The 56,488-nt window shown below is 67.4% G+C and carries 48 protein-coding genes and 1 tRNA gene (2 of these 49 cut by a window edge); 25 read left to right on the plus strand and 24 right to left on the minus strand.

The annotated features are described in order from the left end of the window. The 5 genes from AC07V5_RS13875 to AC07V5_RS13895 all read right to left on the minus strand — a co-directional run. A protein-coding gene (locus tag AC07V5_RS13875; RefSeq protein ID WP_495116263.1) for a peptidylprolyl isomerase crosses the window boundary here: on the minus strand, positions 1 to 394 show its 5' end (the start). The gene continues 410 nt to the left of window position 1, outside the view; only the first 394 of its 804 coding nucleotides appear in the window; the start codon lies at positions 392 to 394; its stop codon lies beyond the left edge, outside the window. 75 nt (positions 395 to 469) lie between these two features. Beyond that, positions 470 to 733, minus strand: a complete 264-nt coding sequence (locus tag AC07V5_RS13880) for a BolA family protein (protein ID WP_495116264.1) — start codon at positions 731 to 733, stop codon at positions 470 to 472. Then, positions 730 to 1,362 (minus strand): septation protein A, encoded by a 633-nt coding sequence (locus AC07V5_RS13885; protein WP_495116265.1) that lies wholly within the window; start codon positions 1,360 to 1,362, stop codon positions 730 to 732. The genes AC07V5_RS13880 and AC07V5_RS13885 overlap by 4 nt, the downstream gene beginning before the upstream one ends. 58 nt (positions 1,363 to 1,420) lie before the next feature. Continuing rightward, the gene (msrB, locus tag AC07V5_RS13890; RefSeq protein ID WP_495116266.1) at positions 1,421 to 1,843 is read right to left on the minus strand and encodes a peptide-methionine (R)-S-oxide reductase MsrB; all 423 of its coding nucleotides are present in this window, start codon (positions 1,841 to 1,843) and stop codon (positions 1,421 to 1,423) included. Continuing rightward, positions 1,840 to 3,288, minus strand: coding sequence for a protein adenylyltransferase SelO (locus tag AC07V5_RS13895; RefSeq protein WP_495116267.1), 1,449 nt, complete (start codon positions 3,286 to 3,288; stop codon positions 1,840 to 1,842). The genes msrB and AC07V5_RS13895 overlap by 4 nt, the downstream gene beginning before the upstream one ends. 134 nt (positions 3,289 to 3,422) lie before the next feature. On the opposite strand from AC07V5_RS13895, the gene AC07V5_RS13900 reads away from it, so the two are divergent. The 6 genes from AC07V5_RS13900 (at position 3,423) to AC07V5_RS13925 (ending at position 10,350) form a co-directional block, all read left to right on the plus strand. Next, a complete protein-coding gene (locus AC07V5_RS13900; RefSeq protein WP_495116268.1) occupies positions 3,423 to 5,069 on the plus strand; it encodes a 3-(methylthio)propionyl-CoA ligase in 1,647 nt (548 codons plus the stop codon). Between the two features lie 83 nt (positions 5,070 to 5,152). Next, entirely contained in the window at positions 5,153 to 6,403 is a 1,251-nt protein-coding gene (locus AC07V5_RS13905; protein ID WP_495116269.1) for a branched-chain amino acid ABC transporter substrate-binding protein, read from the plus strand. Positions 6,404 to 6,603: 200 nt separating this feature from the next. After that, positions 6,604 to 7,563: a branched-chain amino acid ABC transporter permease gene (locus AC07V5_RS13910; RefSeq protein ID WP_495117064.1), complete on the plus strand. Its 960-nt coding sequence runs from the start codon at positions 6,604 to 6,606 to the stop codon at positions 7,561 to 7,563. After that, complete coding sequence (locus tag AC07V5_RS13915; RefSeq protein WP_495116270.1) at positions 7,563 to 8,858, plus strand: branched-chain amino acid ABC transporter permease; 1,296 nt, start codon at positions 7,563 to 7,565, stop codon at positions 8,856 to 8,858. Before AC07V5_RS13910 ends, AC07V5_RS13915 begins: the two co-directional genes overlap by 1 nt. Beyond that, complete coding sequence (locus tag AC07V5_RS13920) at positions 8,855 to 9,640, plus strand: ABC transporter ATP-binding protein (RefSeq protein WP_495116271.1); 786 nt, start codon at positions 8,855 to 8,857, stop codon at positions 9,638 to 9,640. Before AC07V5_RS13915 ends, AC07V5_RS13920 begins: the two co-directional genes overlap by 4 nt. After that, positions 9,637 to 10,350: an ABC transporter ATP-binding protein gene (locus AC07V5_RS13925; RefSeq protein WP_495116272.1), complete on the plus strand. Its 714-nt coding sequence runs from the start codon at positions 9,637 to 9,639 to the stop codon at positions 10,348 to 10,350. Before AC07V5_RS13920 ends, AC07V5_RS13925 begins: the two co-directional genes overlap by 4 nt. Positions 10,351 to 10,376: 26 nt before the next feature. On the opposite strand, the gene AC07V5_RS13930 is transcribed toward AC07V5_RS13925, so the two are convergent. Then, positions 10,377 to 10,886: a diguanylate cyclase domain-containing protein gene (locus tag AC07V5_RS13930; RefSeq protein WP_495116273.1), complete on the minus strand. Its 510-nt coding sequence runs from the start codon at positions 10,884 to 10,886 to the stop codon at positions 10,377 to 10,379. A 181-nt stretch (positions 10,887 to 11,067) separates the two neighbouring features. Between AC07V5_RS13930 and AC07V5_RS13935 the strand changes: the two genes are divergently transcribed. The 3 genes from AC07V5_RS13935 to AC07V5_RS13945 are packed head-to-tail and all read left to right on the plus strand — an operon-like array spanning position 11,068 to position 14,764. Next, positions 11,068 to 11,622: an ECF-type sigma factor gene (locus tag AC07V5_RS13935; protein WP_495116274.1), complete on the plus strand. Its 555-nt coding sequence runs from the start codon at positions 11,068 to 11,070 to the stop codon at positions 11,620 to 11,622. Next, positions 11,619 to 14,297, plus strand: a complete 2,679-nt coding sequence (locus tag AC07V5_RS13940; RefSeq protein WP_495116275.1) for a serine/threonine-protein kinase — start codon at positions 11,619 to 11,621, stop codon at positions 14,295 to 14,297. The genes AC07V5_RS13935 and AC07V5_RS13940 overlap by 4 nt, the downstream gene beginning before the upstream one ends. A 50-nt stretch (positions 14,298 to 14,347) precedes the next feature. After that, a complete protein-coding gene (locus AC07V5_RS13945) occupies positions 14,348 to 14,764 on the plus strand; it encodes a hypothetical protein (protein ID WP_495116276.1) in 417 nt (138 codons plus the stop codon). A 22-nt stretch (positions 14,765 to 14,786) separates the two neighbouring features. Here the strand turns inward: AC07V5_RS13945 and AC07V5_RS13950 are convergent, their stop codons facing one another. Together AC07V5_RS13950 and AC07V5_RS13955 are read right to left on the minus strand one after the other, a co-directional pair. After that, positions 14,787 to 15,638 carry a J domain-containing protein gene (locus AC07V5_RS13950; protein ID WP_495116277.1) on the minus strand — a complete coding sequence of 284 codons (852 nt, stop codon included), beginning with the start codon at positions 15,636 to 15,638 and terminating at the stop codon, positions 14,787 to 14,789. A gap of 75 nt (positions 15,639 to 15,713) precedes the next feature. Beyond that, positions 15,714 to 17,879 carry a sodium-translocating pyrophosphatase gene (locus AC07V5_RS13955; protein ID WP_495116278.1) on the minus strand — a complete coding sequence of 722 codons (2,166 nt, stop codon included), beginning with the start codon at positions 17,877 to 17,879 and terminating at the stop codon, positions 15,714 to 15,716. A 162-nt stretch (positions 17,880 to 18,041) separates the two neighbouring features. On the opposite strand from AC07V5_RS13955, the gene ppa reads away from it, so the two are divergent. Then, entirely contained in the window at positions 18,042 to 18,581 is a 540-nt protein-coding gene (gene ppa / locus AC07V5_RS13960; protein ID WP_495116279.1) for an inorganic diphosphatase, read from the plus strand. Between the two features lie 52 nt (positions 18,582 to 18,633). Here ppa and AC07V5_RS13965 read toward each other — a convergent pair whose 3' ends face one another. The 4 genes from AC07V5_RS13965 to AC07V5_RS13980 all read right to left on the minus strand — a co-directional run bounded on the left by AC07V5_RS13965 (position 18,634) and on the right by AC07V5_RS13980 (position 29,009). Then, positions 18,634 to 20,988 carry a sensor histidine kinase gene (locus AC07V5_RS13965; protein ID WP_495116280.1) on the minus strand — a complete coding sequence of 785 codons (2,355 nt, stop codon included), beginning with the start codon at positions 20,986 to 20,988 and terminating at the stop codon, positions 18,634 to 18,636. After that, positions 20,988 to 21,776, minus strand: coding sequence for a response regulator transcription factor (locus AC07V5_RS13970; protein ID WP_495116281.1), 789 nt, complete (start codon positions 21,774 to 21,776; stop codon positions 20,988 to 20,990). Before AC07V5_RS13970 ends, AC07V5_RS13965 begins: the two co-directional genes overlap by 1 nt. 65 nt (positions 21,777 to 21,841) lie before the next feature. Then, entirely contained in the window at positions 21,842 to 27,676 is a 5,835-nt protein-coding gene (locus AC07V5_RS13975) for a choice-of-anchor D domain-containing protein (protein WP_495116282.1), read from the minus strand. Positions 27,677 to 27,839: 163 nt separating this feature from the next. Beyond that, positions 27,840 to 29,009, minus strand: coding sequence for a GNAT family N-acetyltransferase (locus AC07V5_RS13980; protein ID WP_495116283.1), 1,170 nt, complete (start codon positions 29,007 to 29,009; stop codon positions 27,840 to 27,842). Here AC07V5_RS13980 and AC07V5_RS13985 point away from each other — a divergent pair. Then, positions 29,008 to 30,672, plus strand: a complete 1,665-nt coding sequence (locus tag AC07V5_RS13985; RefSeq protein ID WP_495116284.1) for an NAD+ synthase — start codon at positions 29,008 to 29,010, stop codon at positions 30,670 to 30,672. The two genes, AC07V5_RS13980 and AC07V5_RS13985, sit on opposite strands and share 2 nt — an antisense overlap. Before the next feature lie 36 nt (positions 30,673 to 30,708). Continuing rightward, positions 30,709 to 31,047 carry a P-II family nitrogen regulator gene (locus AC07V5_RS13990; protein ID WP_056198291.1) on the plus strand — a complete coding sequence of 113 codons (339 nt, stop codon included), beginning with the start codon at positions 30,709 to 30,711 and terminating at the stop codon, positions 31,045 to 31,047. Positions 31,048 to 31,115: 68 nt separating this feature from the next. Here the strand turns inward: AC07V5_RS13990 and AC07V5_RS13995 are convergent, their stop codons facing one another. From AC07V5_RS13995 to AC07V5_RS14025, 7 genes are all read right to left on the minus strand, one after another. Then, on the minus strand, positions 31,116 to 31,727 hold the full coding sequence (locus AC07V5_RS13995; RefSeq protein ID WP_495116285.1) for a LysE family translocator: 612 nt from the start codon (positions 31,725 to 31,727) through the stop codon (positions 31,116 to 31,118). 65 nt (positions 31,728 to 31,792) lie between these two features. Further along, positions 31,793 to 32,575 (minus strand): AraC family ligand binding domain-containing protein, encoded by a 783-nt coding sequence (locus AC07V5_RS14000; RefSeq protein ID WP_495116286.1) that lies wholly within the window; start codon positions 32,573 to 32,575, stop codon positions 31,793 to 31,795. Between the two features lie 67 nt (positions 32,576 to 32,642). After that, positions 32,643 to 33,020: a diacylglycerol kinase gene (locus AC07V5_RS14005; RefSeq protein ID WP_495116287.1), complete on the minus strand. Its 378-nt coding sequence runs from the start codon at positions 33,018 to 33,020 to the stop codon at positions 32,643 to 32,645. After that, entirely contained in the window at positions 33,017 to 33,529 is a 513-nt protein-coding gene (locus AC07V5_RS14010; RefSeq protein ID WP_495116288.1) for an RDD family protein, read from the minus strand. The genes AC07V5_RS14005 and AC07V5_RS14010 overlap by 4 nt, the downstream gene beginning before the upstream one ends. After that, positions 33,526 to 34,353, minus strand: a complete 828-nt coding sequence (locus tag AC07V5_RS14015) for a DUF3106 domain-containing protein (protein ID WP_495116289.1) — start codon at positions 34,351 to 34,353, stop codon at positions 33,526 to 33,528. The genes AC07V5_RS14010 and AC07V5_RS14015 overlap by 4 nt, the downstream gene beginning before the upstream one ends. Then, positions 34,340 to 34,822 carry a DUF3619 family protein gene (locus AC07V5_RS14020; RefSeq protein ID WP_495116290.1) on the minus strand — a complete coding sequence of 161 codons (483 nt, stop codon included), beginning with the start codon at positions 34,820 to 34,822 and terminating at the stop codon, positions 34,340 to 34,342. The genes AC07V5_RS14015 and AC07V5_RS14020 overlap by 14 nt, the downstream gene beginning before the upstream one ends. After that, positions 34,819 to 35,385 (minus strand): RNA polymerase sigma factor, encoded by a 567-nt coding sequence (locus tag AC07V5_RS14025; RefSeq protein ID WP_495116291.1) that lies wholly within the window; start codon positions 35,383 to 35,385, stop codon positions 34,819 to 34,821. Before AC07V5_RS14025 ends, AC07V5_RS14020 begins: the two co-directional genes overlap by 4 nt. A 229-nt stretch (positions 35,386 to 35,614) precedes the next feature. Between AC07V5_RS14025 and AC07V5_RS14030 the strand changes: the two genes are divergently transcribed. From AC07V5_RS14030 to ilvC, 3 genes are all read left to right on the plus strand, one after another. After that, positions 35,615 to 37,399 (plus strand): acetolactate synthase 3 catalytic subunit, encoded by a 1,785-nt coding sequence (locus AC07V5_RS14030; RefSeq protein WP_495116292.1) that lies wholly within the window; start codon positions 35,615 to 35,617, stop codon positions 37,397 to 37,399. Between the two features lie 165 nt (positions 37,400 to 37,564). Further along, positions 37,565 to 38,056: an acetolactate synthase small subunit gene (ilvN, locus tag AC07V5_RS14035; protein WP_056198275.1), complete on the plus strand. Its 492-nt coding sequence runs from the start codon at positions 37,565 to 37,567 to the stop codon at positions 38,054 to 38,056. Positions 38,057 to 38,103: 47 nt separating this feature from the next. Next, entirely contained in the window at positions 38,104 to 39,120 is a 1,017-nt protein-coding gene (ilvC, locus tag AC07V5_RS14040; RefSeq protein WP_495116293.1) for a ketol-acid reductoisomerase, read from the plus strand. A gap of 61 nt (positions 39,121 to 39,181) precedes the next feature. On the opposite strand, the gene AC07V5_RS14045 is transcribed toward ilvC, so the two are convergent. Continuing rightward, positions 39,182 to 39,517, minus strand: coding sequence for an NIPSNAP family protein (locus tag AC07V5_RS14045; protein WP_495116294.1), 336 nt, complete (start codon positions 39,515 to 39,517; stop codon positions 39,182 to 39,184). A gap of 64 nt (positions 39,518 to 39,581) precedes the next feature. On the opposite strand from AC07V5_RS14045, the gene pssA reads away from it, so the two are divergent. From pssA to pbpG, 4 genes are all read left to right on the plus strand, one after another. After that, positions 39,582 to 40,406 (plus strand): CDP-diacylglycerol--serine O-phosphatidyltransferase, encoded by an 825-nt coding sequence (gene pssA, locus AC07V5_RS14050; RefSeq protein WP_495116295.1) that lies wholly within the window; start codon positions 39,582 to 39,584, stop codon positions 40,404 to 40,406. A 191-nt stretch (positions 40,407 to 40,597) separates the two neighbouring features. Beyond that, entirely contained in the window at positions 40,598 to 42,286 is a 1,689-nt protein-coding gene (leuA, locus tag AC07V5_RS14055; protein WP_495116296.1) for a 2-isopropylmalate synthase, read from the plus strand. After that, positions 42,283 to 43,824, plus strand: a complete 1,542-nt coding sequence (locus tag AC07V5_RS14060; RefSeq protein ID WP_495116297.1) for a 2-isopropylmalate synthase — start codon at positions 42,283 to 42,285, stop codon at positions 43,822 to 43,824. Before leuA ends, AC07V5_RS14060 begins: the two co-directional genes overlap by 4 nt. 329 nt (positions 43,825 to 44,153) lie before the next feature. Then, complete coding sequence (gene pbpG / locus AC07V5_RS14065; RefSeq protein WP_495116298.1) at positions 44,154 to 45,290, plus strand: D-alanyl-D-alanine endopeptidase; 1,137 nt, start codon at positions 44,154 to 44,156, stop codon at positions 45,288 to 45,290. A gap of 71 nt (positions 45,291 to 45,361) precedes the next feature. Here the strand turns inward: pbpG and AC07V5_RS14070 are convergent, their stop codons facing one another. Next, entirely contained in the window at positions 45,362 to 46,132 is a 771-nt protein-coding gene (locus AC07V5_RS14070; RefSeq protein WP_495116299.1) for an IclR family transcriptional regulator, read from the minus strand. Positions 46,133 to 46,205: 73 nt separating this feature from the next. Here AC07V5_RS14070 and AC07V5_RS14075 point away from each other — a divergent pair, with 73 nt between their 5' ends. After that, positions 46,206 to 47,297, plus strand: a complete 1,092-nt coding sequence (locus AC07V5_RS14075; protein ID WP_495116300.1) for a TIGR03790 family protein — start codon at positions 46,206 to 46,208, stop codon at positions 47,295 to 47,297. Here the strand turns inward: AC07V5_RS14075 and hpnE are convergent. The 3 genes from hpnE to hpnC are packed head-to-tail and all read right to left on the minus strand — an operon-like array spanning position 47,225 to position 50,183. Then, the gene (hpnE, locus tag AC07V5_RS14080; RefSeq protein ID WP_495117065.1) at positions 47,225 to 48,547 is read right to left on the minus strand and encodes a hydroxysqualene dehydroxylase HpnE; all 1,323 of its coding nucleotides are present in this window, start codon (positions 48,545 to 48,547) and stop codon (positions 47,225 to 47,227) included. The two genes, AC07V5_RS14075 and hpnE, sit on opposite strands and share 73 nt — an antisense overlap. Further along, positions 48,511 to 49,359, minus strand: a complete 849-nt coding sequence (gene hpnD, locus AC07V5_RS14085; RefSeq protein WP_495116301.1) for a presqualene diphosphate synthase HpnD — start codon at positions 49,357 to 49,359, stop codon at positions 48,511 to 48,513. The genes hpnE and hpnD overlap by 37 nt, the downstream gene beginning before the upstream one ends. Beyond that, positions 49,356 to 50,183, minus strand: a complete 828-nt coding sequence (gene hpnC, locus AC07V5_RS14090; protein WP_495116302.1) for a squalene synthase HpnC — start codon at positions 50,181 to 50,183, stop codon at positions 49,356 to 49,358. The genes hpnD and hpnC overlap by 4 nt, the downstream gene beginning before the upstream one ends. 143 nt (positions 50,184 to 50,326) lie before the next feature. Between hpnC and AC07V5_RS14095 the strand changes: the two genes are divergently transcribed. The 5 genes from AC07V5_RS14095 to clpP all read left to right on the plus strand — a co-directional run. Further along, on the plus strand, positions 50,327 to 51,454 hold the full coding sequence (locus AC07V5_RS14095) for an efflux RND transporter periplasmic adaptor subunit (protein ID WP_495116303.1): 1,128 nt from the start codon (positions 50,327 to 50,329) through the stop codon (positions 51,452 to 51,454). A 12-nt stretch (positions 51,455 to 51,466) separates the two neighbouring features. Beyond that, positions 51,467 to 54,649, plus strand: coding sequence for an efflux RND transporter permease subunit (locus AC07V5_RS14100; protein ID WP_495116304.1), 3,183 nt, complete (start codon positions 51,467 to 51,469; stop codon positions 54,647 to 54,649). A 159-nt stretch (positions 54,650 to 54,808) separates the two neighbouring features. Next, a tRNA-Leu gene (locus tag AC07V5_RS14105) sits at positions 54,809 to 54,895 on the plus strand. A 31-nt stretch (positions 54,896 to 54,926) separates the two neighbouring features. Then, on the plus strand, positions 54,927 to 56,240 hold the full coding sequence (tig, locus tag AC07V5_RS14110) for a trigger factor (RefSeq protein ID WP_495116305.1): 1,314 nt from the start codon (positions 54,927 to 54,929) through the stop codon (positions 56,238 to 56,240). 200 nt (positions 56,241 to 56,440) lie between these two features. Then, positions 56,441 to 56,488 carry the start of an ATP-dependent Clp endopeptidase proteolytic subunit ClpP gene (gene clpP, locus AC07V5_RS14115; RefSeq protein ID WP_495116306.1) on the plus strand. The gene runs 561 nt beyond the window's last position, so the window shows 48 of its 609 coding nt (coding positions 1–48); the start codon lies at positions 56,441 to 56,443; its stop codon lies off the right edge, out of view.

Consider the following 56,488-nt stretch of genomic DNA (forward strand, 5'->3'; position numbering starts at 1 on the left):
CGGTGTTGGCGGCCTTGAACTTCTCGTACTCGACCTGCGCGTCCGCGTCGGTGACGGGGTTCTTGGTCTTGTAGTCTTCCATCAGGCCGCGGATCAGCAGCATCTGGCGGGCCAGGTCCATCTGGGCCTTGTAGTCGGCCGTCTGCGGGACGCCGCGCTTCTCGGCTTCCTGAATGAAGATCTCGCGGCGCACGACCTCGTCCTTGACCTGGGCTTCCAGCTCGGGCGAGCGTTGCTGCTGGCCGCTCTTGGTGACCTGCTGGATCAGCGTCTCGACGCGCGCCTTGGGCACGGGCTTGCCGTTGACGGTGGCGACGTTCTGCGCGACTGCAGCAGCCGGCAGCAGGGCCGAAATGGTGGCCGCGACGACGGCGGCGAGCGCAAACTTCTTCATGGGTGGGGAATGTGGGTCAGGCTAAAAAAATCGCGCCCGGAACGGGGCGCGCGGTTCAATCACGCTCGACCTGGTTCAGGGTTCACCCGGGGCGCGGGCGTCGATGGCCAGCGCGTGGATGCCGCGCTGCATCAGGTCGGACAAACAATGATAAACGAGGCGGTGACGGGCCAATCTTTGCAGCCCGGTAAAGCGATCCGACTCGACAGCCACGTGAAAGTGGCCACCCTCGCGCGCACCGGCGTGGCCGGCATGCTGGGCGCTGTCGTCGCGGACGCTCAGCGCGCTCGGTGCCAGTGCCGCGCGCAGCCGCGTCTCGATCTCCAGGGCCAAGGTCATGGCTTGCTGTCCTCTTCCGGCGGCAGGTGCTTGCCGAGGTACAGGCCCTGGGCCAGCGTGAAGACGACGATGAGGCCGGTCACGCCGAAGACCTTGAAGTTGGCCCAGGTCGACGTCGTGAAGTGGTACGCCACGTAGAGATTGGCCACGCCCATGGCGGCGAAGAACAGCACCCAGGCGCGGTTCAGGCGCAGCCAGATGATGTCGGGCAGTTGCAGCTCGGTGCCCAGCATGGCCCGGATCAGGTTCTTGCCGAACCAGGCCTGCGAGATCCACAGCGTCAGCGCCATCGCCCAGTACAGGCCGGTGGGCTTCCACTTGATGAAGGTCTCGTTGTGGAACCAGACCGTTGCCGCGCCGAGCACCACGACCAGCGCCAGGCTGATCCACAGCATCAGGTCGATCTTCTTGCCGCGGATCTTGAGGATGGCGGCCTGGGCCAGCGTCGCGACCATGACGACGAGGGTGGCCAGCAGCACCGGCGCTTCCTGGGGCCCGACGACACCGCCTTGCACCAGGAAGCCGAAATGCTGGGTCGCAAAAACGGCGGCTGCATCCGGGCTGCCTTCGGCGCCCTTGAAGACGACGAAAAACAGGATCAGCGGGAGAAAGTCGAGCAGTAACTTCATCTTGAATGTCGGTCGAGGACAGAGCTGGTCGCTCTGCTCGGGCGGGCAGTCCCCGAGTTCAAGGATTGTCTTTCACGAAATCGATCGAGGCTGAGTTGATGCAGAAACGCTCTCCTGTCGGCTCGGGGCCGTCCGGGAAGACGTGGCCGAGGTGGCTGCCGCATTTGTTGCACCTCACCTCGACCCGCACCATGCCGTGGCTGCTGTCCACAACGCGCTCGATGACTTCGCTGTTGACCGGCGCCCAGTAGCTCGGCCAGCCGCAGCCGGCGTCGAACTTGGTGTCGGCCTCGAACAGCGGCGTGCCGCAGCCGATGCAGTTGTAGTGGCCGTCCTGGAAGTGGTCCCAGTATTTGCCGGTGAAGGCGCGCTCGGTGGCCGCGTGGCGAGCGACCTGGTACTGCATGGAGTCCAGTTGCGCGCGCCATTCGTCATCGGTCTTCTGGACGGAGTAGGTCTTGCTGGTGTCGTGTTGGCTCATGATGAACAGGAGACTTCGAGGTGCTGGGCCCAGTCGGGCGGCAGGGCCGCGTCGCTGGGAAGAGCGGGTTCGTCGAACGGGCGGCTCAAAACTTTCAGCAGCCGTTCGATCTCCGTGAAATCGCCCCCTTGGGCGGCGCGGATGGCGCCCTCGGCGAGGTGGTTGCGCAGCACGACGGCCGGGTTGACGGCCAGCATGCGGGCCTCGGCATCCGGCGCGGTGCGTTGGCGCCAGCGCGCCAGCCAGGCGTCCAGGGCCTCGCGGTCGATGAAAAGGTCGCGCAGCGGTTCGGGCGTGGCCAGCGCGCGCGACAGGCGGCGAAAGCTCTGCGTGAAGTCGGCGCGCGATGCCGCCATCAGCTTCAGGAAGTCGTCGGCCAGCGCCTGGTCGCCGTCTTGCGCGCCATCCAGGCCGAGCTTGTCGCGCAGCCGGCCGAGCATGGCGGTGGCAAAGCGGCCGCGGTAGGCTTCGACTGCCTCCAGCAGGCGCTCGCCGGCCGCCTCCTGCTCGCCGTCCAGCAGCGGCACGAAGGCCTGCGCCAGCGCGTGCAGATTCCAGAAAGCCACGGCAGGCTGGCGGGCATAGGCGTAGCGGCCGCGGTCGTCGCTGTGGTTGCAGACGTGGCCGGGGTCGAAGGCATCCATGAAGCCGAACGGGCCGTAGTCCAGCGTCAGGCCGAGCATGGACATGTTGTCCGTGTTCATGACGCCATGGCAGAAGCCGACGGATTGCCAATGCGCGATGAGGTCAGCCGTTTGCAGGGACACCTTCTCCAGCAGCGCCACGGCGGGCTCGGGCGCGTCAGCGCATTCGGGTGCGTGGTGTGCGATGAACCAGTCCGTCAGGCGGCGCAGTGCGTCGAGCTGGTCGTGATGGGCGAAATGCTCGAAATGGCCGAAGCGCACGAAGCTGGGCGCGACGCGCGTCACGACCGCCGCCGTCTCGACCGTCTCGCGGATGACGGGCAGGCGCGAACCGGTGATGCACAGCGCCCGCGTCGTCGGCACGCCGAGTGCGGCCATGGCTTCGGAGCACAGGAATTCGCGGACGGACGAGCGCAGCACCGCGCGGCCATCGCCGCGGCGGGAGTAGGGCGTCTGGCCGCCACCCTTGAGCTGCAGTTCCTGCGGGCCGGCGGGCGTGTCGACCTCGCCCAGCCACAGCGCGCGGCCGTCGCCCAACTGGCCGGCCCAGACGCCGAACTGGTGGCCGCTGTAGACCGATGCAAGCGGCCGCATGCCGGGCCAGGCGGTGTTGCCGGAGAAGGCGGCGAGGGCCTGCGGTTGCTCTGTCCAGCCGCCGGGCAAACCCAGCAGTCGTGCGCAGGCGGGGCTCTGCGCTACCCAGTGCGGGTCGGGCAGGCCTTGGGCTGGCAGTTCGGTGAAGAAGTCAGGCCCCAGGTCGGCGAAGCGGTTGGTCCAGGCAAGACCGTCGAGCGGATTCATCGCCCCAGTTTAGTGAGGGCCTCATTTACCTCGCTGACCCGGGTGTTTCCCCGGGGGCTGAGGGTCGCGGTTGTGACGTTTGGGTGTTGGAACCGGGGGCTAGACTGGGTCGATAAGACCGCCAGGAGACAACCATGGCATTGATGGGCCGGATGATGTCGGATCCGCTGCTGATCTCGTCGCTGCTGAAGCACGCCGAGCGGCATTCGGGCGAGACCGAGATCGTTAGCAAGCGGGTCGAGGGAGACCTGCACCGCAGCAATTGGCGCGAGGTGGCGCGCCGCTCCCGCCAGGCCGCGCAGGCCTTCGCACGCTTGGGGCTTGAGCCCGGAGACCGGGTGGGCACGCTGGCCTGGAACGGCCATCGCCACATGGAGATCTACTACGGCGCTTCGGGCTCGGGGCTGGTCTGCCACACCATCAATCCGCGCCTCTTCCCCGAGCAGATCATCTGGATCGCGAGCGACGCCGATGATCGCGTGCTGTGCTTCGACGCGACCTTCCTACCCTTGGTCGAGAAGATTGCGCCTGCGCTCAAGAGCGTGAAGCACTTCGTGCTGATGACGTCCCGCGCTCACATGCCGGCGAGCACGGGCATCCCGAATCTGCTGTGCTTCGACGACTTGCTGGCCGCCGAGACCGGCGACTACGTCTGGCCGCAGTTCGACGAGAACACCGCCTCCAGCATCTGTTACACGTCCGGCACCACGGGCAATCCCAAGGGCGCCGTCTACAGCCACCGCTCCACGGTGCTGCACGCCTATGCCGCGGCGCTGCCGGATGCGATGGACTGCTCCGGTCGCGACGTCATCCTGCCCGTCGTGCCGATGTTCCATGTGAACGCCTGGGGTCTGCCCTACAGCGCGGCCATCGTCGGTTGCAAGTTCGTGCTGCCCGGGCCGCACCTGGACGGCAAGAGCCTCTTCGACCTCTTCGAGGGCGAGAAGGTCAGCTTCAGCGCCGGTGTGCCCACCGTCTGGCTGGGCCTGCTGAACTACGTGAAGGCCAACAACCTCAAGTTCTCGACCTTCAAGCGCACCGTCATCGGCGGCGCGGCCTGCCCGCCGGCGATGATGAAGTCGCTGCAGCAGGACTTCGGCATCGAGGTCATCCACGCCTGGGGCATGACGGAAATGTCGCCGCTGGGCACGCTGTCCAAGCTGACGACGCGCCAGCTCGACCTGCCGGCTGAACAGCAGCAGCGCCTGCTGGAGAAGCAGGGCCGCGTCGTCTACGGCGTGGACATGGCCATCGTCGACGACGAGGGCCGCTCGCTGCCCTGGGACGGCCAGAGTTCGGGCAACCTCGTCGTGCGCGGCCACTGGGTCATCTCCCGCTACTTCAACCACGACGAGTCGCCGCTGGTCAGCGTGGATGGCGAGCCCGGCTGGTTCCCGACCGGCGACGTGGCCACCATCGATGCCGATGGCTTCATGCAGATCACCGACCGCAGCAAGGACGTCATCAAGTCCGGCGGCGAGTGGATCAGCTCCATCGACCTGGAAAACGTGGCGATGTCGCACCCGGCCGTTCACGAGGCCGCCGTCATCGCTGCCAAGCATCCCAAGTGGGACGAGCGGCCGTTGCTCGTCGTCGTGAAGAAGCCCGATGCCGCGCTGACGCGCGAGGAGTTGCTGGCCTTCTATGAGGGTCGCATCGCCAAATGGCAGATTCCCGATGACGTGGTCTTCGTGACCGAGATTCCGCACACCGCCACCGGCAAGGTGCAGAAGCTCAAGTTGCGCGACCAGTTCCTGAGCCACAAGCTCCCGACGACCTGAGCGTCTGGGGTAAGCCCGGGACTGTGCAGCAGCCAGGCTGGATTAACTTCCGTTCACATTCAGACCCACAACAGGAGACAAGCATGCTCGACAACACTTCGACCCGCTCCCCACTGCGCCTCATCGCAGCTGCAGCGTTGGTGCTGGCATCCGCCGGCGCCCAGGCGCAGAAGGGCGAGACGGTCAAGCTGGCCTATATCGACGCACTCTCCGGCCTGATGGGCCCGGTGGGCCAGAACCAGGTCAAGACCTTCCAGTTCCTCGGCGAGAAGTTCAACAAGAGCAACCCCGCGGGCGTGAAGTTCGAGATCGTCACCTTCGACAACAAGCTGAGCCCCGCCGAGTCGCTGAACCTGCTGAAGGCCGCGGCCGACCAGGGCATCCGCTACATCATGCAGGGCAACGGCTCCAGCGTCGCGCTGGCACTGAGCGACGCCGTCAGCAAGCACAACGAGCGCAACCCGGGCAAGGAAATCGTCTACCTGAACTACTCGGCGGTGGACCCCGACCTGACGAACAGCAAGTGCAGTTACTGGCACTTCCGCTTCGACGCCGACACCTCCATGAAGATGGAAGCGCTGACCACCTTCATGAAGGACCAGGCCGACGTCAAGAAGGTCTTCCTGCTGAACCAGAACTACGCGCACGGCCACCAGGTCGCCAAGTACGCCAAGGAAATGCTGGCCCGCAAGCGCCCCGACGTGCAGATCGTTGGCGAAGACCTGCACCCGCTCGCCCAGGTGCGTGACTTCGCACCCTACGTGGCCAAGATCAAGGCCAGCGGCGCCGACACCGTCATCACCGGCAACTGGGGCTCGGACCTGGCCCTGCTCGTCAAGGCCGCCAACGAGGCCGGCTACAACGGCAAGTTCTTCACCTACTACACCGGCGTGACCGGCACGCCGACGGCCCTGGGCACGGGTGGCGCCGGCCGCGTCTTCCAGGTGGCCTACAGCCACTACAACATGGGCGGCGAGGCACAGAAGAACGCCGACGAGTACAACAAGAAGTTCAACGACGACATGTACACGCTCAGCGTGCAGCACATCTACACGCTGCTGAGCCAGGCCATGGCCAATGCCAAGTCGACCGACCCGGTCAAGGTCGCGGCGGCGCTCGAAGGCTTGACGGTCAAGAGCTTCAACGGCGAAGTGACGATGCGCAAGACGGACCACCAGCTGCAACAGGCGCTGTTCATCTCGGTCTGGCAAAAGGCCGATGCGAAGTACCCCTACAGCCCCGAGAAGACGGGCATGACGCTGGCGCCGGTGAAGCAGTACGAGAGCTATGTGTCCTCGACGCCGACGTCCTGCCAAATGAAGCGGCCCGGCTAAGCCGTTTTGCTGCTGCGCGAGCCGATCTCGGGCTCGTGATGCTCGCCGTACGGTAGTACGGCTGTGCGTCCCGAACCCGACCTCGGCCCGCTCGCGACGCAATCCGGCTCAGCCCGGAGCGTGGTTTCGCTGAGGATCGAGTTTTGGATCAAGTCTTCATCAGTCTGCTGAACGGCCTGTCGTCCGGCCTGCTGCTCTTCATGCTCAGCTCTGGCCTGACGCTGATCTTCAGCATGATGGGCGTGCTGAACTTCGCCCACGCCAGCTTCTACATGGTGGGCGCCTACGTCGCCTATTCGCTGGTGGGCGTGCTGGGCTTCTGGCCGGCCTTGCTGCTGGCGCCGTTGCTGGTCGGCGTGATGGGGGCGGGCTTCGAGCGGCTGGCGCTGCGCCGGGTGCACAAGTTCGGGCATGTGCCCGAGTTGCTGATCACCTTCGGCCTGTCGTACGTGATCCTCGAGCTGGTGCAGCTGGTCTGGGGCCGCACGGCGGTGCCGTTCACGCCGCCGCCCGAGCTGCAGGGCTCCGCGTTCACGATCATTTCGCACCCCGTGCAAGGCATGTCGCTGGCACTGGGCAAGGCCGCGCCGGAGCTGTGCACGGCGGCGCTGTGCTCCACCTTCCCGCTGACACGGGCGTTCATGATGCTGGTGGCCCTGCTGATGCTGCTGGCGCTGTGGCTGCTGCTGACGCGCACCCGCGTGGGCCTGGTCATCCAGGCCTCGCTGACCCATCCCGAGATGGTGGAGGCGCTGGGCCACAACGTGCCGCGTGTGCTGATGCTGGTGTTCGGCAGCGGTTGCGCGCTGGCGGCGCTGGCCGGTGTCATCGGCGGCATCACCTTCGTGACCGAACCCAACATGGCCATCATCGTGGGCTCCATCATCTTCGTGGTGGTGGTGGTGGGCGGCATCGGCTCGCTGGCGGGTGCCTTCGTCGGCTCGCTGGTCATCGGCCTGCTGCAGACGTTGCCGTTGACCGTCGACGGATCGCTGGCATCCGTGCTGACGTCCATGGGCATGACGGTCACGCCCGAGACGCCCGGTTATCCGGTGCTGCGCCTCGCGCTGAAGGACGTGGCGCAGATCCTGCCGTACCTGCTGATGGTGCTGATCCTGATCTTCCGGCCCAAGGGCCTCCTGGGCACGCGAGAAGACTGATGAGCAAGCCCACCTTCTTCGAGTTCAAGCCCTACAACGTCGGGCGTTGGATCGTCTGGGGCATGTTCGCCCTGATCCTCATCGTCGCCCCGCGCATCTGGACCACGGGCCTGGCGCAGACCATGCTCACGCAGATGGGCATCGGCGTCATCGCCTGCCTGGCTTACAACATCCTGCTGGGCCAGGGCGGCATGCTCAGCTTCGGCCACGCGGTCTACAGCGGCATGGGCGCCTTCCTGGCCATCCACACGCTCAACATGGCCAGCCACGGCACCTGGAACATCCCGGTCAGCCTGATCCCGCTGGTCGGCGGCGTTGCCGGCCTGGTGTTCGCGGCGCTGCTGGGCTATGTGTCCACCAAGAAGGCCGGAACGCCCTTCGCGATGATCACGCTGGGCATCGGCGAGCTGGTGTTCGCGCTGGCGCTGATGCTGCCCGAGTTCTCTGGCGGCGAGGGCGGCGTGTCCAGCAACCGCGTCATCGGCAAGCCGCTGATGGGCATCAGCTTCGGGCCGCAGATTCAGGTCTACTACCTCGTCGCCGTTTATTGCTTCATCTGCACGGCCGCGATGTTCGCGCTGACGCGCACGCCGCTGGGCCGCATGCTGAACGCGGTGCGTGACAACCCCGAGCGGGTCGAGTTCATCGGCTACGACACGCACTGGGTGCGCTTCATGGCCTTCACCATCTCGGGCTTCTTTGCCGGCATTGCCGGGGGCCTGGGCGCCATCAACACCGAGATCGTCAATGGCGAGGTGCTGCACGCGTCGCGCTCCGGGGCCTATCTGCTGTTCACCTTCCTGGGCGGCGCCACCTTCTTCTTCGGGCCGGTCATCGGCGCGGTGCTGATGGTGTTTGCGGGCGTGCTGCTGTCGGAGCTGACCAGCGCGTGGCTGCTCTACCTGGGCCTGGTCTTCCTCTTCATGGTGATGTACGCGCCCGGCGGCGTGGCCAGCCTGATCCTGATGAACCTGCGCGTGGCGGCCTTCGGCAAGCTCAAGAAGCTCTGGACGTCCTACCTCGCGCTGGCCGGTACCGCACTGGCCGCACTGGTGGGCGCGGCGGCCATGATCGAGATGGTCTACCACCGCCAGTTGAACGAGGCCCTGGGCCCCGAGATGCGCTTCATGGGTGCGACGCTGAACAGCGCCGGCGTGGATGCCTGGTTCGGCTCGGCACTGCTGCTGGTTGTCGGCGTCGCGATGTTCGAACTGGTGCGCCGCAGCTACGTCCACGAGTGGGGCGAGATCCAGGAAGACATCGAAAAGGAAATCAAGCGGAGGGAGGCGCTGTGAGCACAACACCATCCACCTTCGCGGTCGAGTTGCGCGGCGTGCGCAAGAGCTTCGGCAAGAGCGAGATCATCCGTGGCGCCAACCTGGCTGTGCAGGCCGGCGAGCGCGTGGCCATCATCGGCCCCAACGGTGCGGGCAAGAGCACGCTGTTCAACCTGATCAGCGGCCGCTTCGCGCCGACCTCGGGCGAGATCCATCTGCACGGCCAGCGCATCGACGGCAAGAAGCCCTACGAGATCAACCGCCTAGGCCTGTCGCGCAGCTTCCAGGTGTCCAACCTGTTCACGCGCTTGAGCGTGTTCGAGAACATCCGTTGCGCCGTGCTGTGGAGCCTGGGCCACCGCTACGCGTTCTGGAAGTTCCTGGCCGACCTCGACGACGCCAACGACCGCACCGAGCAGATCCTCGAGATGATCAAGCTCGACAAGAAACGCGACGTGCTGGCCATGAACCTGACCTACGCCGAGGCGCGGGCGCTGGAGATCGGCATCACCATCGCCGGCGGCGCCAGCGTCATCCTGCTGGACGAGCCCACGGCAGGCATGAGCAAGAGCGAGACCAAGCGCTTCATCCAGCTGATCCGTGACGTGACGGTTGGCAAGACCCTGCTGACCGTGGAGCACGACATGGGCGTTGTCTTCGGCCTGGCCGACAAGATCGCCGTGCTCGTCTACGGCGAAGTCATCGCCTTCGACGTGCCCGATGCGGTGCGCGCGAATGCGCGAGTGCAGGAGGCCTACCTGGGCTCCGTGCTCGCAGAAACCCAGGCGGCAGCGGCATGAGCGAAGGTCGCGTTCTCAAGCTGGACAACGTCCACGCCTTCTACGGCAAGAGCCATGTGCTGCACGGCGTGAGCATGGAGGTCAAGCCGGGCGAGATCGTCAGCCTGCTGGGCCGCAACGGCGCCGGCCGCTCCACGACGGTCAAGACCATCATGGGCCAGGTCGACGCCAAGGGCTCGGTGCGCTGGGGCGACACCGAACTGGTCGGCCGCAAGGCCTACGAGATTGCCCACCTCGGCCTGGGCTATGTGCCCGAGAACCGCGACATCTTCCCCAAGCTGACGGTGCACCAGAACCTGATGCTGGGCGAGAAGAAGGCTGGCGCGAAGAATGTGCGCTGGAGCTTCGACGACATGTACCGCATGTTTCCGCGGCTCAAGGAGCGCCAGCACACCGAGGCCGGCGTGCTGTCGGGCGGCGAGCAGCAGATGCTGACGCTGTGCCGCACGCTGATGGGCGACCCTGATCTCATCATGATCGACGAACCCACCGAGGGCCTGGCGCCCAAGATCGTCGAGCTGGTGGCCGAGTACCTGAAGGCGCTGAAGGACCGCGGCATCGCGGTCCTGCTCGTCGAGCAGAAGCTGGCCATCGCGATGGAGATTTCCGAGCGTTGCTACGTGATGGGCCACGGCCGCATCGTCTTTGAGGGCTCGCCCGCGGAGTTGCGCGCCAACGCCTACATCCGCAAGGAGTGGCTGGAGGTGTGATGCCGGCCCCTCTCGCGGGGCCGACATCACGCGCCTTGCCGAACTGCCAGGCTGCGCTGGGCGGCCTCGGCCAGCTCGGTGCCGGTGAACCCTGCTTCCGGAAACACCGCTTCGCCCATGGCCACGGCCAGGTAGGCCAGGTGGCCTTCCAGCTCGTAGGCCCCCGTCAGCGTCTGCCTGAGCCTGGGTGCCACCACCGCTGCTTCCGCGCTGCCGGCACCGGGCAGCAGCACGGCAAAGCCCTGCTCGCCCACCTGCACCACCTCGTCGGTGCCGCGCACGCGGTTGCGCACGCGCAGGCTCGCCGTGCGCAGCAGTTCGGCTGTCACGTCGGTGGCCTCGGCGCCCGGCGAGGGCAGGGGGTCGAGCTCGATCCACAGCATGGCCAGCTGCTCGCCGGCGCGCCGGCAACGCGCCAGCCGCCGCGACAGGTAGGGTGCAAGCTCGGCGAGCGACCCCACCAGCGGCAGCGCGGGCGCGTAGCCATCGCGGCCGTCGGGGCAGGCATCTTGCGGGACGAGGTGGGTGACGGACATGGGCGGCTCCAGGAGGTCTGGCCTGCGCCCGCCGGTGGTGCGGCGCAACGAGGCCTTCAATCTCTAAGAACGCAGCCCCGCGCCGCAACCCGACATCGCCCCGAAAAAATCTCTCGACACCGCCTGACGCCCGCGTTTGCACTGCCCGTGCGGACCCGCGCGGGCGGCTAGAGTGCGGCCGGTGCAAGAGATCACCCAATTGCTGAAGGCCGCCCAAGCCGGCGACCGCGCCGCTGCCGACCAGGTGGTGGCCCGGCTGTACGCCGACCTCCAGCGCATGGCCCGCAGCCACATGCGGCGCTCCGGCGACCTCACCTTGCTGGACACCCAGGCCCTGGTGCACGAGGCCTGGCTGCGCCTGGAAGGCGTGCCGGGCGCGGACTTCCCCGATCGGCGCCACTTCCTGGCCTATGTGGCGCGTGCCATGCGCAGCGTGGTCATCGACCTCGTGCGGTCCCGCCAGGCCGAGCGCCGCGGCGGTGGCTTGCAGGCGCTGACGCTGAACACCGCCGTGGCCGAGCTGGCCCCGCAGGACGAAGACCATGTGCTGCGCGTGCACGAGGCGCTGGACGAGCTGGCACAGCTGGAGCCGCGACTGGCCCAGGTGGTGGAGATGCGCTACTTCGGCGGCCTGCTGGAGCAGGAGATCGCCCAGGCCCTGGGCGTGACCGAGCGCACCGTGCAGCGCGACTGGCAGAAGGCCAAGCTCTTTCTTGCGATGAGCCTGAAGGCATGACTTTTTCGGCTAAGCAACGCTGGCTGGCCCTGAGCCCGCTGCTGGATGAGCTGCTGGACCTGGACGCCGACGCCCGCGCGCAGCGCCTGGACGCGCTGTCGACCCAGGACGCTGCACTCGCCGACGAATTGCGCGCCCTGCTGCAACAGGACCAGGCGTTGAGTGACCAGGGCTTCCTGGACCGCCCGGTGGCCGAGGCCCTGCAACTCGGCGCGGCGCCCGAGGCCATCGAGGTGGCCGGCATGACGATTGGCGCCTACCGCCTGGAGCGCGAGCTGGGCCAGGGCGGCATGGGCAGCGTCTGGACGGCACAGCGGGCGGACGGCCGCTTCGAGGGCCGCGTCGCGGTGAAGTTCCTCAAGGCCGGGCTGTTTGCGGCGGGAGACGCGGGTCGTTTCGCTCGCGAGGGCCAGATCCTTGCGCGCCTGGCCCACCCGCACATCGCGCGGCTGCTCGATGCCGGCGTCGAGCAGGGCCAGCCCTACCTCGTGCTGGAGTACGTGGACGGCCAGCCCATCGACGCGTACTGCCGCGAGCGCGGCCTCGGCATCGAGGCGCGCGTGCGCCTCTTCCTCGACGTGCTGGCCGCCGTGGGCCATGCGCATGCCCGCCTCATCCTGCACCGCGACCTCAAGCCCGGCAACATCCTCGTCACCCGCGAAGGCGAGGTGAAGCTGCTGGACTTCGGCATCGCCAAGCTGCTGGACGACGCAGGGCAGGGCGCTGCAAACACCGAGCTCACGCAGCTGGCCGGCCACGCCTACACGCCGCAGTACGCTGCGCCCGAGCAGGTGCAGCAGGCCGAAGTGACGACGGCGACCGATGTCTACGCGCTGGGCGTGCTGCTCTACCGGCTGCTCGGCGGTGGGCATCCCACAGTGGCCGACACCGAGATGCGGCTGGACCTGCTCAAGGCCATCGTCGAGCAGGTGCCCCGCCGGTTGTCGGAGGCCGCTGCGCGGGGCGATGACCTGAGCCTGTCTCGCCAGGCCCGCCAGCTGCGCGGCGACCTGGACACCATCGTGGCCAAGGCCCTGAAGAAGCAGCCGGCCGACCGCTACGTCAATGCCGAAGGCGTGGCCGCCGACCTGCGCCGCTGGCTGGCCCACGAACCCATCAGCGCGCGGCCCGACAGCCGGCTCTACGTGCTGGGCCGCTTCGTGCGCCGCCACCGGCTCGCCGTGGCGGCGGGCTCGGCGGCGGTGCTATTGCTGCTGGCGGCCACCACCAGCAGTCTGCTGCAGGCGCGGCGCGCCGAAGCCGCCGAGCAGCAGGCCCAGGCCCGGCGACAGCAGGCGGAGGACCTGCTCAGCTACATGCTCGGCGAGTTCGCCGACAAGCTGCGCCCCATCGGCCGGCTGGAGCTGCTCGACAGCGTGGGCAGCAAGGCCTTGAGCTTTCTTGCGCAGAACCCCGATGCCGCGGGGGCTGAGCGCCTGCAACGCGCCAAGGCCCTGACCGTCATCGGCGAGGTGCGTGTGTCCAAGCGCGAGCTGGAAGCCGCCATCGAGCCGCTGCAGGCCGCCGGCGCGCTGTTGCAGGGCAACCCGCCCGAGCCGGCACTGGCCGCCGACTGGCGCAAGGCCCAGGGCGCAGCGGCCTTCTGGCTGGGGCATGTCCACTACACCCAGCGCAGGTTCGAGCCGGCACAGCAGGCCTGGCTGCGTTACCGCGCCATCAGCGAGCAGTGGCTGCAGGCCTCGCCGCAGGACGGCCAGGCGCGGGTCGAGCTGTCCTACGCCGAGAACAGCCTGGGCTCGCTAGCCCTGGCCCAGGGGCGCCTGCCGGACGCGGAGCGGGCGTTCCGCCAGTCCCTGGCCCTGAAGGAGCAGGTGCTGCAGGCCCGCCCCGACGACGCCACGCTGCAGGGCGACTGGGCCGACAGCGCCAGCTGGCTGGGCACCACGCTGAACCGTGCCGGCCGCCTGCGCAGCGCGATCGCGTTGTATGAGAACGCGCTGACCCGGTTGCTGGTTTTGCGCGAGGCCCATCCCGACGACCTGGGCTGGCTCAGCCACGAGGTGAACTACCGCTTCTTCCTGGGCATGGCGCTGCACGACCTGGGCGACGCCCGCGCGGCCGCCCAGTTGCAGCAGGCCGACACCAGCGCCCAGGCCTTGACCCGTGGCGACCCCAGCAACCGCAGCTGGGCCTTCATTGCCATCGAGGCCAGCGCCGAGCGGCTCAAGCTGCCCGGCCTGGACGCCTCGGCCCGGGCGCGCCAGGCCCAGGCCCTGCTGGCCCGGCTCGATGGCCTGCGCCCCGGCAAGGGGCCGCTGGACAGCTGGTTGCCGCGTCAGGTCAAGCTGCTGGAGCAGACCCTGCCGCCGAGCTGCCAGCCCGAGCAGTGCCGCAGCCTGGATGGGCCACTGGCACAGGCCGACCAGCGGCTGGCCACCGCGCTGCCGCGCAGCCCGGGCAACCAGCAGCTGCTCAATGCCCGCGTGCTGCTGGCCCAGTTGCGGGCCGGCCTGTTGCAGGCCGATCCGGCGGCCGCCCAGGCGCAGTGCCAGCTGGCGGCCGGCCTGCTGGCCGGCCAGCCCGGCTGGCTGCAGGTGCATGCCGAATTGACGAGGCGCTGGCTGCGCGTGCAGGAATGCCTGAATCCGCAGGCGGCTGCTCAGCCGGCGCTGGCGGCCGCGCGAGACTGGCTGCAGCAGCAGCGCGAGCGCTGAGGCCCGCGACCTCGGTGTCGCGCCATCACCCTCCAGTCTCAGGAACCGACATGTCCTATGTATCGCCCTATGCCGTCACCGTGACCAGCACCATCGGTGGCCTGGCCCAATGCAGCTACACCGACGCCAATGGCACCGCGGTGCCGCCCGGCGTGCCGCTGACCACCAGCACGCCCGAGGGGCAAGCTGGCGAGCTGCAGTTCAACTTTGTCGAGAGCCAGAACCTGCGCCTGGTTGGCGCGGTGGTGAAAACAGTCGGCAACGACCCCGAGCTCGGCTCCCACAACTACCTGGGCGCCACGCGTGATGCCGATGCGGGCCTGGACGGTGTCACCGTTCCCTGGGGAGTGAATCTGTACACGCTGCGTGGCGTGGTGCTGATGTTTGCCCAGGTCGACGCCAATGGCGACATGGTGAACTTCTTCCCCAGCGCCGACCCGCAGGTCAAGAACACCGACGCCGACTGAGCGAGCGCTCGGCTCTACGGCTCTACGGCAGATCCAGGCCGGTGAGGCGCTGGTAGTGCTTGCGCAGGAAATGGGCGGCGAGGCTGGTGTCGCTGCCCACGCGTTCGCCGATGTAGAGCTCCTGGCGGCGCTCGGCGATCTGCGTGCGCAGCCGTGCGGCCATGATGTCCAGCGGGCGCATGCCGCCCCCCTCGGCCCGCTCGACGGCGATGCGGAGTTCGTGCATCTGCTGGGCCTGCAGCATGGCCATCTGCGCCTGCACGACGCGAATGCGGCCCTGCACGAGGTGCTCGCACAGCCCCAGCCAGGCGCGCACGGCATCAGCCGGGCCGCCAATGACTTTCTCGGGTAGTTCGCCGGCCGCGAGCAGCAGGGTTTCCAGCTTGTGGCGGTCGCCGCTGGCGTAGGCATCGTTGACGACCATCATGCGTTGCTCGCAGACATCCCGCTCCGGGCCTTGCGGCGCGAGGTCGGGGTGAAAGCGCATCGCCGCGCGCCGGTACAGCGTCTTCAGGCTGGGCGGCGGCAGGTCGGTCATCGGCCCCGTGGGTTCGGGCGGCAGCGGCGTCGCGTCGGGCAGGGCAGGGACCTCGGGCCAGGCCTTGGCGCGCGGCGACGTGGATGCCGGCGTATCCACACCCTGGCGCTTCAGCGCCTCGGACAGCAGGGCCGTGGCCTGGTGGAGCTGGGTTTCCAGCTCGGTGAGCTCGAGCATCAGCGGGCCGAGGGCTTCGAGGTAGCGGTGCCGAAAGCCCAGCAGCTTGGCGCGGGCGCCGTCGTGGTCGGCTTCCAGTACGGCGAGGTAGCGCTGCAGATCCTGCAGTTGTTCGCGTCGCCGCGTCAGCTCGTGCCTCGTGATTGCCATGCTTGCCATGGGCCTCAATTCTGCCTGCGCCAGACGTAAAAACAGCCCGCGAACGGGCTGTTGTGTACCGGATTTACCTGGGTGTTACTGAGATGCAGCCGAGGCAGGCAGCTCTGCGGTGCTGGCTGCCGGTGCGACAGCGGCGACTGGGGTCGCCACGGCCTCCGGCGCCTTGCTGCCGGCCGTCATCGGCAGCAGCGGCACGATCAGCAGCGCCACGATGTTGATGATCTTGATCAGCGGGTTCACGGCCGGGCCGGCGGTGTCCTTGTAGGGGTCGCCCACGGTGTCGCCGGTGACGGCGGCCTTGTGCGCCTCCGAGCCCTTCTTGTGCAGCACGCCCTTGTCATCGGTGAAGCCTTCTTCGATCAGCTTCTTGGCGTTGTCCCAGGCGCCACCGCCGGTGCACATCGAGATGCCCACGAAGAGGCCGGTCACGATGGTGCCCATCAGCAGGCCGCCCAGTGCCGCCGGGCCGAGGATGAGACCCACCAGGATGGGCGCCACCACGGGCAGCAGCGACGGCACGATCATTTCCTTGATGGCCGCCGTGGTCAGCATGTCGACCGCCGCGCTGTAGTCGGGCTTGCGCTTGCCGGCCATGATGGCGCCGTCGGCGAACTGCTTGCGCACTTCCACGACGACCGCACCTGCCGCGCGGCCCACCGCTTCCATCGCCATCGCGGCGAACAGGAAGGGGATCAAGCCGCCCAGGAAGAGGCCCAGGATGACCTTGTGGTCGGACAGCGAGAAGACCTCGTGCATGCCGCGCGCTTCCAGCGCGTGCGTGTAGTCGGCAAACAGTACCAGTGCGGCCAGGCCGGCGGAGCCGATGGCGTAGCCCTTGGTCACGGCCTTGGTCGTGTTGCCCACGGCGTCCAGCGGGTCGGTGACGTCGCGCACGCTGGCGGGCAGCTCGGCCATCTCGGCAATGCCGCCGGCGTTGTCGGTGATGGGGCCATAGGCGTCCAGCGCCACGACGATGCCGGCCATGCTCAGCATGGACGTGGCGGCCACGGCGATGCCGTAGAGGCCAGCCAGCGCGAAGGCCGCGTAGATGGCCGCGCAGACGAAGAGCACCGGGAAAGCGGTGGACTTCATCGACACGCCCAGGCCCGCGATGACGTTGGTGCCGTGCCCGGTGGTGGACGCTTGCGCGACGTGCTGCACCGGGTGGTACTGGGTGCCGGTGTAGTACTCGGTGATCCAGACCATGGCTGCCGTCAGCACCAGGCCCACCGTGCAGGCGCCGAACAACGCCATTGCGCTGGTGGTGCCGCCCTTGGTCAGCTCGATGGGGCCGGGGAACATCGCCTTGGTGACGAAGAAGAAGGCGATCAGGCTCAGCACGCCGGCCACGATCAGGCCCTTGTACAGCGCTGGCATCACGTTCTTCATGCCGGGGCTGGCCTTGACGAAGTAGCAGCCGATGATGGAGGCAATGATGGAGACACCGCCCAGAGCCAGCGGGTAGACGACGCCGGCCAGCGCGCTGCTGCCGGTGATCATCAGCGCGCCCAGCGCCATCGCGGCGATCAGCGTGACCGCGTAGGTCTCGAACAGGTCGGCCGCCATGCCGGCGCAATCGCCGACGTTGTCGCCCACGTTGTCGGCGATCACGGCCGGGTTGCGCGGGTCATCCTCGGGGATGCCGGCTTCGACCTTGCCCACCAGGTCGGCGCCCACGTCGGCGCCCTTGGTGAAGATGCCGCCGCCCAGGCGCGCAAAGATCGAGATCAGCGATGAGCCGAAGGCCAGGCCCAGCATGGGCTTGAGCGCCGCGCTGTCATGCCCGCCGCCGATGGCCATATAGAAGCCGCCCACGCCCAGCAGGCCCAGGCCCACCACCAGCATGCCGGTGATGGCGCCGCCCTTGAAGGCTACATCCAGCGCCGGGCCGATGCCCTTGGAGGCCGCCTGCGCGGTGCGCACGTTGGCGCGCACCGAGATGTTCATGCCGATGAAGCCGCAGATGCCCGACAGCACTGCGCCGATGACGAAGCCAACGGCCGTCGTCATGCCCAGCCCGGACACCGCGATGGCGATGGCCAGCACGACGCCGACGATGCCGATGGTGCGGTACTGCCGGCCCAGGTAGGCGGCGGCACCTTGCTGGATCGCCGTGGCGATCTCCTGCATGCGGGCGTTGCCGGCATCCTGGCTCAGGATCCAGCTTCGTTGAATGAAGCCATAAAGAACGGCCGCGAGGCCGCAGGCCAGCGCGAAGTACAGCGCCATTTCCGTCGACATGTATGAGTCTCCTGTTCAGCGTGTCATCTATGGCCCGCGGCAGGGTATGCCTCGGGCTCGGCGGCCGAGCTTAAGGGCCGGGTTTGGGGCGGAGCTTGCGCGTTTACCAGCGATGTTCGGGAAACCTAGAATGCGGGTTTTCCTCCACAAAAAACGACGACCATGAGCCTGCACAACGTGACCCCCGGCGCCAAGGTGCCTGACGAGTTCAACGTCATCATCGAGATCCCGATGAATGCCGACCCGATCAAGTACGAGGTCGACAAGGAGAGCGGCGCACTGTTCGTCGATCGCTTTCTCACGACGCCTATGTACTACCCGTGCAACTACGGGTACATCCCCAGGACGCTGGCGGACGACGGCGACCCGGTCGACGTGCTCGTCATCACCCCCTTCGCGCTGACGCCCGGCGTCGTCGTGACCTGCCGCCCCCTGGGCGTGCTGATGATGGACGACGAGGCCGGCGGCGACGCCAAGCTGCTCGCCGTGCCCACCAGCAAGATCCTGCCGATGTACGACCACTGGCAGAAGATCGAGGACGTGAACCCGGCCCGCCTGTCGGCCATCCAGCACTTCTTCGAGCATTACAAGGATCTGGAGAAGGGCAAGTGGGTCAAGGTCAAGGGCTGGGAAGGCTCCGAGAAGGCCAAGTCTGAGATCACCGAAGGCCTGGCCAATTACGCCAAAGAGCAGCAGAAGTAAGCGGTTCGCCGAAACCGAGAAGAGCGCCAGGGCTTGCCCGAGGCGCTCTTTTTCATGGCGCCATGGCCGGGCCGAAACGCTCGGCGAACAAGGCGGCGGCGTTGACCGGCTTGTAGAGCACGGCGTCGAACTGCCCCGCCAGTGCGGGCGCGGGCGGGTGGTCGACGAGGGCGATGCAGCGGCGCGCGGGCGCACCCTCGCGCCATTGCTGCAGCCGCGCAAGGCCCACCGCGTCCAGCAAGCCGGGGTCGCACAGCAGGAGATCTGCGGGCGGCAGGGTCGCGTCTGCCGCGAGCCGCTGCACCTCCACGTTGGCAGCGAACAGCAGCTCGGCGACCCGGTCGGCGTGGGCCAGCGGCGCGTCGATCAGCAGCGCCAGCATGTCTTGCGAGGCGGCTTCGATCGGTGGCACGGCGTCGGTTGGCATCAGCACCTCGTCGGCCCGGCCCTCGGGCAGTGGCAGTTCGAATACGAAGCGGCTGCCTTCGCCGATGGCACTGCGCAGCTCGATGCGCGCGCCCATGGCTTCGACGATGTGCTTGGCCACAGCCAGGCCCAGGCCCGAGCCGCCCTCATGGGGCCGACCCTCCTGCGGCGGAGCCTGCCAGAAGGGCTCGAACAGGCGGGCCTGGTCTTCCGGCGCGATGCCGCTGCCGGTGTCGGCCACTTCGAAGCGCCAGACTCCAGGTGAGGTGCTGCCGGGCACGACGCGCAGTTCGATCAGGCCGCCTGCGGTGAACTTGGCGGCGTTGGACATGAGGTTGAGCAGCACCTGGCGCAGGCGCTTGGCGTCCACCAGCACCACGGCGGGCAGGTCAGGGTCGATGTGCGCTTGAAAGCGGTTGTGGCGCTGGCTTGCCAGCAGCTCGCCCTGCTCGGCCAGCGCCAGCAGCAGGCCGTGGATATAAAGCGGCGCGGGCACGAGATCGAGCTCCTGCAGCTCGCCGCGCGAGAACTCAACCAGTTCGTCGATCAGCGCCAGCTGGTAGCCCACGCTCTGCTGCACGCTGGCGCGCAACTGCTGGTCGCGGCGGCCGCCGCCGCCGAGCAGGCGCAAGTAGCTCACCGTCGCGGCCAGCGGTGCGCGCAGGTCGTGGCCGATGAAGGCCAGCAGGCGGCTGCGCTGCTGGTGCTGGCTGCGGGCCTCCTGCAGCGCGTCTCGCAGCTCCCCGGTGCGCTGCGCCACTTGCTGCTCCAGCTCCTGGCTGCGTGCGGCCCGCTCCTGCAGCAGCTGCGCCTGCGCGGCCAGCTCGGCACGGCGCTGCTGTACCACCTGTTGCACCAGGGCCATCAACAGGATCAGGTGCGACAGCAGCAGCACGACGGGCGTGGTCAGCCACATCACCGGCCCCAGCTCCAGCCAGCCCAGCACGTAGGCGTAACGCGGCAACGCGCCCAGCACCGTGGACGCCGTCACCAGCGCGGCCCAGCCGGCCAGCGGCAGGCGCCGCCACCAGGCCCAGCTGGTCAGCACCAGCGTCAGCAGGCTGCACAGCCCCGTCAGGGCATTGACGAGCGGGGCCATGGCCTTGTAGTCGCCCCAGAGGGCCGTCAACAGCGCGACGGCGATGGCCAGCCACGCGGCGGTCAGCGCCCAGCGCAGCGCGGCCGTGGTGCGGCGCAGCGGCAGGATGGCGGCCACGGCCAGCGAATTCAGCAACTGCGCCACGCCCATCAACACCACCAGGCTGCGCGGCGCCCAGCCAGTGGCGTTGGGCCACAGGTACTGGAAGCTCAGGCCATGCAGGCTCAGCTCGTAAAGGCCGTAGGCCGCCACCGAGCCCGCCATCAGCGCGAAGGCCGCCCGGCGCCAGAAGAAGAACAGCAGCAGATAGCCAGCGGCGGCCAGCATCTGGTTGCCGGCCAGCACGGCAATGGCCAGGGTGGTGTCGCGGTTTTCAGCGGAGCAGTCGCGCGGCCGGCACAGCAGCGCGTCGAAGGAGGCGTAGGTGCGGCCCGACTCGCGCAGCATCAGGCGTAGCGGCCGGCCCGGCTCGGGGCGCAGCTCGAAGCTCACGTCGCTGGTGTCCAGCGGCCATTGCGCGTGCGGCACCAGCAGGCCGGCTTGCGCGTAGCGCCATTGCCCGTCGGGCGCCTGGACCCACAGCTGAGCGTGTTCGATGCGCGTCAGCGTCATCACCAGCCAGAGCGTCTCCGGCTGGGCGTTGGCGGGCAGCTCCAGCCGTGCCCACAGCGCCGTGCGCGTGTAGCCCGGCGTGCGCAGCCGGCCGGTTGGCTGGTGGGGCTTGAACTCGTCGGCCCGCGCCTGCACGTCAGCCAGCGTCAAGGCCCCGCCGGGGTCTTCGAGCAGGTGCCAGGCTGGCCGAGGTGCCGGCTGCGCGTGCAGCGGCGCCCAGGCCGCCAGCGTCAACGCGATACAGAAGAACCGGTACAGCCAGCGCCGCATCAAGACCCGCCGCCGCCGTCGCGCTGCAGCTGGCGCCAGGCCTGCGGTGTCAACCCCAGGCGCTCGCGGAAGGCGGTGGAGAAATTGGCCGTGTTGGCAAAGCCCACGTCCAGCGCGATGTCCTGCACGCTCATGGGCGTGGCGGCCAGCATCTGGCAGCCGACGCGGATGCGCTCTTCACTGATGAAGCCCGACACCGTCAGCCCCAGGTGCTTGCGAAACAGCGTGGACAGGCGGCGCTCGCTCAGCCCCACCCGCTCGGCCATCTCGCCCACGGAGGGCAGGGTGGCCAATTGCTCGCCGATGAGCCGCGTGGCCGCGTTCACGAAGGCCAGCTCCGGGTCGCACGCGGCCGGCCGGCCGCGTGCTGCCGTGGCGCGGGGCAGGTGCACATAGACACGGGCCAGCACCTCATCGGCCAGAAAAGGCTTGCCGATGTAGTCCACCGCGCCCAGGCGCAGGCCATCCAGCCGTTGCTGCGCATTCGCCTGGGCGGACAGGAAGATCACTGGGATGTCGCGCGTGGCCGCGTCGGCCTTCAACAGCCTGCACACCGCGTGGCCGTCCATGCCGGACATCACCAGGTCCAGCAGGATCAGGTCCGGCCGCTGTGCCTGCGCACGGTGAAAGCCCGACACGCCGTCGGTGGCATGCAGCAGCCGGTACTGGCGCGCCAGCAGTTCCGACAGCTGGCGCAGCTGCTCCGGCGCATCGTCGATCAGCAGCAGGCGCGCCGCACCGGGTGGGGCTTGCGGTTCGTCGATTGAGGCGGGAGGGGCGGCGCTCATCGGCCGGCATTGTTGGGCCCAACGCGCGGGCGGCGCCGGCTTTATTTGCGCCTGTCAGGCTCCGCTCAGCGGCGTGCATGGCCGAGCCCTGGCCGGCCGAGGCGGCGCCGCGCCATGAAGCCCATCATGCCGACGAGGCCCAGCGTGAACTGCGCCCAGCTGGCCAGCTCGGGCACGGCCGCCACGTCGCCCACCAGATGCAGCTGTACGTCGGCCAGCGCGCCGACGTAGCCGCCGGCATTGCTGCCGACGGCGTGCAGCGTGATGACCTCGTCGAAGTGACCGGCCAGCAGGCCATTGAAACCGATCTGCAGGCCGCCCTGGCTGTCGCCTGCGGCAAGGCCGGCGATATCACCGAAGCCGTTCAGGCTGAAGTGCGAACTGGCCGTGCCAAGGTCGAACTTGAGGCTCAGCAGGTCCGCCAGGCCGGGCGCCAGGTTGCCGATCATCAGCTCGGCACCGACCGCATTGGCGCCTTGGCTGAGCGTGCCGAAGTTCAGCGTGTAGGCCGTGCCACTGCCCGAGAAGCTGCCGGCGCCGCCGAGCTTGCCCAGGCCCAACTCGGCGTAGTGGTTGACCTGGGCCGTCAGGGCCACCTGCTGGCTGCCGAGGCCGAGGTCGCTCATGTCGGCGTTCTGGCTGAAGAAGGCCAGCGTGGCTGCGCCGTTGAAGACGCCCGCCTGCGCGGTGTTCAGCTTGACCTGGAGGCTGCTGTCTTGCTGACCTGCTGCCAGGCCGTTCAGGCTGCCGCTCATGGCAAAGCCGCTGCTGCCGGTGGCCGTGGCCCGCAGCACGTCGTTGAGCGCAGCCGTCGTGGCGGCATTGCTGACCGTGATGCCTTGCGCCGAGACGGCGTCGCCCACGTGGACGATGCCGAAGTCCAGCGTGCTGGTACCCAACTGGGCCATGGCCGGCGCGTAGACCTTGCCGCCGCTGATGCTCAGCGTCTGGCCTGCCACGTTGTCGAAGTTGTTGACGATGGCCAGCGACTGGCCCGTCAGCCCGGTGCTGGCGCCGGTCGGGGTGTAGCTGAGGTTATAGCCGCCGCTTGAGCCGCCGGCAGCCACGGCGCCCCAGTTCTGCGCCGTGACGCCGCTGCCGCTCAGCGAGGACGATGTGATGCCACCGGTCTGGATGGCGCCGCGCAGGCTCGCGCCGTTGCCCACGTTGTTGATCGTGAAGCTGGTCGTGAATGGCGTGTCGCCGACGCGCATGCTCGGCAGCGCCAGCACGGCATTGGCCGTGTTGCCGAGCTGGATGAGGTTGCCCGACAGGGTCTGCTGCACGCTGCCTGTTGCCAGGATCTGGCCACTGCCGGTGACGCCGGCGCGGCGGTTGAAGGCATTGCCCGAGCCCGCGGCGCCGTTGATGTAGTCCTGGGCGACGCTGACGTTGCGTGTCCCCAGGTTCAGCCCGCCCTGCAGGTCCAGCGTCTTGACGGTGCTGTTGGCCTCCACGGCCAGGGTGGCGCCGGCCTCGATGATCACGGGCGCGTTCGCGCTGTTGATGCCCGCGATGGCCGTCAACACGCCGCCGTTGACTCGCACGGTGCCGATGCCGGTGACGGCCTTCACCAGCGTGCCGTAGCCGCTCACCGTGCCGGCGTTGCTGATGCCGCTGTTGAAGGTGCCGCCTGCCATCTGCAGCGTGGCGTTGGCTTGGTTGGTCAAGCTGCTGGTGAAGCTGCTGCCCGTACCCACGGTAATCTGGCCGCGATTCAAGAAGCCGGTATCCGATTGCGTGAACGTCGCGCCGTTGAGCAGGGTGAAGCTCCCGTTGTTGTTGCCGAAGGACTTCAAGGGGTTGTCGTTATTGGCGTTCAGCAGGCCTGCATTGCTGCCGTCCAGCGTGATCGCCGCGCTGTTGCCGATCAGATAGCCGATGGGCAGCTTCAGCTTGGAGAAGCCCCTGACGATGTAGCTGCCACCGGTGAGCGAGTTGCCGGTGAAGCTCGCGCCCGATAACGGCGCCTGGACGTCGAGCGTGCCGGCGCTCACCTCCAGCGTGCCGCTGTTGGTGAAGATGAAGCCGGAGATGGTCGTCTTGCCTGTGCCGCTCTTGGTGTAGCTCGCGCCGGCGCTGTGGGTGAAGTTGGGCTGGGACGCGCCGCCACTGAGGCTCGCGTCGAAGGTGTTCTGGTCGGCGAAGCTGGCGCCGCTGATCAGCGTGATGCCGCCGTTGGCCGTGATGCCGGCGTTGTCTGTCCAGCTGCTGGCGCCGCCCAGCTCCAGCAGGCGACCGGTCACGGTCTTGGGGCTGGCGCCCCTGATGTTCAGCCCGCCGTTGAAGCTGATCTTTGCCGAGCCGTTGATCGCGCCGCCGCTCCAGGTGGAGAGCTGGGCCACCGTCACGACGCCGGTTCCGGCCAGGGTGCCCGCACTCCAGTCCAGCTTGTTGTCGAGGGTGGTGGCCGCATTGAATGCCAGCGTGGCGCCAATCGCGGCGCTGAAGCGGCCACTGCCGCTGACCGTCCCGTTCAGGCTCAGCGTGCCCTTGCTTACCGCCACCGTGCCGTCGTTGGTGAAGCCGGTGTAGAAGGCGGTTTCGTTCGCCTCGTACTTGGTGTAGCTGGCGCCGGCCTTGTTGACGAAGGTCTTGTTGCCCGGGCCGCTGGTGGTGAACTGGGCCGAGCTGGTGGTCCGGTCCTCGAAGATGCCGGTGTTCGTCAGCAGCGCGTCGTTCGTGAACGAGATGGGGCCGCCGCTCCAGGTGGTGGTGCCGGCCAGCGTCACGCTGCGATGGTCGAGGTCTTTGGGCTGCGCGCCGCTGAGGGTCAGCCCGCCGCTGAAGCTGGTGCTGCCCGTGTCGAGCATCTTTCCACCGGTCCAGGTGGACGGGCCCGTCACCGTCAGGGCGCCGGTGCCGGACAAGTTGCCCGTGGTCCAGTCCAGCTTGCTGATGGTGGAAGCGGCGTTGAAGGCCAGCGTGCCGAGGCTGGAGGTCACGCTGAAGACGCCGTTGCCGTCGGCGGCAGCGTTCAGCGCCAGGGTGCCCTTGCTGACCGTCAGCGCGCCATTGTTGGTAAAGGCGGCGTTGATGCTGGTCGTGCCCGCGCCGGTCTTGCTGTAGGTGCCGCCGCTCTCGTTGATGAAGCGGTCGCCCGTGCCGAGCTCGTCGATGCGGGCCGTGACGGCGTTCTGGTCGTCGAAGCTGCCGAAGTTGCTCAGCGACCCGCTGGCGATCGCGATCACGCCGTTGCCGCTCCAGGTGGTGGGGCCGTGCATCAGCAGGTTGGCTCCGCTCAGGGTCTTCGTGCCGGCCCCGCTGAACGCCAGCCCGTTGACGCTGACGCTGCCGCCACTGCTGAGCTCGCCAGCGGTCCAGGTGCTGGTGCCGGACACCTTCATCGGGCCTAGAACGAAGAAGCGGCCGCCGCTGAGGCTGAAGCCGCCGATGTCGGCGGCCGGCGACATGACCAGCGTCCCCGTGCCGCCGACGGCGATGCGGCCATTGCCGGCGTAGTCGCCGCCGAAATTGCTGCCCAGGAACATCAGGCCGTTGTTCACCGTCAAGGTGCCGTTGTTGGTGAGGGGGGCCGCGATGCTGGTCGTGCCCGCGCCGCTCTTGGTGTAGCTGGCACCGGCCTTGATGACGAGGGCGCTGCCCGCGCCGCTGCTGGAGATGGCGTTGCTGAGGCTGTTCTGGTCTTCGAAGCTGCCACCGATGCTCAGCACGGCGCCGTTGAACAACGTGATGACGCCGTCATTGCTCCAGCTGCTGGCGCCGGCCAGATTCAGGCTGCGTCCGTCCGTCACCATGCTGGCGCCGCTGAATGCAAGGCCCTGGTTGAAGGTGGCGCTGCCCGGGCCGCTCATGCGCCCGTCCGTCCAGCTGGAGGCATTGCCGACGTTCAGCGCGCCGGCGCCGGTCAGTTCGCCACCGTTCAGGCTCAGGCTGCCGATGCTGATGCCCACATTGGGCAGCATCGCGAGGTTCAACGTGCCACCACTCACGAGCATCTTGCCGTTGCCGAAAAAGGCGCTGCCGACGCTGGTCGTGCCCGTGCCACTCTTGAGGTAGCTGCCATTGTTGGTGAAGCCGGCCGGCACGCTGACCGGGCCGCTGTTCTGGTCGTCGAAGCTACCGTTGTTGGTCAGCATCGAGCCGTTGAGGACCGAGATGGCACCGTTGTCGCTCCAGGTGCTGCTGCCCGCCAGGATCAGGGAGCGGGCGTCCAGGGTCTTGGTGGCACTGCCGCTGATCGCCAGTTGGCCGTTGAAGGTGGTGGTGGGCCCGACCTTCATCGTGCCCGCCGTCCAGCTGGAGGGGCCGTCGACGTTGAGGGCGGCCGCGCCGCCCAGGGTGCCGGCGAGATTGAGGCTGCCGATGGTGGAGGCGCTGCCGAAGTTCAGCGTCGCGCCGCTGGCCACATTGACGCTGCCGGCGCCGCTGACCAAGCCGTTCAGATTCATCGTGCCCGCGCTCAGCGCCAGCGCGCCGGCGTTGTTGACCGGCGTGTTGATGATGGTCGTGCCCGCGCCGCTCTTGAGGTAGGTGCCTCCGACGTACAGGGTTCCGGCCGCGCCGCTGCCGACGAGGAGGCTGGCGCCGATGCTGTTCTGGTCGTCGAAGGTGGAATAAGTCTGGACGATCAACGAAGCGCCATTGGCGATCGTGATGTCGCCGTTGCCGGTCCAGCTGCTGGCCTGGTCCATGATGACGTGGCGCCCATCCACGGTCTTGGCGCCATTGGTGCTGATCGCCAGCCCGCCGCTGAAATCGGCGCTGCCGCTGCCGCCCAGGGTGCCGGCCCACCAGCTGGCGGCATTGGTCACGGTCAGCGCGCTGAAGCCGGTCAGGCTGCTGGGGCTGCCGCTGCTGCTCATCTTGAAGCCGGCCGTCGTGAAATTGCCCGCGGTGATCAACTTCCCGGCGACGTTCAACTGGCCGGCCCAGTTCTGGCCGTTCGCCCAGTTACGGCTCAGGTCGACCGTCGCGTTGCCGTCGATCGTGATGGTGCCGCTGCCGCCGCCCAGCGCCGCGCCGGCCATGTTGAAGGTGCCGCGGCTGAACTCCAGCGTCGCGCCGCTCGCCACATCAAGGCTGCCGCTGCCGCCGCCGCCGTTGTCCAGGATCAGGGTCCCCTTGTTCACCGCCACGCTGCCGGCGTTGGTGAAGGCAATGTTCAGGGTGCTCGCGTTCGTACCGCCGCTCTTGATGAAGCTGCCGTTGTTGACGAACTTGTTGGTGCCGGTGGTACCGGTGGTCAACCTGACGCTGGACGTGTTCAGATCCTGGAAGCTGCCGTTGTTGGTCAGCGTCGCGCTGTCGTTCAGGGTGATATAGGTGTTGCCGACCCAGTTGCTATTGCCGGCCAGTACCAGGTTGCCCTGGTTCAGGGTGCGGGGGGCGTTGAAGCCACCCCCCCCGCCGATCGTCAGACCGCCGTTGAAATTGACGGTGCGCACCCCGTTCACGGTCCCGGAGGTCCAGCTCGACGCACTGCTCGCGGTCACGGTGCCGGATCCGTTGAAGCTGCCGCCGCTCAGGTTCAGGATGCCGACGTTCAGGGCGCCGGCCCCGCTGAACGTACCGCCCGCCATGTTCAAGGTGCCGATGCTGGAGTCGTGCCCGATTTGCAGCGCGCCGTTGCTCAGCTTGATCGCTCCGGTGCCGGCAAAGCTGCGGATCGGCGTCGACGCGACGGAGTTCAGTTCCGAATCGAAGCTGCCGAGCTGCACGTCGTCGCTGCTGCCGGGCAGCAGGCCGCCGATCCAGCTGCCACTGCTGCTCCAGAGGCCACCTGTGGGGCCGGCAAAAATGACTGTGGCGGTCTGCGCGGGACCAGTGCACAGCGCTAGGGCGGCGGCCAGGGCCAGCGGAGTCAAGCGGGTCGCGCGGCGGCGGCTGGCGCCGGCGGCCGGGTTGCGTTGGGGCTGGGTGCAGGAGTTGGGGTTCATCGCGGGCTCGGCTTGGACTTTGGGCCGCGCGATGGTCACCGCACTCCGCTGAGGCGACCTTTGCCAAACTGCAGAAAAACATTGCTCAACTGCAGGGCGCCTCTTAAAAGAGGCGAGCCTCCCCCATGAATCGGGGTGCCAATACCCTCGATGCCGCGACTCGTCAGGGCGATTTGAAAGGCTGGTGCTCACCCAGCTCGTCGATATAGCCCTGCATGGCCTCCCCCTCGCGTGCCAGGAATTCGTTCACCGCATCGGCGAACGACGGATGGGCCAGCCAGTGGCTGGAGGCAGTGGGCGTGGGCATCAGGCCGCGCGCCATCTTGTGCTCGCCCTGGGCGCCGCCCTCAAAGCGCTGGTAGCCATTCGCGATGCACCAGGCCAGCGGCTGGTAGTAGCAGGCGTCGAAATGCAGGTTCGGGATGTGCTCGGTCGCGCCCCAATAGCGGCCGAAAGCGGCGCGGCGATCGGGGTCCAGCGCGATCAGCGAAGTTGCCACGCGTTCCCCGCCGCGCCGGGCCGTGAACATCAGCCAATGCTCGGGCATGTCGCTCGCCATGCGGGCGAAGAAGTCACGGCTCAGATACGGCTTGCTGTGGTGGGCGCGGTAGGTGAGCTGGTAGCAGCGGTAGAAGTAGTCCCAGTCCCCTGCAGTGAGCTCGCTGCCCGTGCGAGCCTCGAACTCGACGCCGGCCTCGCGCACGCGGCGCTGCTCCTGCTGGATCTTCTTGCGCTTGTCGCGCTGCAGCCGGGCGAGAAAGGCGGCGAAGTCCGTGTCACCGCTGCTCGTCCAGTGGAACTGCACGCCGGCACGCGCCGTGCAGCCGGCATCGAGCAGCGCCGCCTGGTCGGCTTCGTCGCCGAAGAGCACATGCAGGGATGAGGCCTCGGTCTCGCGCGCCAACGCTCGCAGCGCCTGCGCCAACAGGGTGCGGGCTTCGTCATCCACGGCCAGCAGCCGGCTGCCCGGCACGGGCGTGAAGGGCACGGCGACGAGCAGCTTGGGGTAGTAGCTCAGGCCGTGGCGCTGGTAGGCGTCGGCCCAGGCCCAGTCGAAGACGTATTCGCCATAGCTGTGCGTCTTCAGATAGGCCGGGCAGGCGGCGATCAGTACATCGCCCCGCCACAGTGAGATGAACTGCGGCTGCCAGCCCGTGGTGCCGGTGGCGCTGCCGGATGCATGCAGCGCCCGCAGGTAAGCCAGGCGCATGAAGGGCGTCGGCCGCGCCTGGGCGTAAAGCAGGGCGTCCCAATGGTCTTGCGGCAAGGCTTCGGGACTGGCGTCGACCCGAATGACAATGCTGCTCTCGTGTTCTGAATCGCTGTCGCCCATGCCCTCGCCCTTGAAGATTGCCCTGGCCCAGATCAACGTCGTCGTCGGCGATCTGGTGGGCAACGCGGACCGCATCATTGCCCAAGCGCGCGCGGCGCACACGGCTGGGGTTGATCTGCTTGTCACGCCCGAACTGGCGTTGTGCGGCTACCCGCCCGAGGATCTGCTGCTGCGCCCGGCCTTTCTCGAAGCCTGCGATGAGCAGTTGCTGCGCATCGCGGCCGAGCTGGCCGACCTGCAAGGCCTGCATGTCGTCGTCGGCCACCCGCGCGAGCGCGAGGACGGCGTGGCCCGCGAGCGGAGCTGGTCGCTGCCACCCTGCCTGAATGTCGCCTCGGTGCTGGCCGGTGGCAGCATCTTGGCCAGCTATGCCAAGCGCGAGCTGCCGAACTACCAGGTGTTCGACGAGCGCCGCTACTTCTATTCCGGCCGGGACGCCGGCCTGGGCGCCGTGGTGGTGGACGTCAAGGGCACGCGCGTGGGCCTGCTGATCTGCGAGGACGCCTGGTTCGACGAGCCCGCCGCCGCCGCCAAGGCCGCGGGCGCCGAGCTGCTCTGCGTCATCAATGCCTCGCCTTTCCACATCGGCAAGGTCGAGGAACGAGAGCAGCGCATGGCCGAACGCGCCCGCTCGAGCGGCCTGCCGCTGCTCTATGCCCACCTCGTGGGCGGGCAGGACGAGGTGGTGTTCGACGGCGCGTCCTTCGCCGTGCAGGCCGACGGCAGCCTGGCCGCACGCGCGCCGATGTTCGAGGAGGCGCTGGCCCTCGTCGAGCTGGACGCCGGCCGACTGCGGGGCGACATCGTGCCGGTGCCCGAGTTTGAAGCCCAGGTCTGGCAAGCGCTCGTCATCGGCGTGCGCGACTACCTCGGCAAGAACGGCTTCCCCGGCGCCCTCATCGGCCTGTCGGGCGGCATCGACTCGGCGCTGGTGCTGGCCATCGCGGTCGACGCGCTGGGCGCGGACAAGGTCCGCACGGTCATGATGCCTTCGCCCTACACGGCCGACATCTCCTGGATCGACGCGCGCGACATGGCCGAGCGCCTGGGCGTGCGCTACGACGAAAAGTCCATCGTGCCGATGTTCGACGCCTTCAACGCGACGCTGGCCGACGAGTTCAAGGGCCTGGCGCTGGACGCGACCGAGGAGAACATCCAGGCCCGCGTCCGTGGCACGCTGCTGATGGCGCTGTCCAACAAGTTCGGTTCCATCGTGCTGACGACCGGCAACAAGAGCGAGATGGCCACCGGCTACTGCACGCTCTATGGCGACATGGCCGGCGGCTTCGCCGTCATCAAGGACGTGGCCAAGACGCTGGTCTTCCGCCTGGCGCGCTGGCGCAACGCTCAAGGGCCCGAGATCATCCCGGACCGCATCATCACGCGCCCGCCCTCGGCCGAGCTGCGCCCCGACCAGAAGGACGAGGACAGCCTGCCGCCCTATGAAGTGCTGGACGCCATCCTGGCCCGCTACATGGAGCAGGACCAATCCATCGCCGAAATTGTTGCCGCCGGTTTCAAGCCCGAAGACGTCGAGCGCGTCACCCGGCTCATCAAGATCAACGAATACAAGCGCCGCCAGGCGCCGGTGGGCATCCGTATCACGCACCGCGGCTTCGGGCGCGACTGGAGATACCCCATCACGTCCAAGTTCCGTGCGTAAACTCAACGAAAACCTCGCCAACCTGGAGCGCCCGCAATGAAGCAGATCACCGCCATCATCAAACCCTTCAAGCTCGACGAAGTGCGTGAGGCGCTGGCCGAGGTGGGTGCATCGGGCCTGACGGTCACCGAGGTCAAGGGCTTTGGCCGCCAGAAGGGCCATACCGAGCTCTATCGCGGCGCCGAATACGTCGTCGACTTCCTGCCCAAGGTCAAGGTTGAGGTCGTCGTGAAAGACGACGAGGTCGACCGCTGCATCGACGCCATCCTGAAGGCCGCCAAGACCGGCAAGATCGGCGACGGCAAGATCTTCGTGCTGCCGGTTGAGCAGGTCGTGCGTATCCGCACGGGTGAGACGGACGAGGCGGCAGTCTGATGACTTCGCGGGTCAGACCGCCCGAGCGAAGCGAGTAGCTCTGACCCCGACTGACTGAGAGCGCTGATTCAGCGCTGCGTCAGCGCCAACTTGGCGCTCAGGGCCACGAAGGTGGCCGCGAAGCTGCGCCGCAGCCAGGCCATCGCTGTAGGGCTTCCCAGCACCTGCTCGCGCATGCGCGCCGCGAAGGCGCCGTACAGGGCGAAGACCGCGAAGGTCATGGCCATGAAGATGGCTGACAGCTGCAGCATCGCCAGCGTCGGCGCCGCTTCATCCTTGGCGATGAATTGCGGCAGAAACGCCAGAAAGAACATCGACAGCTTGGGGTTGAGCAGGTTCACGAGCACGGCGTGCTGGATGACCTGCCAGTCTGAGCGCTCGGCGCCATCAGCCTCGATGGCCAGCACGCCTTGCTCGCGCCACGTCATCCAGGCGATGTACAGCAGGTAGGCCACGCCGGCGAACTTCACCGCCTCGAAGGCCACGCTGCTGGCATGCAGCAACGCTGCCAGGCCCGTCACGGCCGCCAGCATGTGCGGCACGATGCCGAGTGTGCAGCCCAGCGCTGCGACGGCTGCCGTGCGCGTGCCGCGCGACAGGCCGGTGGCGATGGTCACCGCGGCGCCCGTGCCAGGCGAGGCGACGACGAGCAGCGAGACGGTCAGGAATTCGAGGTTCATGCAGGCGCTCCTTGAGGGGAGGGCCATGGTGCGGCGGGCGCCGGGGCCGAGTCTTGAACGAAATTTCAGGTGCGTGCGTAGGCGCCAGGCGTGAGGCCGAGGCTGCGCACGAAGCAGCGCGTCATGTGGCTCTGGTCCGCAAAGCCGCTGGCCGCGGCGGCCTCGGCCAGCGGCAGGCCCTCGCGCACCAGTTGGCGGGCGCGCTGTACGCGGCGTTGCAGCAGATAGGCGTGGGGTGGCAGCCCGGTCAGGCGGGTGAAGGCGCGCAGGAACTGGTAGCGGCTCAGGCCAGCGTCCGCGGCCAGATCGGCCAACGTCAGCCCGGCGGCGGGGTCGTCGTCGATGCGTTCACGCGCTATGTTGATGCTGGTACCCACTGCCGGACGCCCGGTGGGCGAGGGCCGCAACAAGCGCGCGGTCAGTACCAGCAGCGCGGCCTCGGATTGCAAGGCATCGTCCGCGGTCACTGCGTCAAAAAGGGTGCGAAAGCGGGCTGCCAGCACGGCATCGCGAATGACCGGCGCCGTGAACTCGAAGGCTGAGCCCGGCAGGACATCCCGCGCCGCCTCCAGCAGCCGCACCGGGTTGACGTACAGCATGCGCCAGCGCCGCCCGCTTGCGTCAAAGGGCGTGCCGTCGTGCACCTCACCGGGGTTGACGGTGATAAGGTCGCCCGCACCGGCCTCGACGACACCGCGCCCGCTGGCCGACTTCTGCGCACCGCGCTCGATGAGACCGATGCCGAACTCGTCATGCGTGTGGCGGCCGAAGGCCAGCGCGGAGTCGGCCACGACCACCTCGACACCGTCGACGTGGCTGGGAATCCGTGTGAAGCCGCGGGCTTTCATGGGCCCGACTTTGGCATGGCAACGCCCCCTCGGGGGCAACTCATGAAGCGAGCTTGGGGGCGCTACTTCAGCGCAGGTGCTGCCAGATGGCGGCGCCCCAGATGCCTGCTGCCAGCACCAATGCCATCAGCACGGCAGCGCTGGCGATGTCCTTGGCGCGCTTGGACAGTTCGTGCCGTTCGAAGGACACGCGGTCGACGACCGCCTCGATGGCGGAGTTCAGCAGTTCGACGATGAGCACCAGCAGCAGCGAGCCCAGCAGCAGCGCGGCCTGCTCCCAGGTGTTGGCCAGCCAGAACGTCAGCGGCGCGGCAATGACGCAGAGCCAGGTTTCCTGGCGAAAGGCGCTTTCGCCCGTGTAGGCGGCCTTGAGACCGGCCCAGGAATAGCCGGCGGCGTGGATGACGCGATCCAGGCCGGTGCGGCCCTTGTGCGGGTTGCTCATGAGCGCACGGGAAGTTGGGTGATGACGCGCGAACCGCAGATCGCGTCGTGCAGGAATTGTCGCTGCGGATGCAGGCGGGCCACCAGCATATAGGCCGCGACGCCGGCGATCAGGCTGCCGATGATGGCGCCACCGCCGTGCAGGCCCAGCGCCCAGACGCTGACCAGCGCGGGCAGGAACCACAGCCAGCTGAACAGGTAGCGCAGCACGGCGCGGCCCCAACCCAGCGGCCGGCCGCTGGCGTCGACGACGCGCAGATGCCAGGTCTTCATGGCCAGGGTCTGGCCCGAGCGGGTCCAGAAGCCGACGAAGTAGAGACCGAGCACGATGAAAAGGCACAGCCCCAGGCCGACGCGGCCCTCCAGCGCATGCTGCTGGCGAGTCAGTACGGAGTAGAGGAAGCCGGCGAAGAAAACCACGCCGAACAGCAGCACGCCTTCGTAGATGAAGGCCGCGAGGCGCCGCGCCAGGCCCGGAGGCGCGGCGCTCGGGTCCACCTGCGCCGTCATGTGCGCGGGGTGGACGCGGGCGGCGCCTTCAGCGACTTGGGCAGCAGGGTCTTGGCGTCAACCAGGGCCGGATCGGCCACGACCTTGGCTTCGCCCGCCGCGTGGTGGCTGGGCAGGGCGAGGCCGCGCGTGATCAGCACCGTGGTGGCGCCGGGCTTGGCCTGGATCAGACTGCCGGCCACCGGTGTCGGCGTGACCAGCTTGGGGGCTGCGGGCACGATGTTGGACTTCGGCGCCGCGGCCAGCGGTTTTGGTGCCGGGCCGGTCGCCTTGGTCTGGGCCTGGCGGCGCGCGACGGCCTTGTCGGTGAGTTCCTGGCGCTTCTCCGGCGGCAGCGCCTGGTAGGCCTCCCACTTGGCCTGTCGCTGCTCGGCATCGACCTGCTTGGCGACCTGGAAGCCGATGCGCGCGTCGACCCGCTCGGCCGGAGTGAGATTGGCCCAGTCACGCATGCGCTCATGTAGGCGGGCGAGCTCAGGAGGCGGCAATACCGCCAGCCGTGGCGTCGCACTCAGCCATTTGCTGCGCTGGTTGGGGCCGAACTTGTCCCAGTCGCGCTCCAGCGGGGCGAGCAGGCTGCGTTGCGCCGGCGTCAGCGACTGCCAGGTCGGCGCGGCGGCCAGGGCGGACACGGGGGGCATGACCGGCGGCGTGACCGCCTTTACGGCAGGTGCAGCGGCGCTGGCCACGCCGGCCTCGGGTGCGGATGCAGCCTCAGGCGCCTGCGCAAAAGCAGAAAACCCCGCTGCGCAAAGCAGCAGGGCCATCAGAAGGCGGGAGTAGGAGACGACTCGCGTCATGCGCATCCGGTCATTCTTGTCCATCTCTCAGGAATTCCGCGAAGCCCGGGTCGCTGAAGGCGGAAGGGGGCAGGTTGTCGCTGAGCAGGGCCGTGTCGACCTCGGCGGCGGCAACGATCTGTTCGTGGATCTGGCCCTGTTGCATCAGCAGCAGGCCGGCCAGCAGCGCCAGCAGGGGCAGGGCGGAAACCAGCTTGGCCCACAGGCCGCCTTCGCCACCAGCGCCGCGCGGGCCGCCATTCAGAGCCAGCGTGGCTCCCATCTGCACCACGGAGGGGCTGGCTGTACTCACCGCAGTGCGCGCTGCGCGCGCCTGCGCGGCGCGGGCCAGGGACTGTTCGCGGGCAAAGCGCAGGCGCTCGGACACGTCGTGCGGCAGCGCGGTGCTTCGCTCGGTCAGGCCGGCAGCAACGCGCAGGCCGAAGCGTGTGATGCTCGTATCCAGGCGAGCACCCAGGTCAGCAGGGAGAGTAGACAGATTTGGCGAGTTCATAACGTGATCCCCTTGGCCTTGAGCGACTTCGCCAGCGCATGGACAGCCCGGGAGCAGTGAGTTTTGACACTGCCTTCGGAACAACCCATCACAGACGCGGTCTCTGCAACATCCAGTTCCTCCCAGTAACGCAGCAGGAAGGCTTCTCGTTGACGCGCCGGCAATTGTTCGACTTCCGTCTCGATGCGCTGCAAGATTTGCGCCCGGCTGACCTCGTCGGCAGCGCTCGCGGCGCCCATCGCGCCTTCCTGGCTTTCAAGGATCTCCAACAGGTCGAAGTCGCCATCGGCATCGCTGCCCTCGAAGTCCGACATATTCGTCATGACCGCGTTGCGCGTCTTCTGGCGACGGAAGTAATCCATCGTCGCGTTGGACAGGATGCGCTGGAACAGCAGGGGTAGTTCGGCCGCGGGGCGGTCGAAATAGTTCTCGGCCAGCTTGATCATGGCGTCCTGCACGATGTCCAGGGCGGCATCGTCGTCTCGAACCATATAGGCCGTGCGCTTGAAGGCGCGGCGGTCCACGGTGCGCAGGAAATCGTTAAGTTCTTTGTCGGTGGCCAAGGCGGAATGCGGGTCCGGACAGCAACACGGATTATGGCATTCGTCTGATACGAAGGCTCACAGGATTTTGCTCGGCATAATGCTGCTTCGCACAAAGAGTCAATGGTCTCTCAGTGGTCGCCCGACACGGGTCCCATCGGTTGACCGCGCAGGTTCCGAATCCGCCTCATGAGGGTGAGAAGAGGAGCACCAATGGTTTTTCGTTAGAGAAATTCACAAAGGTTCGAAAATGGACATGTCTGCCGCGGAAATCAAGCGCGCCGCCCTGGCGCAGCCGCAAACTTCCTCCCCCAATTCCACCGCGGAGCTCAACGGCTCCGAGATCCTCGTTCGCTGCCTTCAGGCCGAAGGGGTGCGCCATCTCTGGGGTTACCCCGGCGGCGCGGTGCTCTACATCTACGACGCCCTCTACAAGCAGGAGAGCATCCAGCACGTGCTGGTGCGCCATGAGCAGGCCGCCGTCCATGCCGCCGACGGCTTTGCCCGTGCGAGCGGTGAGGTTGGCGTAGCGCTGGTCACCTCGGGCCCGGGTGTGACGAATGCCGTGACCGGCATCGCCACCGCCTACATGGACTCGATCCCGATGGTCATCATCACGGGTCAGGTCCCCACGCCGGCGATCGGCCTGGACGCCTTCCAGGAGTGCGACACGGTCGGCATCACGCGCCCCATCGTCAAGCACAACTTCCTGGTGAAGGACGTGCGCGACCTGGCGCTGACGTTGAAGAAGGCCTTCCACATCGCCCGCACCGGCCGCCCCGGCCCGGTCGTCGTGGACATCCCCAAGGATGTGTCGTTGGCCAAGACCACCTTCAGCTACCCGGACCGCATCGAGATGCGTTCCTACAACCCGGTGAAGAAGGGCCACAGCGGCCAGATCCGCAAGGCCGTGCAGTTGCTGCTGCAGGCCAAGCGCCCCTACATCTACACGGGCGGCGGCGTCATCCTCGGTGAAGCCACGGCCGAACTGCGCCAGCTGGTCGACCTGCTGGGCTTCCCCTGCACGAACACGCTGATGGGCCTGGGCGCCATGCCCGGCACCGACCCGCGCTTCCTGGGCATGCTGGGCATGCACGGCACGTACGAAGCCAACATGACCATGCAGAACTGCGATGTGCTGCTGGCCGTGGGTGCGCGCTTCGATGACCGCGTCATCGGCAACCCCAAGCACTTCGGCTCGGTCGAACGCAAGATCATCCACGTGGACATCGACCCGTCGTCGATCTCCAAGCGCGTGCGCGTCGACATCCCCATCGTGGGCGACGTGAAGGACGTGCTGCAGGAACTGATCGCCCAGCTGAAGGAGGCGCAGGCCAAGCCGGATGCCAATGCCATCGGCGCCTGGTGGAGCCAGATCAATGAATGGCGCAGCAAGGACTGCTTGGCGTTCAAGGGTTCGGACGACGTCATCAAGCCGCAGATGGTCGTCGACACGCTGTGGCGCCTGACACGCGACCGCGACACCTACATCACGAGCGACGTCGGCCAGCACCAGATGTGGGCCGCGCAGTACTACAAGTTCGACCAGCCGCGCCGCTGGATCAACTCCGGTGGCCTGGGCACGATGGGCGTGGGCCTGCCGTATGCGATGGGCATCAAGCTCGCCAAGCCGGAGTCGGATGTGTTCTGCATCACCGGCGAAGGCAGCATCCAGATGTGCATCCAGGAGCTGTCGACCTGCTTCCAGTACAAGACGCCGGTCAAGATCGTGTCGCTGAACAACCGCTACCTGGGCATGGTGCGGCAGTGGCAGCAGCTGGACTACGGCGGCCGCTACTCGCACAGCTACATGGACGCGCTGCCCGACTTCGTGAAGCTGGCCGAGGCCTATGGCCACGTCGGCATCCTTGTCGAGAAGCCCAGCGACGTGGAGCCGGCGCTGAAGGAAGCGATGCGCCTGACCGACCGCACCGTGTTCCTGGACATCCGCACCGATCCGACCGAGAACGTCTGGCCCATGGTCAAGGCGGGCAAGGGCATTTCCGAGATGCTGCTGGGGTCGGAAGACCTGTGAGCGCCTGAAGCCGAGGGCTCTGGCTGGCGTTACCGCGCCAGTCGAGGTTCCCGGCGAACGGCGCAATCAGTCCGACATCCACGGCGATTCACTCAACTCGAACCCGCAGCCAAAGTCCGGCGGTTACCGCCGCCGGCACTGAAGAGCGCGAAGGACGAAGAACCCATGAAACACATCATTGCTTTGCTCATCGAGAACGAGCCGGGTGCGCTGTCGCGCGTCGTCGGCCTGTTCTCGGCCCGCGGCTACAACATCGAGAGCCTGACCGTCGCGCCGACGGAAGACCCGTCCCTGTCGCGCATGACCATCGTGACCACCGGGAGCGACGAAGTCATTGAGCAGATCACCAAGCACCTGAACCGCCTCATTGAGGTCGTCAAGGTCGTCGACCTGACCGAAGGCAACTACACCGAGCGTGAGCTGATGCTCATCAAGGTGCGCGCCGTCGGCAAGGAGCGCGAGGAGATCAAGCGCACCGCCGACATCTTCCGCGGCCGCGTCATCGATGTGACCGAGAAGACCTACACGATCGAGCTGACTGGCGACGCCGGCAAGCTCGATGCCTTCATCGATGCGATCGACCGTGCGTCCATCCTCGAAACCGTACGCACCGGCGCCAGCGGCATCGGCCGCGGCGAGCGCATCCTGCGCGTCTGATCCGTCTTCACCCCCAACACCACAGTTTTTTCCTGGAGCGACCCATCATGAACGTCTACTACGACAAGGACGCCGATCTCAGCCTCATCAAGGGCAAGAACGTCACCATCATCGGCTACGGCTCACAAGGCCATGCCCACGCGCAGAACCTGAACGACAGCGGCTGCAAGGTCACCGTCGCGCTGCGTCGCAGCGGCGCTTCCTGGTCCAAGGCCGAAGGCGCTGGCCTGAAGGTCGCCGAGATCGCCGACGCGGTGAAGACGGCCGACGTCGTCATGATCCTGCTGCCCGACGAGCAGATCGCCGAGGTCTACCGGAACGAAGTCGAGCCCAACATCAAGCAGGGCGCGTCGCTGGCCTTCGCACACGGCTTCAACGTGCACTACGGCCAAGTCACGCCGCGTGCCGACCTGGACGTCTGGATGGTCGCCCCCAAGGCCCCCGGCCACACGGTGCGCAACACCTACCGCCAAGGCGGCGGTGTGCCCCACCTGATCGCCGTCCACACCGACAAGACCGGCAAGGCACGTGACCTGGCCCTGAGCTACGCCGCAGCCAATGGCGGCGGCAAGGCCGGCATCATCGAGACCAACTTCCGCGAAGAAACCGAGACCGACCTGTTCGGCGAGCAAGCCGTGCTGTGCGGCGGCGCGGTCGAGCTGATCAAGGCGGGCTTCGAGACGCTGACGGAAGCCGGCTACGCGCCGGAGATGGCCTACTTCGAGTGCCTGCACGAGCTCAAGCTCATCGTGGACCTGATCTACGAAGGCGGCATCGCCAACATGAACTACTCGATCTCGAACAACGCCGAGTACGGTGAGTACGTGACCGGCCCCAAGGTCGTCACCGAAGCCACCAAGGACGCGATGCGCCAGTGCCTGAAGGACATCCAGACCGGTGACTACGCGAAGAGCTTCATCCTCGAGAACAAGGCCGGCGCTCCGACGCTGCTGAGCCGCCGCCGTCTGACGGCCGAGCATCCCATCGAGCAGGTCGGCGAAAAGCTGCGCGCGATGATGCCGTGGATCAAGGCCAACAAGCTGGTCGACAAGTCCAAGAACTGATCGCCGCTGGCGAACAGACAAGGCCGGCGCCGAGAGGCGCCGGCCTTTTTTTGCGCCCGGTTCAAGGCTGGTGGTTGGCTCGCAGCGCGTCGACGGCCTCGGCGGGCAGCCAGAGCAGTGTGTTCAGATAGTTGTCCAGGCAGTCCACCAGCGCCGGGCGCGGGCCGTCGCGCCACACGGCCGAGCCGTAGAAAGCGTCCTGCTGCGCGACGAGCTGTTCGCGGCTGTCGAAGGCGCGGATCAGGAAGAAGCTCTCCTGCTCATGGTCTGACCGCCCGAAGGCGACGACGTCCATGCCGCTGGCGCGCACCAGCGGCAGCGCCAGCCTCACCGCCGCGACAAAGCGCTCGGCGCAATCGGGCTTGAGTTTGTAGGTGCGGACTTCGATGAGCTTCATGCATCCTCCTTGGCGGGGGCACATCCTAGGCGGCTGCGCAGGGCGCTGCGCTATCCTGCCGCCCATGACTCCAGTGCCTACCGAGGACGACGAGCCCAGCGTCGCCGTCCGCCCCCGCCGCAAAGGCATCTACGCCCTGCCCAACGCGATCACGTTGGCTGCGTTGTTCAGCGCGTTCTACGCCATCGTCATGGCGATCAACGGCCGTTTCGAGGTGGCCTGCGTTGCCATCTTCGCTGCCGCCATCCTCGACAGCCTGGATGGCCGCGTTGCTCGCATGACAAACACGCAGTCCGCCTTTGGCGAGCAGATGGACAGCCTCTCGGACATGGTCGCCTTCGGCGCCGCGCCGGCCCTCATCGTCTACATGTGGGCGCTGAAGGACATGGGCAAGCCGGGCTGGATTCCCGCCTTCGTCTACATCGCCGGCGCCGCGCTGCGGCTGGCACGCTTCAACGTCAACATCGGCGTGGTGGACAAGCGCTTCTTCCAGGGCCTGCCCAGCCCCGCGGCGGCGGCCATCGTCATGGGGCTGATCTGGTGTGCGATCGACGCGCCCTGGTACACCGGCGTGGGCAACATGTCCTGGCTGCGCTGGACGGCATTTGGCGTGACCTTGTTCGCCGGGCTTTCGATGGTCACGAACGCGCCCTTCTACAGCTTCAAAGTCTTCGACCGCCGGCGCAGCGTGCCCTTCATCGTGCTGGTGGCCATCATGCTTGGCATCGGCCTCATCGCCCTTGACCCGCCCACTGTGCTGTTCGTGATCTTCTGTGTGTACGGGCTGTCCGGTTACGTCATCTATGGCTGGCGCAAGTCCAAGGGCAAGCAGGTCAGTGTCATTTCCACCAGCACCGACGAGCCCGATGAACGTGGCTTGCATCAGTAGCTATTCATGCTAGATTCCAGTCCCATGAGCCGCGCCAGCATTAGCCTGCTACTAGCCCTAGAGGAACCACGGGTTCGCTAGTCAGTCACGCGCACGCTCATCTGACCCCAACGGCCCGTATGCAACCGCAGCGGGCCGTTCGTGTTTTCAAAGGCTGCTGGTTGCGCCACCCACCCTCGGATGGAACTCCCATGTTGAAGCAACCGCAGCAAAAGTACCGCTCCTTCGCCCCCGTCGCACTGCCGGACCGCACCTGGCCCGATGCCGTGCTGACCCGCGCGCCGATCTGGCTGAGCACCGACCTGCGTGACGGCAACCAGGCGCTGATCGAGCCCATGGACATCACCCGCAAGCTGCGCATGTTCCAGCAGCTGGTGAAGATCGGATTCAAGGAGATCGAGGTCGGCTTCCCGTCGGCGTCGCAGACCGAGTTCGACTTCATCCGCCTGCTCATCGACGGTGGCCACATCCCCGACGACGTGACCATCCAGGTGCTGACGCAGGCGCGTTCCCACCTGATCGAGCGCACCTTCGAGTCGCTGCAGGGTGCCCAGCGCGTCATCGTGCATGTCTACAACGCGGTCGCGCCCATCATGCGCCGCGTGGTGCTGGGGCAGGACGAGGATGGCATCGTGGAGCTCGCGGCCTCGCACGCCCGCCAGATCAAGGAACTGGCCGCCGCGCGGCCGGGCGTGGACTGGCGCTTCGAGTACTCGCCCGAGATGTTCTCCGGCACCGAGCTGGCGTTCAGCAAGCGCGTTGTCGATGCCGTCACGGCCGTCTGGGCGCCGACGCCCGAACGCAAGTGCATCATCAACCTGCCGTCCACCGTCGAGCACAGCACGCCCAACATCTTTGCGGACATGATCGAGTGGATGCATCGCCACCTCGAGCGCCGCGAGTCCATCGTGCTGTCCGTCCACCCGCACAACGATCGTGGCACGGGCACGGCCGCGGCTGAGTTTGCGGTGATGGCCGGCGCCGACCGCGTTGAAGGCTGCCTGTTCGGCAACGGCGAGCGCACCGGCAATGTCGACCTCGTCAACATCGCGCTGAATCTCTATACGCAGGGCGTCGATCCGCAGCTCGATTTCTCCGACATCGACGAGGTGCGCCGCTGCGTCGAGCACTGCACGCAGATCGCCGTGCACCCGCGCCACCCTTATGTGGGCGATCTCGTCTACACGTCGTTCTCGGGCTCGCATCAGGACGCGATCAAGAAGGCCTTCTCGGCCCGCCAGGAGGGGGAGATTTGGGACATGCCCTATCTCCCCATCGACCCCAAGGACCTGGGTCGCAGCTATGACGCCGTCATCCGCGTGAACAGCCAGTCCGGCAAGGGCGGCATCGCCTATCTGCTCGAAGCCGAGTACGGCCTGGAGCTGCCGCGCCGCCTGCAGATCGAGTTCAGCCAAGTCGTGCAGCGCGTGATGGACGACGCCGGCAAGGAACTGACGGCGGCCGATCTCTACGCCATCTTCGAGCGTGAATACGGCATCGGCGATGCCGGCGCGGCTGTCGTGCAGCCGCAGATGACCGAGGTGGTGGGCGGCGCGATGCGGCTGTCCGCCGAGGTCGTGCTGGGCGGCTGGATGGGCCATGTGCAGGGCGAGGGCAACGGTCCCATCGATGCCTTCGTCAACGCGCTGTCCACCCGCCTGGGGCAAGAGGTGCGCGTGCTGGACTACCACGAGCATTCCATCGGCAGTGGCGCCGACGCACGAGCGGTGGCCTACCTGGAGCTGCGCGTCGGTGATGTGACTCGCCACGGTGTCGGCATCGATGGCAGCATCGTGCGGGCGTCCATGCAGGCCATCCTGTCCGGCCTGTCGCGCGCTCAGCTGACCGTATCCCAAGCTCAAGAGGAGAACGTGCGATGACCGACAAGCTCATCATCTTCGACACCACGCTGCGCGATGGCGAGCAGTCGCCGGGTGCCTCGATGACGCGCGAGGAAAAGCTGCGCATCGCCCGCCAGCTGGAGCGCATGAAGGTCGACATCATCGAAGCCGGCTTTGCGGCTTCGAGCAACGGCGACTTCGAGGCCGTGAAGGCCATCGCCGCAGCGGTCAGGAACAGCACGATCTGCTCGCTGGCTCGCGCCAACGACCGTGACATCTCCCGAGCCGCCGAGGCGCTGGCCGGCGCCAGCAGCGCGCGCATCCACACCTTCATCGCGACGAGCGAACTCCACATGGAGAAGAAGCTGCGCATGACGCGCGAGCAGGTGCTGGAACAGGCCACGCTGGCCGTGCGCTTCGCGCGCAACCTGTGTGGCGACATCGAGTTCTCGCCCGAGGACGGCTACCGCTCCGACATCGACTTCCTGGCCCGCGTCTGCGAAGCCGTCATCAAGGAAGGCGCCGGCACCATCAACATCCCCGACACGGTCGGCTACGGCATCCCCGAGCTGTACGGCGACTTCATCCGCCGCCTGCGCGAGAAGGTGCCCAACTCCGACCAGGTGGTCTGGAGCGTGCATTGCCACAACGACCTCGGCATGGCGGTAGCCAATTCGCTGGCCGGCGTGAAGATCGGCGGCGCGCGCCAGATCGAATGCACGATCAACGGCCTGGGCGAGCGTGCCGGCAACTGCTCGCTCGAGGAAGTCGTCATGGCCGTCAAGACGCGGCGCGATTACTTCGGCCTGGACGTCGGCATTGATGCCACACAGATCGTGCCGGCCTCCAAGCTGGTGTCGCAAACCACCGGCTTCGTCGTGCAGCCCAACAAGGCCGTCGTCGGTGCCAATGCCTTCGCCCACGCGAGCGGCATCCACCAGGACGGTGTGCTGAAGGCGCGCGACACCTACGAGATCATGCGCGCCGAGGACGTGGGCTGGGCGGCCAACAAGATCGTGCTGGGCAAGCTGTCGGGCCGCAACGCCTTCAAGGCGCGCCTGCAGGAACTGGGCATCCAGCTGGAGAGCGAGACCGAGGTCAACGCTGCCTTCCAGCGCTTCAAGGACCTGGCGGACCGCAAGAACGAGATCTTTGACGAGGACATCCTGGCCCTCGTCATGGACGAGTCCGTCATCGCCGACCAGGAGCACTACCGCCTGCTGTCCCTGTCCCAGCGCTCCGAGACCGGCGAGCGCCCGCACGCGGCCATCGTCTTCTCGATCGGCCACCAGGAACACCGCGCCGAGAGCGACGGCAACGGCCCGGTGGACGCCACGCTGCGCGCCATCGAGTCCATCGTCGAGTCGGGCGCCGAGATGCTGCTGTACTCGGTCAACGCGATCACCGGTGGCAGCACCGAGTCCCAGGGCGAGGTGACGGTGCGGCTGCAGCATGCCGGCCGTGTCGTCAACGGCGTGGGGGCAGACCCGGACATCGTCGTCGCATCGGCCAAGGCCTACCTGAGCGCGCTGAACAAGCTGCAAAGCAAGGTCGAGCGGGTCGCCGCCCAGGGCTGAGGCCGTACCGAGGACATGCCCTGCGGCATGTCCGACGCCGGACGAAGGACCGCCGCCATGCAAGGCGGCGGGCATGAAGCCACCGGGAGGTGGTGTAACCGGCGTGATGCGCGTCACGCCGGGCGCAATCGTTACCAGCTGGCGTGGAATCTGGCGCGCAAAGGCCGGCCTGCTCGAGGTTCGGATCGAGGGCAGCGCCCTCAGAATCGCCTCTGAGGCACCCGCAGGCAGCGTGCGGGTCCGGCCGGCAGAGGGTTTGGGGCTGATCCCAATACCCCTACCTTGTCGGCCAAGGCCTACTCGCGTGCGTTGGAGTCAGCTGCAAAGCGATGGAGCCGGTGGCAGACCTGAGTGGCATCCTGTGGAAGCAGGACAAGAGTTCACTTGAGGTATTTCACTTAAGTTCTTATCTTGTCAGTGTTTTTTGCGTCACTTACACTGCCGCCCAGCCCTTGGGGACCTCGTTGAAGACTTTTGCCGCCGCACTTTTGAGCCTCAGCCTCCTGGCCGCGCTGCCCAGCGTTGCCACGGCCGCTGCCGCCGACACCAAATCCAAGGCCACCAAGACCAGCGCGAAGCCCGCCGCCAAGGCTGCGCCGGTGCAGACCCGCAAGGTCCGCTCCGTCGTGCTGCGCAAGACCGCCTTCATTCCGGCTGTGCCGACTTTCGGCCAGGTCGCCGGCCTGCATTCGGTGGACGACCCGCTGGACCTGAAGTCCAGCGTGGCCTACGTGCTGGATCAGGACACCAACGAAGTCCTGTTCTCCAAGAACCCGCAGGCCGTGCTGCCCATCGCTTCCATCACCAAGCTGATGACGGCGCTGGTTGTCGTCGAATCCGGCCTGTCGATGGACGAGAAGCTGACGGTCACCGATGAGGACAAGGACACCGAGAAGGGCACAGGCTCGCGCCTGGCCTTCGGCACGACGCTGACGCGCGGCGAGATGCTGCACCTGGCGCTGATGTCCAGCGAAAACCGCGCCGCCCATGCGCTGGGCCGCAACTATCCCGGTGGCCTGGACGCCTTCGTTGCCGCGATGAACGCCAAGGCCATGAGCCTGGGCATGTCGGACACGCATTACGTCGAGCCCACCGGCCTGTCCAGCCGCAACCAGAGCAGCGCGGCCGACCTGGCCAAGCTGGTCAATATGACCAGCCAGGTGCCGCTGCTGCGTGACCTGTCGACCTCGCGCGAGGCCCGTGTGGCCCTAGGCAAGCGCATGGTGCAGTTCCGCTCCACCAATGGCCTGCTGGCCAACCCGCTGTGGGACATCGGCCTGCAGAAGACCGGCTTCATCAACGAGGCCGGCAAGTGTCTCGTCATGCAGGCCAGCATGGCCGGCCGCAAGCTGATCATGGTGTTCCTGGATTCCAGCGGCAAGGCCTCGCGGATTGCCGACGCCGAGCGCATGCGCAAGTGGCTGGCCTCGCAGGGCGACGCCGCCACGGTGGCCACCAAGCTCTGACACGGGCTGACCCGGAATGAAAACGCGGCGCCTCGGCGCCGCGTTTGCTTTGGTGGATCAGGTCTTGCGGATCAGACTCGGTGGCCCAGCGCCGACGAGATCTGCGCCGCCGTTTCCTTCAGCCGCACGACCCAGCTTTCCTCCAGCCGGTCGGCCGGTGCCGAGATGGACAGGCCGGCCACCAGCTTGGCCTGGTCGTCGTAGATGCCGGCGGCCATGCAGCGCACGCCCAGTTCCAACTCCTCATCGTCGCGGGCGATGCCGCGCTGGCGCACCATGGCCAGCTCGCGTTCCAGCGCGCCAATCTCGGTCAGGCTGTTGCGTGTGTGGCCCGACAGGCCGGTGCGCGTGGCGTAGGCGCGCACGCGCGGGCTGTCGTCGCTGGCCAGGAAGAGCTTGCCCACCGACGTGAGATGCAGCGGCGCCCGGCCACCCACGGCGCGAACGACCTGCATGCCCGAGCGCTCGGAGTAGGTGCGCTCGATGTAGACGATCTCGTCGCCCTGGCGCACCGACAGGTTCACGGGCTGGTGGGTGAACTTGTGCAGCTCGCGCATGGCGGGCAGCGCCGCGTCGCGCACGTCCAGCCGTGCCTTCACGAGGTTGCCCATTTCCAGCATGCGCATGCCGAGTCGATAACTACCGGCTTCGGGGCGATCGACATATCGGCCCAGGGTCAGGTCATTGAGAATCCGGTGCGCCGTGGAGGGGTGCAGGCCCGTGGCCTCGGACAGGGCCTTCAGCGACACCGGGTCCTGATGGCTGGCCAGCACGTCCAGCAGCGCGAACATGCGTTCCAGCACCTGGATCGCCGGGGTCTGCTGGGCCTCTTTCGATTTCATGCCGTCATTGTGGGGGAGATTGCTGGTGTTTTGTATGGCGAAAGTGTGCTTCAGCAGATGGCAAGCCCTGGCCTTGGCGCTGCTCGCCTTGGCGGGTTCCGCGCAGGCGGCCGAGCCGGCTTCGGCGCCGGGTGGCGGGGCGGAAGCCCGTTGGGCGCGCGTGCCGAAGCTGTACGGCCGCATCACGGCCAACGAGCTGGGCCTGGTCATCAACACGGCCGACCCCTACTCGGTCACGGTGGGCGAGTACTACGCCAAGCGCCGCGGTATTCCCGCCGAGCAGATCCTGCGCGTGCAGCTGCCGCTGCGCGCCAGCCTCACGCGCGAGGAGTTCGCGGCGCTGGACCAAACCATTCGCAACCAGATGCCCGAGAACGTCAACGGCCTGGCTCTGGCCTGGGTGCAGCCCTATGCCGTCGACTGCAATTCACTGACCAGCGCACTTGGCGCGGGGCTGCAGCCTGACTTGTGCTCGCACAGCTGCGCCGCGACGCGCATCAGCCCCTACACGAGTTATTTCGGCGCCCGGCCGTGGCTGGTCATCGGCGTACGGCCCGCGATGCAGTTGGCCGCCCGCTCCGTGCCGGCCGCCATGGCCATGATCGAGCGCGGCATCGCCTCGGATCACACATTGGCCGCGGGTGCGCCCGAGCCGGCCATGGCCTATCTCGCGGCAACGCCCGACGCTGCGCGAAATGTCCGTGAGCGCCTGTTCCCGCCGGCCGGCGCAGTGCCCGGCGTGGCTGGCTTCGAAGTTGCGCGTGTGAAGAGTGATGCGCTGCCGGCCATGCGCCGCACGCTGATCTACGAAACCGGCCTGGCCCGTGTGCCCACGCCGCTCGGTGGCGAATGGCTGCCCGGCGCGCTGGCCGACCACCTGACTTCCTTCGGCGGCCAGCTCGACAAACCGGTGGGCGACGGCCAGATGAACATCCTCGACTGGATCGACGCCGGTGCGACGGCCAGCTACGGCACGGCCAGCGAGCCCTGCAACCATCTGCAGAAGTTTCCTCACCCGCAGATGCTGATCGGGGCCTATGCCCAGGGCGTCAGCGCGCTGGAGGCCTATTGGCACAGCGTGGCCTGGCCGGCTCAGGGCGTGTTTGTCGGCGAGCCGCTCGCGGCGCCGTTCGCGCCCGTTCCGGTGCCTGTCCCCACGCCTTGAGCGGCCGCGCGGCCTGAACGAACGGCGCCTTCCAGCGTGGCGGGGTAGGGGCCTTCGATGTAGTCGCCAGCCGCGAACAGGCCCGGGGCGATCTGGGCGGGTGGCCGAGCCAGCCCAGGCGTGCAGGCAAAGGTGGCGCGCTTCTCGGTCAGCACTTTGTCGATGACCGGGGGCGTCGCCCAGGCGAGTTCCCGCAGCGCTTGTGCCAGCACGGCCTCGGCACAGCCGCCGCGTTCAACCCAGGCTGCAGCGCCGCTGACGACGAAGGCGAACCTGCCCGCCGCGCCGCCAAGCTGGCCGTGATCAAAGACGAACTGGGCCGGCGCGTCCGGCCCTTCGCGCAGCGCCAGCATCGGCGCGGGCAGGGCGGTGCCAGGGCTGCTGAGGTAGACGGTGATGATGGGCTCGAAGCCCAGGCCTTGCGCCGTGGCCGACCAGACCGGTGCGATGTCTGCGGTCAGCCGTGCGGCCTCGACGCTGGTGCAGGCGAGCACGACGCCATCGAAGGCCTCGCCGTCAACGTGCCAGCCGGCTTCGATGCGCTGCACGCGGCTGCCCAGGCGCAGCCTCTCGCCCAGCCACGCGGTCGCCGGCCCGGCCAACAGCTCCGACAGTGGCCGCCTCGGCAGCAGCAGGTCGGCACTGCCGGCGCCGCCGAAGAGCGCGTCCTTCAGCACGCGTAGAAAGACCTGGGCGCTGGCCTGCGGCGCCGGTGTGTTCAGCGCGGCAACGCACAGCGGCTCGACGAGATCGCGCTTCACTTCCGCGGGCAGGCCGGCGCACAGCTCGGCGACGCTCAGCCGCGCGTCGCAGCGAAATCCCCGCGCCAGCCAGCCGCCGGCGGCGGCCAGCAGGCCCAGTCGGGCGCGCCATGGCCAACCCCGATGCCCGAGCACCCCGCGCGTGAAGCTGATCAGCGCCGGGCCCGGCGGCAGCCGCAGGCCGGGCTCGCCGGGGTAGGGCAGGGCGAGCGGCAGGCGCTTGAGCACGGCGCCGGGGTCGATGCCCAGGCGGCGCATCAGCGCCAGGCTGTCGCGGTAGGCGCCGATGAGGATGTGCTGGCCGTTGTCGTACGGGGGCTCGCCGACAACGCTGCGCGCGCGGCCACCGAGCTGCGGCGCCATCTCGAAGACGGTGATGTCATGGCCGGCGTCGGCCAGCTCGACGGCAGCCGCGATGCCGGCCCAGCCGCCACCGACGACGGCGACGCGGCTCACCGCCCGCGCCAGTTGGTTTTCATCGCGATCCAGAGCTTGCGCAGCGGCGTGAGCGCGATGCGCTGGTGCAGCACCTGGAAGTTCTCGCGCTCGATCTCGACGAGCAGCGCGCGGTAGATGTTGGCCATCATCAGGCCCGGCTTCTGCGCGGCGCGGTCGCTCTCCGGCAGCAGGGCCAGCGCCTCGTCGTAGAGCTTGTGGGCCCGCTCGGCCTGGAACTTCATCAGCGCCGTGAAGCGCTCGCTGTAGCCCCAGGGCTTGCTGCGCAGCAGGATCTCGTTGGCCTTGACGCCGAACTGCTGCAACTCGTTCACCGGCAGGTAGATGCGCCCGCGCCGTGCGTCGTCGCCAACGTCGCGAATGATGTTGGTCAGCTGCATGGCCTGGCCCAGCTTGTGCGCGTAGGCCACGGTCTGCGGCTGCGTGCGGCCGAAGATGCTGCTGGCCACTTCGCCGACGATGCCGGCCACCAGATGGCAGTACCGCACCAGGCCCGGGAAGTCGAGGTAGCGCGTCTGCTGCAGGTCCATCTCGCAGCCTTCGATGACGGCATTCAGATGCTCAAGGCGGATGTCGTAGGCGGCCGTGTGCGGCATCAGCGCCTTCATGACCGGGTGGCTGGGCTGCCCGGCGAAGGCGCTGGCCACTTCCTTGCGCCACCAGGCCAGCTTGGTGGCGGCGACGCCGGCGTCCTGGGTCTCGTCGACGACGTCGTCCACCTCGCGGCAGAAGGCATAGAAGGCCGTGATCGCCGCGCGCCGCGGCGGCGGCAGGAAGAGGAAGGCGTAGTAGAAGCTCGAGCCGCTCGCGGCGGCTTTTTCTTGGACGTACTGTTCAGGGCTCATGGTGCGGCCCGCATTGTCAATGCACGCCAGACCAGCCGCGGCAAATCCCAGGCAGAAAGCGCGGGGCGGTGCAGCAGGCTGTCGTGGCCGCGCGCGGCGATCTTGTCGAGGATGGCGAGGCCGCCCTGCACGACGAAGCGCAGCTCCCAGCCGGCGCGGCCGGGCAAGCTCAGCGCGAGTGGTGCGCCTTCCCGCATCAGCGCGCGCGCCCAGGCGCAGAGGTCAGCAATCAAGGCGCGGGCCGCCGGGCTGTCGCGGCAGGCCAGCACCTCGTCGGCAGTTACGCAGTGGCGGTCCAGGTCGGCCTGTGGCGCGTACAGCCGGGCATTGGGGCCGTCGCGGGTGAAGTCCTGCCAGAAATTGATGAGTTGCAGCGCCGAGCAGATCGCGTCCGAGCGACGCAGCGAGGTGGTGTCGTCCACGCCGTACAGCCCCAGCAGCAGCCGACCGATCGGGTTGGCCGAGCGGCGGCAGTAGTCCAGCAGATGCTCGCGGTCGCGGTAGCGCGGCGGCGTCAGGTCCTGCTCAAAGGCGTCGATGAGATCATGCAGCAGCGCGGGCTGCAGGCGTTGCAGATGGGCCGCCAGCGGCACGAAGACATGTGGCCAGCGTGACGAAGTTGTGCGGCCGGCAACCGTGGCGGCCAGATCGGCGCGATAGTCGCGCAGCGCCTGGATGCGCTGAGAGGTGGTCGCGTCGCCCTCGTCGGCCAGGTCGTCTGCCGTGCGAGCGAAGTGGTAGATCGCAACGACCGCCGGCCGCAGCGCGGGCGGGCACAGCCAGGAGGCGACAGGAAAGTTCTCGTAGTGGTCGACGCTGCTCAAGCTTTTTCTCAAGTTCCGCTTGCAAAGCCTCGCTGTACCAGCGAAATTCAGCGAGGTTTGACAGTTGTCACAGGGTCTGAATACATTACTGACCCGCTGGTCATTAAATTTTGGTCGGCCGCTTCACCCCTGCCGAGGTCTGCATGTCCCATCTTCTGCGTCTCGCGTCGCCCCTGCTGTTGGCGGCCCTGCTCTCTGCCTGTGGCAAGCAGCCCGCCGCGCCCGAGCCCGAGCGTGCGGTGCGCACCCAGCTCGTCAGCGCCAGCAACGCGAGTGCCAGCCATGAGTATGCGGCCGAGGTGAAGGCGCGAGTCGAATCGCGGCTGTCCTTCCGCGTCAACGGCAAGCTGCTGAGCCGGGCCGTCAATCCGGGCGACACCGTCAAGGCCGGCCAGGTGCTGGCCCGCATCGACGCCCAGGACCTGAAGCTGGCTGAAGCAGCCGCCACGGCCGGTGTGGCTGCCGCGCGCACCAACCGCGACCAGGCCGGTGCCGACTACAAGCGTTTCGTCGACCTGCAGCGCCAGGGCTTCATCAGCGCCGCCGAACTGGAGCGACGCGACTCAGCCTTCAAGGCCGCGCAGGCCCAGCTGGAGCAGGCCAAGGCCCAGTCCGATGTGCAGGGCAACCAGGCTGGCTACGCGCAACTCGTGGCCGACGGCTCCGGCGTCGTGACCGGCATCGATGCCGAGCCCGGCCAGGTGCTGGCCGCTGGCACGCCCGTTGTGCGCGTGGCGCTGGACGGCCCGCGCGACATCGTCTTCTCGGTGCCCGAGGATCAGGTCAGCCGCGTGAAGGCGGCGGCCGGCGTGGCCGGCGCGCTGAAGGTGCGGCTGTGGGGTGCTGACAAGACCTACCCGCTGACGCTGCGCGAGGTGTCTGCTGCGGCCGACCCCGCCACCCGCACCTTCCTCATCAAGGCCGACGCCGGCAAGCTGGACGTGCGCCTGGGCCAGTCCGCCACCGTTGTGCTGGACCTGCCGCAGATGGCCGGCGTCATCAAGCTGCCACTCGCGGCGGTGCTGCAGCAGGGCGGCAAGACCTCGGTCTGGATGCTGGACGGCGCGTCGATGACGGTCAAGCCCGTGGCCGTGCAGGTGGGCGGCGCCGAGGGCAACGAGGTCATCATCGTCAGCGGCCTGGCGGCCGGCCAGGAGGTCGTCGTCGCCGGCGTGCATGTGCTCAACCCTGGGCAGAAGGTCAAACGCTACGTACCGCCGCGCACCACCGGTGTGACGGCAGCCCCCGCGGCCTCCGCAGCCTCACGCTGATCGGGGCCGTCCATGAATTCCCCGATCACCAAACAGCCCCACGTCGGCGGCTTCAATGTCTCGCGCTGGGCGCTGGAGCACCCGGCGCTGACGCGCTACCTGATGGTGGTGTTGATGCTGATGGGCTTCGTCGCCTATTTCCAGCTCGGCCAGGACGAAGACCCGCCTTTCACCTTCCGCGCCATGGTCATCCAGGCCTTCTGGCCCGGCGCCACGGCGCAACAGATGGCCGACCAGGTCACCGACAAGATCGAGAAGACGCTGCAGGAGGTGAACCACGCGGACAAGATCCGTTCGTACACCAAGCCCGGCGAGTCGTTGACGATCTTCCAGGTCAAGGACAACACACCTCCCAAGGAGGTGGCCGACCTCTGGTACCAGACGCGCAAGAAGATCGGCGACATGCGCGCGAGCCTGCCGCAGGGCGTGTTGGGCCCCGTCTTCAACGACGAGTTCGGCGACGTCTACGGCTCCATCTATGCCTTGTCGGCCGACGGTTTCAGCCGCGAGGAGCTGCGTGAGCACGCCGACCGCGTGCGCCAGGCGCTGCTGCAGGTCAAGGACGTGGCCAAGGTCGAGATCTTCGGTATCCAGCCCGAGAAGCTCTTCATCGAGGTTTCGCAGAAGCGCCTCGCGCAGTTGGGCCTGGACTTCACCCAGGTCATCAACCAGATCGGCGCGCAGAACGCCGTCGAGAGCGCGGGCCTGCTGAATGCCGGCAGCGCCAACTTCCAGGTGCGCGTGCAGGGCGCGTTCACGTCGGCCCAGGCGTTGGCCGAGGTGCCCATCCGCGCGGTGAACCCGCAGACCGGCGTGGCCAGCCAGATTCGCCTGGGCGACATCGCCGAGATCAAGCGCGCCTATGTCGACCCGCCGACGACGAAGGTGCGCCACCAGGGCAAGGACGTGCTGGCACTGGGCGTGTCCATGGCCAAGGGCGGCGACATCATCGCGATGGGCAAGGCCCTGAACCTCGCGTTCAAGGGCATCGAGCGCGACCTGCCGGCCGGCATCCAGCTCGAACAGATCCAGGATCAGCCCAAGGCCGTCACCACCTCGGTGGGCGAGTTCGTGCATGTGCTCATCGAGGCCGTCGTCATCGTGCTGGCGGTCAGCTTCATTTCGCTGGGCCTGCACACCAAGCCGCTGCGCATCGACATCTGGCCCGGCCTGGTTGTCGGCATCACCATCCCGCTGGTGTTGGCCATCACCTTCACGACGATGTTCTATTGGGGCGTCGGCCTGCACAAGATCTCGCTGGGCTCGCTGATCATCGCGCTCGGGCTGTTGGTGGATGACGCCATCATTGCCGTCGAGATGATGGTGCGCAAGCTCGAAGAGGGCTACGACAAGATGCACGCCGCCACGTACGCGTATGACGTGACGGCCATGCCCATGCTGACCGGCACGCTCATCACGGCGGTGGGCTTCCTGCCCATCGGCCTGGCCAAGTCCACCGTGGGTGAATACACCTTCGCGATCTTTGCCGTGACGGCCGCGTCGCTGGTCATCTCCTGGGCCGTCTCGGTCTACTTTGTGCCCTACCTCGGCGCGCTGCTGCTGAAGAGCAAGCATGCGTCCGAAGGCGAGGTGCATGAGCTCTTTGACACGCCCTTCTACAACCGCTTCCGTGGCGTGGTGCGTTGGTGCGTGGAGAACCGCTGGAAGACGATTGGCATCACGCTGCTCGTGTTCGCGCTCGGCATCGTCGGCATGGGGCGTGTGCAGCAGCAGTTCTTCCCGGACTCCAGCCGCCCCGAGGTGCTCGTCGACCTGTGGCTGCCCGAGGGCTCGACCATCCAGGAAACCGAGGCGCTGGCCAGGCGCTTCGAGGCGCGCATGCTGAAGGAACCGAGCATCTCGACGGTGACCAGCTGGATCGGCTCGGGCGTGCCGCGCTTCTACCTGCCGCTGGACCAGATCTTCCCGCAGGCCAATGTCACGCAGTCCATCCTGGTGCCCAAGAGCCTGGCCGAGCGCGAGGAACTGAGGAAGCGCCTGCCACTCGTGCTGGCCGAGGAGTTCCCCGAGGCGCGTGGCCGCGTGAAGCTGCTGCCCAACGGCCCGCCTGTGCCCTATCCGGTGCAGTTCCGCGTCAGCGGCGCCGACCCCAAGATCGTGCGCGACTGGGCCGACAAGGCCAAGGACATCCTGCGCACCAACGCCAACATGCGCGGCGTCAACGACAACTGGAACGAGAACGTCAAGACGCTGAAGCTGAATGTCGATCAGGACAAGGCGCGGGCGCTGGGTGTCACGAGCCAAAGCTTGGCGCAGGCGGCGCGCACGCTGCTGTCGGGCACGGTCATCGGCCAATACCGCGAGGCCGACAAGCTCATCGACATCGTGCTGCGCCAGCCGCAGGACGAGCGCGCCGTCATCACCGACATCGCCAACGCCTATCTGCCGACCGCTTCTGGCCGCGCGATTCCGCTGACGCAGATCGCCAAGGTCGAGTTCGCCTGGGAACCGGGCGTCATGTGGCGCGAGGGCCGCAACTACGCGGTGACGGTGCAGGGCGATGTCGCCGAAGGCCTGCAAGGCGCGACGGTGACCAAGCAGGTCTGGCCTCAGCTCGACGAGCTGCAGAAGAAGATGCCCATCGGCTACCGCATCGACATCGCGGGCGCCGTGGAGGAGAGCAGCAAGGGCCAGGGTTCGATCGCGGCTGGCGTGCCCATCATGCTGTTCATCACGTTCACGCTCTTGATGCTGCAACTGCAGAGCTTCAGCCGCGCCATGCTGGTCTTCCTGACCGGGCCGCTGGGCATTGCTGGCGTGGCGGGCGCATTGCTGCTGCTGAACCGGCCCTTCGGCTTTGTCGCGCTGCTGGGCGTCATCGCGCTGATGGGCATGATCATGCGCAACTCCGTCATCCTGATCGACCAGATCGAGCAGGACCGTGCCCGCGGCGTACCGGACTGGTCGGCCATCGTCGAGTCCGCTGTGCGGCGCTTCCGCCCCATCGTGCTGACGGCGGCCGCGGCGGTGCTGGCCATGATCCCGCTGTCGCGCAGCGTGTTCTGGGGGCCGATGGCCGTCGCCATCATGGGCGGCCTCATCGTCGCCACGGTGCTGACGCTGCTGGCTTTGCCGGCCATGTACGCGGCCTGGTTCCGCGTGCAGCGGCCCGAGGAGCACAGCCGCATGCACAGCAGGCTGCATGACGACACCGAAGTGAGCAGCGAGCTCTGACGCTGTTTCGTCAGGGTTTTGCCGCCCCGTGGACCGGGGCGGCAGGTAGACCGCGCGAGGTCGCTACAATCGACGGTTTGCCGAATCGCCTACGGGGTTGCCACGTTCTGCAAGGGTCACGCAAGTGCCCATGTCAGTGAAGGCAACCCAACCCAGACCGCGCGGGTGGCGAAATTGGTAGACGCACCAGGTTTAGGTCCTGACGCCTTCACGGGCGTGCCGGTTCGAGTCCGGCCCCGCGCACCACCACTGTCCTTCAACTGTTCCCGAGTCCATCATGGCCGTCACCGTCGAAACCCTCGAAAAGCTGGAACGCCGCATCACCCTGCACGTGGCGGCCTCTGAGATCAACAGCGAAGTCGAAGCCCGCCTGAAGAAGCTGGCGCGCACCGTCAAGGCCGACGGCTTCCGCCCCGGCAAGGTGCCGATGAACGTCGTCGCCCAGCGCTACGGCTACTCGGTGCAGTACGAAGTCGTCAACGACAAGCTCGGTGCCGCCTTCAACAGCGCCGCCAACGAAGCCCAACTGCGCGTTGCCGGCGCACCGCGCATCGAGCAGAAGGAGCAGGCGCCCGAAGGCCAGATGGCTTTCGACGCCGTCTTCGAGGTCTACCCTGAAGTCAAGATCGGCGACCTGGCCGCTGCTGAAGTCGAGCGCGTCACCAGCGACGTGACCGACGAAGCCATCGACAAGACCGTCGAGATCCTGCGCAAGCAGCGCCGCAACTTCGCCCAGCGCCCGGCTGCCGACGTGGCCCAGGCCGGTGACCGCGTCACCATCGACTTCGAAGGCAAGATCGACGGCGAGCCCTTCGCTGGCGGCAAGGCCGAAGCCTTCCAGTTCCTGATCGGCGAAGGCCAGATGCTGGAGCAGTTCGACGCCGCCGTGCGTGGCATGAAGGCCGGCGAAAGCAAGACCTTCCCGCTGCAGTTCCCTGAGGACTATCACGGCAAGGACGTGGCCGGCAAGGAAGCCGACTTCCTCGTCACCGTCAAGAAGATCGAAGCCCAGCACCTGCCTGAAGTGAACGAGGCGTTCGCCAAGTCGCTCGGCATCAAGGATGCAACGGTCGAAGGCCTGCGCGCCGACATCAAGAAGAACCTCGAGCGCGAAGTGAAGTTCCGCGTGCTGGCTCGCAACAAGGGCAACGTGATGGACGCGCTGGTGGCGGTGTCCGAGCTTGACGTGCCCAACGCGCTGGTGCAGAGCGAAGCCGAGCGCATGGTCGGCCAGGCCCGCGAGGACCTGAAGAAGCGCGGCGTCAAGGATGCCGACAAGGCCGAAATCCCCGCCGACATCTTCAAGCCGCAAGCTGAGCGCCGCGTGCGCCTGGGTCTGGTCGTCGCCGAACTGGTGCGCACCAACAACCTGCAGGCCAAGCCGGCCCAGCTGCAAGCTCACATCGAAGAGCTGTCGCAGAGCTACGAGAAGCCCGCCGAAGTGATGCGCTGGTACCTGACCGACCGTGAGCGCATGGCCGAAGTCGAGGCTGTCGTCGTCGAGAACAACGTCACGGATTTCGTGCTGACCACCGCCAAGGTCAGCGACAAGGCCCTGCCGTTCGACGAGCTGATGGCCACCGGCAACTGAGAGCCCTTCGCTTGACGAAGGCGCCGCGCCGCAAGGCACGGCGCCTTTTTTCTGGGCTTTTCGCGCGTGAACCGATGGCGAGCAGGGCTTATTTGCTGAGCCTGTCTTTGCCTCGTGACCCGACACGCAAGCGGCCTAATCTTGCGTGGCCATAATCTGCCCCCATAACAGCCAACATTGCTTTGTCTTCAAGGATCTGAATGAGCGCTCTCGACACCAACAACTTGGGGCTGGTCCCCATGGTCATC

It is taken from the genome of Roseateles sp. GW821-FHT02E12 (assembly GCF_059421665.1).

What these genes read in the sequence shown, in the direction of transcription:
- AC07V5_RS13925 (WP_495116272.1), top strand. Translation starts at nt 9,637, where the DNA reads ATGAGCGAAGGTCGCGTTCTCAAGCTGGACAACGTCCACGCCTTCTAC.
- AC07V5_RS14015 (WP_495116289.1), bottom strand. Translation starts at nt 34,353, where the DNA reads ATGGACAAGAATGACCGGATGCGCATGACGCGAGTCGTCTCCTACTCC.
- AC07V5_RS13990 (WP_056198291.1), top strand. Translation starts at nt 30,709, where the DNA reads ATGAAGCAGATCACCGCCATCATCAAACCCTTCAAGCTCGACGAAGTG.
- AC07V5_RS14005 (WP_495116287.1), bottom strand. Translation starts at nt 33,020, where the DNA reads ATGAGCAACCCGCACAAGGGCCGCACCGGCCTGGATCGCGTCATCCAC.
- msrB (WP_495116266.1), bottom strand. Translation starts at nt 1,843, where the DNA reads ATGAGCCAACACGACACCAGCAAGACCTACTCCGTCCAGAAGACCGAT.
- leuA (WP_495116296.1), top strand. Translation starts at nt 40,598, where the DNA reads ATGTTGAAGCAACCGCAGCAAAAGTACCGCTCCTTCGCCCCCGTCGCA.
- AC07V5_RS13995 (WP_495116285.1), bottom strand. Translation starts at nt 31,727, where the DNA reads ATGAACCTCGAATTCCTGACCGTCTCGCTGCTCGTCGTCGCCTCGCCT.
- pbpG (WP_495116298.1), top strand. Translation starts at nt 44,154, where the DNA reads ATGGAGCCGGTGGCAGACCTGAGTGGCATCCTGTGGAAGCAGGACAAG.
- AC07V5_RS14045 (WP_495116294.1), bottom strand. Translation starts at nt 39,517, where the DNA reads ATGAAGCTCATCGAAGTCCGCACCTACAAACTCAAGCCCGATTGCGCC.
- ppa (WP_495116279.1), top strand. Translation starts at nt 18,042, where the DNA reads ATGAGCCTGCACAACGTGACCCCCGGCGCCAAGGTGCCTGACGAGTTC.
- AC07V5_RS13950 (WP_495116277.1), bottom strand. Translation starts at nt 15,638, where the DNA reads ATGGCAAGCATGGCAATCACGAGGCACGAGCTGACGCGGCGACGCGAA.
- AC07V5_RS13940 (WP_495116275.1), top strand. Translation starts at nt 11,619, where the DNA reads ATGACTTTTTCGGCTAAGCAACGCTGGCTGGCCCTGAGCCCGCTGCTG.
- AC07V5_RS13905 (WP_495116269.1), top strand. Translation starts at nt 5,153, where the DNA reads ATGCTCGACAACACTTCGACCCGCTCCCCACTGCGCCTCATCGCAGCT.
- AC07V5_RS14095 (WP_495116303.1), top strand. Translation starts at nt 50,327, where the DNA reads ATGTCCCATCTTCTGCGTCTCGCGTCGCCCCTGCTGTTGGCGGCCCTG.
- AC07V5_RS14010 (WP_495116288.1), bottom strand. Translation starts at nt 33,529, where the DNA reads ATGACGGCGCAGGTGGACCCGAGCGCCGCGCCTCCGGGCCTGGCGCGG.
- hpnD (WP_495116301.1), bottom strand. Translation starts at nt 49,359, where the DNA reads ATGAGCCCTGAACAGTACGTCCAAGAAAAAGCCGCCGCGAGCGGCTCG.
- AC07V5_RS13980 (WP_495116283.1), bottom strand. Translation starts at nt 29,009, where the DNA reads ATGGGCGACAGCGATTCAGAACACGAGAGCAGCATTGTCATTCGGGTC.
- AC07V5_RS13880 (WP_495116264.1), bottom strand. Translation starts at nt 733, where the DNA reads ATGACCTTGGCCCTGGAGATCGAGACGCGGCTGCGCGCGGCACTGGCA.
- AC07V5_RS13965 (WP_495116280.1), bottom strand. Translation starts at nt 20,988, where the DNA reads ATGCGGCGCTGGCTGTACCGGTTCTTCTGTATCGCGTTGACGCTGGCG.
- AC07V5_RS13930 (WP_495116273.1), bottom strand. Translation starts at nt 10,886, where the DNA reads ATGTCCGTCACCCACCTCGTCCCGCAAGATGCCTGCCCCGACGGCCGC.
- AC07V5_RS14100 (WP_495116304.1), top strand. Translation starts at nt 51,467, where the DNA reads ATGAATTCCCCGATCACCAAACAGCCCCACGTCGGCGGCTTCAATGTC.
- AC07V5_RS13945 (WP_495116276.1), top strand. Translation starts at nt 14,348, where the DNA reads ATGTCCTATGTATCGCCCTATGCCGTCACCGTGACCAGCACCATCGGT.
- AC07V5_RS13910 (WP_495117064.1), top strand. Translation starts at nt 6,604, where the DNA reads ATGCTCAGCTCTGGCCTGACGCTGATCTTCAGCATGATGGGCGTGCTG.
- pssA (WP_495116295.1), top strand. Translation starts at nt 39,582, where the DNA reads ATGACTCCAGTGCCTACCGAGGACGACGAGCCCAGCGTCGCCGTCCGC.
- AC07V5_RS13895 (WP_495116267.1), bottom strand. Translation starts at nt 3,288, where the DNA reads ATGAATCCGCTCGACGGTCTTGCCTGGACCAACCGCTTCGCCGACCTG.
- ilvC (WP_495116293.1), top strand. Translation starts at nt 38,104, where the DNA reads ATGAACGTCTACTACGACAAGGACGCCGATCTCAGCCTCATCAAGGGC.
- AC07V5_RS14060 (WP_495116297.1), top strand. Translation starts at nt 42,283, where the DNA reads ATGACCGACAAGCTCATCATCTTCGACACCACGCTGCGCGATGGCGAG.
- AC07V5_RS13885 (WP_495116265.1), bottom strand. Translation starts at nt 1,362, where the DNA reads ATGAAGTTACTGCTCGACTTTCTCCCGCTGATCCTGTTTTTCGTCGTC.
- AC07V5_RS14030 (WP_495116292.1), top strand. Translation starts at nt 35,615, where the DNA reads ATGGACATGTCTGCCGCGGAAATCAAGCGCGCCGCCCTGGCGCAGCCG.
- AC07V5_RS14070 (WP_495116299.1), bottom strand. Translation starts at nt 46,132, where the DNA reads ATGAAATCGAAAGAGGCCCAGCAGACCCCGGCGATCCAGGTGCTGGAA.
- AC07V5_RS13955 (WP_495116278.1), bottom strand. Translation starts at nt 17,879, where the DNA reads ATGTCGACGGAAATGGCGCTGTACTTCGCGCTGGCCTGCGGCCTCGCG.
- AC07V5_RS13900 (WP_495116268.1), top strand. Translation starts at nt 3,423, where the DNA reads ATGGCATTGATGGGCCGGATGATGTCGGATCCGCTGCTGATCTCGTCG.
- AC07V5_RS13970 (WP_495116281.1), bottom strand. Translation starts at nt 21,776, where the DNA reads ATGAGCGCCGCCCCTCCCGCCTCAATCGACGAACCGCAAGCCCCACCC.
- AC07V5_RS14000 (WP_495116286.1), bottom strand. Translation starts at nt 32,575, where the DNA reads ATGAAAGCCCGCGGCTTCACACGGATTCCCAGCCACGTCGACGGTGTC.
- AC07V5_RS13915 (WP_495116270.1), top strand. Translation starts at nt 7,563, where the DNA reads ATGAGCAAGCCCACCTTCTTCGAGTTCAAGCCCTACAACGTCGGGCGT.
- tig (WP_495116305.1), top strand. Translation starts at nt 54,927, where the DNA reads ATGGCCGTCACCGTCGAAACCCTCGAAAAGCTGGAACGCCGCATCACC.
- AC07V5_RS14020 (WP_495116290.1), bottom strand. Translation starts at nt 34,822, where the DNA reads ATGAACTCGCCAAATCTGTCTACTCTCCCTGCTGACCTGGGTGCTCGC.
- AC07V5_RS13985 (WP_495116284.1), top strand. Translation starts at nt 29,008, where the DNA reads ATGCCCTCGCCCTTGAAGATTGCCCTGGCCCAGATCAACGTCGTCGTC.
- ilvN (WP_056198275.1), top strand. Translation starts at nt 37,565, where the DNA reads ATGAAACACATCATTGCTTTGCTCATCGAGAACGAGCCGGGTGCGCTG.
- AC07V5_RS13975 (WP_495116282.1), bottom strand. Translation starts at nt 27,676, where the DNA reads ATGAACCCCAACTCCTGCACCCAGCCCCAACGCAACCCGGCCGCCGGC.